This is a genomic window from Microbacterium lacusdiani, assembly GCF_054779895.1.
Map to the genome: position 1 here is coordinate 56,252 of NZ_BAAGXJ010000002.1, position 54,607 is coordinate 110,858.

59 protein-coding genes and 3 tRNA genes (1 of these 62 only partly in view) are annotated in these 54,607 nt (G+C 71.1%); 27 read left to right on the plus strand and 35 right to left on the minus strand.

Annotated features, from left to right (window positions below; all coding sequences use genetic code 11):
* Positions 1-62: 62 nt before the first annotated feature.
* The 11 genes from ACYVGN_RS01765 to rpmH all read right to left on the minus strand — a co-directional run bounded on the left by ACYVGN_RS01765 (position 63) and on the right by rpmH (position 8,396).
* Positions 63-320: a DUF7218 family protein gene (locus ACYVGN_RS01765; RefSeq protein ID WP_055988762.1), complete on the minus strand. Its 258-nt coding sequence runs from the start codon at positions 318-320 to the stop codon at positions 63-65.
* A 1-nt stretch (position 321) separates the two neighbouring features.
* Entirely contained in the window at positions 322-1,209 is an 888-nt protein-coding gene (locus tag ACYVGN_RS01770) for an SDR family oxidoreductase (protein ID WP_460788389.1), read from the minus strand.
* A 110-nt stretch (positions 1,210-1,319) separates the two neighbouring features.
* Positions 1,320-2,330: a ParB/RepB/Spo0J family partition protein gene (locus ACYVGN_RS01775; RefSeq protein ID WP_460788391.1), complete on the minus strand. Its 1,011-nt coding sequence runs from the start codon at positions 2,328-2,330 to the stop codon at positions 1,320-1,322.
* Complete coding sequence (locus ACYVGN_RS01780) at positions 2,330-3,256, minus strand: ParA family protein (protein ID WP_460788394.1); 927 nt, start codon at positions 3,254-3,256, stop codon at positions 2,330-2,332. The genes ACYVGN_RS01775 and ACYVGN_RS01780 overlap by 1 nt, the downstream gene beginning before the upstream one ends.
* A 179-nt stretch (positions 3,257-3,435) precedes the next feature.
* The gene (locus tag ACYVGN_RS01785) at positions 3,436-4,377 is read right to left on the minus strand and encodes a diacylglycerol/lipid kinase family protein (RefSeq protein ID WP_460788396.1); all 942 of its coding nucleotides are present in this window, start codon (positions 4,375-4,377) and stop codon (positions 3,436-3,438) included.
* 879 nt (positions 4,378-5,256) lie between these two features.
* On the minus strand, positions 5,257-5,895 hold the full coding sequence (gene rsmG / locus ACYVGN_RS01790; protein ID WP_460788397.1) for a 16S rRNA (guanine(527)-N(7))-methyltransferase RsmG: 639 nt from the start codon (positions 5,893-5,895) through the stop codon (positions 5,257-5,259).
* Positions 5,895-6,386, minus strand: a complete 492-nt coding sequence (locus ACYVGN_RS01795; RefSeq protein ID WP_460788399.1) for a Jag family protein — start codon at positions 6,384-6,386, stop codon at positions 5,895-5,897. The genes rsmG and ACYVGN_RS01795 overlap by 1 nt, the downstream gene beginning before the upstream one ends.
* Positions 6,387-6,434: 48 nt before the next feature.
* The gene (gene yidC / locus ACYVGN_RS01800) at positions 6,435-7,526 is read right to left on the minus strand and encodes a membrane protein insertase YidC (RefSeq protein WP_055988768.1); all 1,092 of its coding nucleotides are present in this window, start codon (positions 7,524-7,526) and stop codon (positions 6,435-6,437) included.
* A 6-nt stretch (positions 7,527-7,532) separates the two neighbouring features.
* On the minus strand, positions 7,533-7,898 hold the full coding sequence (gene yidD, locus ACYVGN_RS01805; protein WP_460788401.1) for a membrane protein insertion efficiency factor YidD: 366 nt from the start codon (positions 7,896-7,898) through the stop codon (positions 7,533-7,535).
* Positions 7,895-8,233, minus strand: coding sequence for a ribonuclease P protein component (gene rnpA / locus ACYVGN_RS01810; RefSeq protein WP_460788403.1), 339 nt, complete (start codon positions 8,231-8,233; stop codon positions 7,895-7,897). The genes yidD and rnpA overlap by 4 nt, the downstream gene beginning before the upstream one ends.
* A gap of 25 nt (positions 8,234-8,258) precedes the next feature.
* A complete protein-coding gene (gene rpmH / locus ACYVGN_RS01815; RefSeq protein WP_055988770.1) occupies positions 8,259-8,396 on the minus strand; it encodes a 50S ribosomal protein L34 in 138 nt (45 codons plus the stop codon).
* A gap of 343 nt (positions 8,397-8,739) precedes the next feature.
* Between rpmH and dnaA the strand changes: the two genes are divergently transcribed.
* The 9 genes from dnaA to ACYVGN_RS01860 all read left to right on the plus strand — a co-directional run bounded on the left by dnaA (position 8,740) and on the right by ACYVGN_RS01860 (position 20,077).
* Positions 8,740-10,161, plus strand: coding sequence for a chromosomal replication initiator protein DnaA (dnaA, locus tag ACYVGN_RS01820; RefSeq protein ID WP_460788452.1), 1,422 nt, complete (start codon positions 8,740-8,742; stop codon positions 10,159-10,161).
* Positions 10,162-10,174: 13 nt separating this feature from the next.
* The gene (locus tag ACYVGN_RS01825; RefSeq protein ID WP_460788405.1) at positions 10,175-11,134 is read left to right on the plus strand and encodes a D-2-hydroxyacid dehydrogenase family protein; all 960 of its coding nucleotides are present in this window, start codon (positions 10,175-10,177) and stop codon (positions 11,132-11,134) included.
* A 494-nt stretch (positions 11,135-11,628) separates the two neighbouring features.
* Complete coding sequence (gene dnaN / locus ACYVGN_RS01830) at positions 11,629-12,771, plus strand: DNA polymerase III subunit beta (protein ID WP_055988772.1); 1,143 nt, start codon at positions 11,629-11,631, stop codon at positions 12,769-12,771.
* A gap of 270 nt (positions 12,772-13,041) precedes the next feature.
* Positions 13,042-14,223: a DNA replication/repair protein RecF gene (gene recF, locus ACYVGN_RS01835; RefSeq protein WP_055988773.1), complete on the plus strand. Its 1,182-nt coding sequence runs from the start codon at positions 13,042-13,044 to the stop codon at positions 14,221-14,223.
* Positions 14,220-14,708 carry a DciA family protein gene (locus ACYVGN_RS01840; RefSeq protein ID WP_055988774.1) on the plus strand — a complete coding sequence of 163 codons (489 nt, stop codon included), beginning with the start codon at positions 14,220-14,222 and terminating at the stop codon, positions 14,706-14,708. The genes recF and ACYVGN_RS01840 overlap by 4 nt, the downstream gene beginning before the upstream one ends.
* A 120-nt stretch (positions 14,709-14,828) precedes the next feature.
* Positions 14,829-16,913 (plus strand): DNA topoisomerase (ATP-hydrolyzing) subunit B, encoded by a 2,085-nt coding sequence (gene gyrB, locus ACYVGN_RS01845; protein WP_082542948.1) that lies wholly within the window; start codon positions 14,829-14,831, stop codon positions 16,911-16,913.
* Between the two features lie 47 nt (positions 16,914-16,960).
* Entirely contained in the window at positions 16,961-19,513 is a 2,553-nt protein-coding gene (gyrA, locus tag ACYVGN_RS01850) for a DNA gyrase subunit A (RefSeq protein WP_460788407.1), read from the plus strand.
* Entirely contained in the window at positions 19,510-19,914 is a 405-nt protein-coding gene (locus ACYVGN_RS01855; RefSeq protein ID WP_055988776.1) for a DUF3566 domain-containing protein, read from the plus strand. The genes gyrA and ACYVGN_RS01855 overlap by 4 nt, the downstream gene beginning before the upstream one ends.
* Before the next feature lie 86 nt (positions 19,915-20,000).
* Positions 20,001-20,077, plus strand: a tRNA-Ile gene (locus tag ACYVGN_RS01860).
* 44 nt (positions 20,078-20,121) lie between these two features.
* Here the strand turns inward: ACYVGN_RS01860 and ACYVGN_RS01865 are convergent.
* Positions 20,122-20,643: an META domain-containing protein gene (locus ACYVGN_RS01865; RefSeq protein ID WP_460788409.1), complete on the minus strand. Its 522-nt coding sequence runs from the start codon at positions 20,641-20,643 to the stop codon at positions 20,122-20,124.
* Positions 20,644-20,663: 20 nt separating this feature from the next.
* On the minus strand, positions 20,664-20,816 hold the full coding sequence (locus tag ACYVGN_RS01870; RefSeq protein WP_460788411.1) for a hypothetical protein: 153 nt from the start codon (positions 20,814-20,816) through the stop codon (positions 20,664-20,666).
* Between the two features lie 120 nt (positions 20,817-20,936).
* Here ACYVGN_RS01870 and ACYVGN_RS01875 point away from each other — a divergent pair.
* The 6 genes from ACYVGN_RS01875 (at position 20,937) to aroQ (ending at position 24,564) form a co-directional block, all read left to right on the plus strand.
* A tRNA-Ala gene (locus ACYVGN_RS01875) sits at positions 20,937-21,009 on the plus strand.
* 152 nt (positions 21,010-21,161) lie between these two features.
* Positions 21,162-21,374 carry a hypothetical protein gene (locus ACYVGN_RS01880; RefSeq protein WP_460788413.1) on the plus strand — a complete coding sequence of 71 codons (213 nt, stop codon included), beginning with the start codon at positions 21,162-21,164 and terminating at the stop codon, positions 21,372-21,374.
* A 486-nt stretch (positions 21,375-21,860) separates the two neighbouring features.
* Positions 21,861-23,309, plus strand: a complete 1,449-nt coding sequence (locus tag ACYVGN_RS01885) for a threonine/serine exporter family protein (protein WP_460788415.1) — start codon at positions 21,861-21,863, stop codon at positions 23,307-23,309.
* Between the two features lie 99 nt (positions 23,310-23,408).
* Positions 23,409-23,579 (plus strand): CsbD family protein, encoded by a 171-nt coding sequence (locus tag ACYVGN_RS01890; protein WP_082542950.1) that lies wholly within the window; start codon positions 23,409-23,411, stop codon positions 23,577-23,579.
* A gap of 101 nt (positions 23,580-23,680) precedes the next feature.
* Complete coding sequence (locus ACYVGN_RS01895; protein ID WP_055988779.1) at positions 23,681-24,109, plus strand: NUDIX hydrolase; 429 nt, start codon at positions 23,681-23,683, stop codon at positions 24,107-24,109.
* 17 nt (positions 24,110-24,126) lie between these two features.
* Entirely contained in the window at positions 24,127-24,564 is a 438-nt protein-coding gene (gene aroQ, locus ACYVGN_RS01900; protein ID WP_235562957.1) for a type II 3-dehydroquinate dehydratase, read from the plus strand.
* A gap of 115 nt (positions 24,565-24,679) precedes the next feature.
* On the opposite strand, the gene ACYVGN_RS01905 is transcribed toward aroQ, so the two are convergent.
* Both ACYVGN_RS01905 and ACYVGN_RS01910 read right to left on the minus strand, forming a co-directional pair.
* The gene (locus tag ACYVGN_RS01905; RefSeq protein WP_460788418.1) at positions 24,680-25,156 is read right to left on the minus strand and encodes an aminoacyl-tRNA deacylase; all 477 of its coding nucleotides are present in this window, start codon (positions 25,154-25,156) and stop codon (positions 24,680-24,682) included.
* On the minus strand, positions 25,156-25,677 hold the full coding sequence (locus ACYVGN_RS01910; RefSeq protein WP_055988781.1) for a hypothetical protein: 522 nt from the start codon (positions 25,675-25,677) through the stop codon (positions 25,156-25,158). Before ACYVGN_RS01910 ends, ACYVGN_RS01905 begins: the two co-directional genes overlap by 1 nt.
* 98 nt (positions 25,678-25,775) lie before the next feature.
* On the opposite strand from ACYVGN_RS01910, the gene ACYVGN_RS01915 reads away from it, so the two are divergent.
* The gene (locus ACYVGN_RS01915) at positions 25,776-26,333 is read left to right on the plus strand and encodes a peptidylprolyl isomerase (RefSeq protein ID WP_055988782.1); all 558 of its coding nucleotides are present in this window, start codon (positions 25,776-25,778) and stop codon (positions 26,331-26,333) included.
* Between the two features lie 19 nt (positions 26,334-26,352).
* Positions 26,353-27,231: a rhomboid family intramembrane serine protease gene (locus ACYVGN_RS01920; protein WP_460788420.1), complete on the plus strand. Its 879-nt coding sequence runs from the start codon at positions 26,353-26,355 to the stop codon at positions 27,229-27,231.
* A 144-nt stretch (positions 27,232-27,375) separates the two neighbouring features.
* On the opposite strand, the gene ACYVGN_RS01925 is transcribed toward ACYVGN_RS01920, so the two are convergent.
* Positions 27,376-27,627 carry a cell division protein CrgA gene (locus tag ACYVGN_RS01925; protein ID WP_055988784.1) on the minus strand — a complete coding sequence of 84 codons (252 nt, stop codon included), beginning with the start codon at positions 27,625-27,627 and terminating at the stop codon, positions 27,376-27,378.
* Positions 27,628-27,662: 35 nt separating this feature from the next.
* Between ACYVGN_RS01925 and ACYVGN_RS01930 the strand changes: the two genes are divergently transcribed.
* Positions 27,663-28,436 (plus strand): class E sortase, encoded by a 774-nt coding sequence (locus ACYVGN_RS01930; protein ID WP_460788422.1) that lies wholly within the window; start codon positions 27,663-27,665, stop codon positions 28,434-28,436.
* Complete coding sequence (locus ACYVGN_RS01935; RefSeq protein ID WP_167626828.1) at positions 28,436-28,597, plus strand: hypothetical protein; 162 nt, start codon at positions 28,436-28,438, stop codon at positions 28,595-28,597. The genes ACYVGN_RS01930 and ACYVGN_RS01935 overlap by 1 nt, the downstream gene beginning before the upstream one ends.
* A 15-nt stretch (positions 28,598-28,612) precedes the next feature.
* Here the strand turns inward: ACYVGN_RS01935 and pknB are convergent, their stop codons facing one another.
* The 7 genes from pknB to ACYVGN_RS01970 all read right to left on the minus strand — a co-directional run bounded on the left by pknB (position 28,613) and on the right by ACYVGN_RS01970 (position 37,652).
* Complete coding sequence (gene pknB, locus ACYVGN_RS01940) at positions 28,613-30,313, minus strand: Stk1 family PASTA domain-containing Ser/Thr kinase (RefSeq protein ID WP_460788454.1); 1,701 nt, start codon at positions 30,311-30,313, stop codon at positions 28,613-28,615.
* A gap of 125 nt (positions 30,314-30,438) precedes the next feature.
* Positions 30,439-32,253, minus strand: coding sequence for a serine/threonine-protein kinase (locus tag ACYVGN_RS01945; RefSeq protein WP_460788423.1), 1,815 nt, complete (start codon positions 32,251-32,253; stop codon positions 30,439-30,441).
* Complete coding sequence (locus tag ACYVGN_RS01950) at positions 32,250-33,710, minus strand: peptidoglycan D,D-transpeptidase FtsI family protein (RefSeq protein WP_460788425.1); 1,461 nt, start codon at positions 33,708-33,710, stop codon at positions 32,250-32,252. Before ACYVGN_RS01950 ends, ACYVGN_RS01945 begins: the two co-directional genes overlap by 4 nt.
* Positions 33,707-35,083: an FtsW/RodA/SpoVE family cell cycle protein gene (locus ACYVGN_RS01955; RefSeq protein ID WP_460788426.1), complete on the minus strand. Its 1,377-nt coding sequence runs from the start codon at positions 35,081-35,083 to the stop codon at positions 33,707-33,709. The genes ACYVGN_RS01950 and ACYVGN_RS01955 overlap by 4 nt, the downstream gene beginning before the upstream one ends.
* Complete coding sequence (locus ACYVGN_RS01960; RefSeq protein ID WP_055988789.1) at positions 35,080-36,387, minus strand: PP2C family protein-serine/threonine phosphatase; 1,308 nt, start codon at positions 36,385-36,387, stop codon at positions 35,080-35,082. Before ACYVGN_RS01960 ends, ACYVGN_RS01955 begins: the two co-directional genes overlap by 4 nt.
* 12 nt (positions 36,388-36,399) lie before the next feature.
* Positions 36,400-36,924, minus strand: coding sequence for an FHA domain-containing protein FhaB/FipA (locus tag ACYVGN_RS01965; RefSeq protein ID WP_460788429.1), 525 nt, complete (start codon positions 36,922-36,924; stop codon positions 36,400-36,402).
* On the minus strand, positions 36,921-37,652 hold the full coding sequence (locus tag ACYVGN_RS01970) for an FhaA domain-containing protein (protein WP_134747090.1): 732 nt from the start codon (positions 37,650-37,652) through the stop codon (positions 36,921-36,923). The genes ACYVGN_RS01965 and ACYVGN_RS01970 overlap by 4 nt, the downstream gene beginning before the upstream one ends.
* A gap of 178 nt (positions 37,653-37,830) precedes the next feature.
* Here ACYVGN_RS01970 and ACYVGN_RS01975 point away from each other — a divergent pair.
* Positions 37,831-37,914 (plus strand) — tRNA-Leu (locus tag ACYVGN_RS01975).
* Between the two features lie 53 nt (positions 37,915-37,967).
* Here the strand turns inward: ACYVGN_RS01975 and ACYVGN_RS01980 are convergent.
* Positions 37,968-38,591 (minus strand): hypothetical protein, encoded by a 624-nt coding sequence (locus ACYVGN_RS01980; RefSeq protein WP_460788431.1) that lies wholly within the window; start codon positions 38,589-38,591, stop codon positions 37,968-37,970.
* A gap of 302 nt (positions 38,592-38,893) precedes the next feature.
* Here ACYVGN_RS01980 and ACYVGN_RS01985 point away from each other — a divergent pair, with 302 nt between their 5' ends.
* Positions 38,894-39,100, plus strand: coding sequence for a cold-shock protein (locus tag ACYVGN_RS01985; protein ID WP_055988597.1), 207 nt, complete (start codon positions 38,894-38,896; stop codon positions 39,098-39,100).
* 93 nt (positions 39,101-39,193) lie between these two features.
* Here ACYVGN_RS01985 and ACYVGN_RS01990 read toward each other — a convergent pair whose 3' ends face one another.
* From ACYVGN_RS01990 to nucS, 3 genes are all read right to left on the minus strand, one after another.
* Positions 39,194-40,465 (minus strand): hypothetical protein, encoded by a 1,272-nt coding sequence (locus tag ACYVGN_RS01990; protein ID WP_460788432.1) that lies wholly within the window; start codon positions 40,463-40,465, stop codon positions 39,194-39,196.
* Between the two features lie 2 nt (positions 40,466-40,467).
* Entirely contained in the window at positions 40,468-41,139 is a 672-nt protein-coding gene (locus ACYVGN_RS01995; RefSeq protein ID WP_460788434.1) for an HAD hydrolase-like protein, read from the minus strand.
* Positions 41,140-41,272: 133 nt separating this feature from the next.
* Complete coding sequence (nucS, locus tag ACYVGN_RS02000; protein WP_055988602.1) at positions 41,273-41,968, minus strand: endonuclease NucS; 696 nt, start codon at positions 41,966-41,968, stop codon at positions 41,273-41,275.
* A 93-nt stretch (positions 41,969-42,061) separates the two neighbouring features.
* On the opposite strand from nucS, the gene ACYVGN_RS02005 reads away from it, so the two are divergent.
* Together ACYVGN_RS02005 and ACYVGN_RS02010 are read left to right on the plus strand one after the other, a co-directional pair.
* Positions 42,062-42,403: an ArsR/SmtB family transcription factor gene (locus ACYVGN_RS02005; protein WP_460788436.1), complete on the plus strand. Its 342-nt coding sequence runs from the start codon at positions 42,062-42,064 to the stop codon at positions 42,401-42,403.
* Positions 42,400-42,831 carry an SRPBCC domain-containing protein gene (locus ACYVGN_RS02010; RefSeq protein ID WP_460788438.1) on the plus strand — a complete coding sequence of 144 codons (432 nt, stop codon included), beginning with the start codon at positions 42,400-42,402 and terminating at the stop codon, positions 42,829-42,831. The genes ACYVGN_RS02005 and ACYVGN_RS02010 overlap by 4 nt, the downstream gene beginning before the upstream one ends.
* Here ACYVGN_RS02010 and ACYVGN_RS02015 read toward each other — a convergent pair.
* Positions 42,818-44,083: an MFS transporter gene (locus ACYVGN_RS02015; RefSeq protein WP_460788440.1), complete on the minus strand. Its 1,266-nt coding sequence runs from the start codon at positions 44,081-44,083 to the stop codon at positions 42,818-42,820. The genes ACYVGN_RS02010 and ACYVGN_RS02015 overlap by 14 nt on opposite strands.
* Entirely contained in the window at positions 44,080-44,883 is an 804-nt protein-coding gene (locus ACYVGN_RS02020; protein WP_460788441.1) for an HAD-IIA family hydrolase, read from the minus strand. The genes ACYVGN_RS02015 and ACYVGN_RS02020 overlap by 4 nt, the downstream gene beginning before the upstream one ends.
* Before the next feature lie 207 nt (positions 44,884-45,090).
* Here ACYVGN_RS02020 and ACYVGN_RS02025 point away from each other — a divergent pair, with 207 nt between their 5' ends.
* Positions 45,091-46,068, plus strand: a complete 978-nt coding sequence (locus ACYVGN_RS02025; protein ID WP_460788443.1) for an SDR family NAD(P)-dependent oxidoreductase — start codon at positions 45,091-45,093, stop codon at positions 46,066-46,068.
* Positions 46,069-46,155: 87 nt separating this feature from the next.
* Here the strand turns inward: ACYVGN_RS02025 and ACYVGN_RS02030 are convergent, their stop codons facing one another.
* A complete protein-coding gene (locus ACYVGN_RS02030; RefSeq protein ID WP_055988612.1) occupies positions 46,156-46,788 on the minus strand; it encodes a metal-dependent transcriptional regulator in 633 nt (210 codons plus the stop codon).
* Between the two features lie 78 nt (positions 46,789-46,866).
* On the opposite strand from ACYVGN_RS02030, the gene ACYVGN_RS02035 reads away from it, so the two are divergent.
* The gene (locus ACYVGN_RS02035) at positions 46,867-47,475 is read left to right on the plus strand and encodes a TrmH family RNA methyltransferase (RefSeq protein ID WP_134747108.1); all 609 of its coding nucleotides are present in this window, start codon (positions 46,867-46,869) and stop codon (positions 47,473-47,475) included.
* A gap of 7 nt (positions 47,476-47,482) precedes the next feature.
* On the opposite strand, the gene ACYVGN_RS02040 is transcribed toward ACYVGN_RS02035, so the two are convergent.
* The gene (locus tag ACYVGN_RS02040) at positions 47,483-48,775 is read right to left on the minus strand and encodes a M23 family metallopeptidase (RefSeq protein WP_460788444.1); all 1,293 of its coding nucleotides are present in this window, start codon (positions 48,773-48,775) and stop codon (positions 47,483-47,485) included.
* 215 nt (positions 48,776-48,990) lie between these two features.
* On the opposite strand from ACYVGN_RS02040, the gene ACYVGN_RS02045 reads away from it, so the two are divergent.
* Complete coding sequence (locus tag ACYVGN_RS02045; protein WP_055988618.1) at positions 48,991-49,458, plus strand: VOC family protein; 468 nt, start codon at positions 48,991-48,993, stop codon at positions 49,456-49,458.
* 44 nt (positions 49,459-49,502) lie between these two features.
* On the opposite strand, the gene ACYVGN_RS02050 is transcribed toward ACYVGN_RS02045, so the two are convergent.
* From ACYVGN_RS02050 to ACYVGN_RS02065, 4 genes are all read right to left on the minus strand, one after another.
* Positions 49,503-50,756, minus strand: coding sequence for a glycoside hydrolase family 6 protein (locus tag ACYVGN_RS02050; protein ID WP_055988620.1), 1,254 nt, complete (start codon positions 50,754-50,756; stop codon positions 49,503-49,505).
* A 289-nt stretch (positions 50,757-51,045) separates the two neighbouring features.
* Positions 51,046-52,065 carry an aldo/keto reductase gene (locus tag ACYVGN_RS02055; protein WP_460788446.1) on the minus strand — a complete coding sequence of 340 codons (1,020 nt, stop codon included), beginning with the start codon at positions 52,063-52,065 and terminating at the stop codon, positions 51,046-51,048.
* Between the two features lie 55 nt (positions 52,066-52,120).
* Positions 52,121-53,446 (minus strand): MATE family efflux transporter, encoded by a 1,326-nt coding sequence (locus ACYVGN_RS02060; protein ID WP_460788448.1) that lies wholly within the window; start codon positions 53,444-53,446, stop codon positions 52,121-52,123.
* A 164-nt stretch (positions 53,447-53,610) separates the two neighbouring features.
* The gene (locus tag ACYVGN_RS02065) at positions 53,611-53,982 is read right to left on the minus strand and encodes a carbohydrate kinase family protein (RefSeq protein ID WP_460788456.1); all 372 of its coding nucleotides are present in this window, start codon (positions 53,980-53,982) and stop codon (positions 53,611-53,613) included.
* A gap of 67 nt (positions 53,983-54,049) precedes the next feature.
* Here ACYVGN_RS02065 and ACYVGN_RS02070 point away from each other — a divergent pair, with 67 nt between their 5' ends.
* Positions 54,050-54,607: the start of a M13 family metallopeptidase gene (locus ACYVGN_RS02070; protein ID WP_460788449.1), read on the plus strand. It continues 1,422 nt past the right edge of the window; only the first 558 of its 1,980 coding nucleotides appear in the window; the start codon lies at positions 54,050-54,052; its stop codon lies beyond the right edge, outside the window.

Below are 54,607 nucleotides of genomic sequence, written 5' to 3' on the forward strand. Positions count from 1 at the left end.
GCGTGGGAGGGCGCTGGAGCGGTCGATCCGCCCCAGCGCCCTCTTCTCTCACCCGTCCCCCGTCAGTGGTTGCGGAGCTTGTCGATCAGCTCGTCCTTCTTGAGCTTGGAGACGCCCTCGATGCCGAGCTCCTTCGCCCGATCGCGGAGCTCGTCGACCGTGCGATCCTCATAGTTCTCGGCGCTGCCGCCGCGCTCGCCCACGTCCTCGCGCCCGTCGCGGGCGGCGGCGTTCGCGATGCGCGCGGCCTTCTCCTTGGAGTTGCCCTCCTCGCGGAGCTTCTCGTAGAGCTCCTCGTCCTTGATGCTGCGGTTCGGCATGTCAGAACCCCTTCCCGCCCGTCACGGGCAGCACGGCGCCGGACGTGTACGACGCCTCGTCACTGGCCAGGTAGACGTATGCCCCGGCGAGCTCGACCGGCTGGCCCGCCCGGCCGAGCGGCGTATCGGCCCCGAACTCCTTGACCTTGTCGGCCGGGAATCCCGTGGCCGGGATGAGCGGCGTCCAGATCGGCCCGGGGGCGACGCCGTTCACGCGGATGCCCTTGGGCCCGAGCTCGGTGGCGAGCGCCTGGATGAACGCGACCTGCGCGGCCTTGGTCATCGCGTAGTCCAGCAGGCCCGAGGACGGCTGCGACGCCTGGATGGACGTCGTCACGATGATGGATGCCCCAGGCGACATGTGAGGCACGGCCTCGCGCGCGAGCACCATCGCCGAGATCAGGTTCGTGTGGAACGTCCGCTCGATCTCGGACACCTGGAGCGTGTCCACACCCTCACGCTGACGCTGATATGCCGCGTTCGGAATGAGGATGTCGAGGCCGCCGAGCTCGTCGCGCGCGACCGACACGACCTCGATGCAGGCCTGCTCCTCGGTCAGGTCGGCGGGCAGCAGCACGGCCTTGCGGCCGGCTTCGCGCACATGGCGCTCGGTGACCTGCGCGTCTTCCTCCTCCTCGGGCAGGTACACGATCGCGACGTCGGCGCCCTCCCGGGCGAAGGCGATCGCGACCGCACGGCCGATCCCGGAGTCGCCTCCCGTGATCAGGGCTTTCCGGCCGACGAGGCGCTCCCGGCCCTCCCAGCTGGTCTCGCCGTGGTCGGGCTGCGGGTCCATCTCGCTCGTGAGCCCCGGCTGGGTGGGCTGCTCCTGCTCGGGGAACTCGCCCGACGGCTCGCGCGGGTCGGACTGGTTCAGGGTGTCGGTCAAGGCAGCCTCCTTCGCGTGGTCGATGTCGCGTGCCACGCTACGGAGATGCGGCCGACCGCCCCAGGGACTTGACGTCCGCGGGGGAGTGGCCTACCGGGTGAACCGGCGCGTCAGTTGCCGTACCCCTCCTCGCCGAGCTCGGCGAGGATGCGGTTCAGGTCCTGGATCGTCGCGAAGTCGATCTTGATCTGACCCTTGCGCGAGGTCAGGTCGATCTTGACCTTGGTGTTGAGGCGGTCGCCCAGGCGCTCCGCCACGTCGTTGAGGAACGCCCGCCGCGCGCCCGGCTGCGGCTTGGGTGCGCGCGAACCCGGCTCCTCGGCGGCGATCGTCTTCGCGGCGGCCTCGGCGCCGCGCACCGAGAGGTCCTCGTTCACGATCTTCTCGGACAGCCGCTGCATCGCCTCGGCGTCCTCGAGCGACAGGATGGCCCGCGCGTGCCCCGCGCTCAGCACACCGGCGGCCACCCGCTGCTGAACGGGCACGGGCAGGCGGAGCAGGCGGATCGTGTTGCTGATCTGCGGGCGCGAGCGGCCGATCCGCTTCGCCAGCTCATCCTGCGTGATGCCGAAGTCCTCGAGCAGCTGCTGGTAGGCCGAGGCCTCCTCGAGCGGGTTCAGCTGCGAACGGTGCAGGTTCTCGAGCAGCGCGTCGCGCAGCAGCGCGTCGTCGGACGTGTCGCGGATGATCGCGGGGATCTCCGTGAGGCCCGCTTCGCGGGAGGCCCGCGTGCGCCGCTCGCCCATGATGAGCTCGTAGGTCCCGTCGCCCTTGTCGCGCACCACGACCGGCTGCAGCACTCCGAACTCGCGCACGCTGTGCACCAGCTCGGCGAGGTCCTCGGGGTCGAAGTGTGTGCGCGGCTGACGCGGGTTGGGAACGATGCTGTGAGGGTCGATGTGCACCAGGCGGGCACCGGGCACCGCCACGAGGTCCTCTTCCGGCTCGCGCTCGGCGACGGCCGTGGCGGTGGCCGCCTGCGCCGCTGCCTGCTCGGCGGCCTCGTCCGCCTTCTTGAGCGACCCGCCGGGGAAGAACACGTCGACGGGACGCGCCTCGCTCGACTCGGCTGTGGGGATCAGAGCGCCGATCCCGCGTCCCAGACCTGTCCGCTTCGCCATCAGGACTCCTTCTTCTCGGCGATTCCATCGCCGCGTCGCACGATCTCCACGGCGGCCTCGCGGTACGCGATCGCGCCCGCCGAGTTCCCGTCATAGGCGATCACTGTCTGACCGAAGCTCGGAGCCTCGGAAATCCGCACTGACCTGGGAATTAGTGTCCCCAGAACCTCGTCGGGGAAGTGGGAGCGCACCTCGTCGGCGACCTGCTGCGACAGCTTGGTGCGCGCGTCGTACATGGTCAGCAGGATCGTCGAGAGTCGCAGGCTGCGGTTGAGGTGCTTCTGGATCATGGTGATGTTGCCCAGCAGCTGGCTCAGGCCCTCCAGCGCGTAGTACTCGCACTGGATCGGCAGGAACACCTCCTCCGCCGCGGTGAAGGCGTTGATCGTGAGCAGCCCGAGCGACGGCGGGCAGTCGATCAGGATGAAGTCCAGCGGAGTGTCGAGATCCCGGAGGTACTCGTCGATCGCGGTCTTGAGCCGCTGCTCGCGCGCGACCTGCGTGACGAGCTCGATCTCGGCTCCGGCGAGGTGGATGTTGCTGGGGGCGCAGAACAGGGTGTCGGACTCCGGGCTCTTCTGCACCACGTCCGAGATGGGGAACCCGTCGATCAGTACGTCATAGATGCTCGGGATATCCGCGCTGTGGGGGATGCCGAGCGCCGTGGAGGCGTTGCCCTGCGGGTCCAGGTCGATGACGAGCACACGCCCACCGAGCGACGCCAGGGCCGCGGCGATGTTGACCGTGGTCGTCGTCTTGCCGACTCCGCCCTTCTGGTTGGAGATCGTCATGATCCGGGTGCGCCCCGGGAACTCGACCTGGACGTCCGCCAGCGCGCGCCGACGAGCCGAGAGATCGGCCAGTTCGCGAGCCAGGGGAGTGTCGTCGGGGAGTGCGAACGACGCCGCCTTCTCGGACTGTTTCACGTGAAACACTCTTCCCTTCGCGAGCCGGTCGGTCTCTCCACCCTAACCTCTCCCGCGGACACCGCCCGGCGTGTCGCCCGATGTTCCCAGACAGGACGGCCGTGCCGGCTTCACGTCTCCCTGCGCACGCACGCAAGCCGCTCGCGCACACGACGATGGCGGGAGTTTCACGTGAAACTTCACCCGAGAAGACGCAGGACCCCGGGGCACAGCTCCACACGTACGGGAAGCGTGCCGACCAGCTCGCCGTCGCCGAAGACCGCCGGCCACGAGTCCCGAGCGCCGGTCGCCGCGATCTCGACCGTACGGCCCGTGGTCGCCGTGAGGTGCGCCGACCGCAGGTGCCGGCCCACCAGCATGGCCGGGAAGATGCGCGCGGCAGTGAGCCGACCGACGTCGGCCGCGAGGATGACGTCGAGGATGCCGTCGTCGACGCGGGCGGACGGAGCCACCGCGATTCCCCCGCCGATTCGCGGAGCGTTCGCCACGGTGACGAGCGCCCCGTCGCTCCGCCACTCCAGCTGAACTGCGCCGCGCTCGTCGAACACCGTCACGTCGTAGCTCCAGGAGCGGTACCCCAGGATCTCCGCGACAGCGGCGAACACATAGCGGGACGAACCGCGGGGCCACCGCAGCCGGTTGGCACGGGCGTTCGCCGCGCCGTCCAGCCCTGCCGAGACCGCACCGCCGACCCACCGCTCGCCCCCGGGCACGCCTTGGCCGCTCACCCGCAGCAGATCGACGGCTCTCATCGACGTCCCCGCGACCAGGCCCGCGCGCACGGCCTCGATCGCACTGTCGGGCGACCGGGGGAGACCGGCCGACGCCGCGAAGTCGTTTCCCGTCGCCACCGGGACGACACCGAGGGGGAGAGCGGTCTCCGCCAGCGCTTGGATGCCCAGATGCACCATGCCGTCGCCGCCGACGACCACGAGCGCGTCGATCTGGCCCTCGGCGACCGCGCGGCGCACGTTCGCCAGCGCCTCGACTGCATCGAGGGCCGAGAGCGAGACGGCCTCCGCGCCCGCGTCCATGAGCGCCCTGGCTGCTGCGGATCCGACCCGGCGTCCCCGCCCGCTCCCCGCCGTGGGGTTCACCACGAGCCCGACCCGCCGGATCATGATCCTCACGCTACCGTCCCGCGATGTTTCACGTGAAACACCGCCAACCTCGCCGGGTCGTTGAGCGGAGCGACGAACGAGCGGAGACGAAACGCACCAGTCCCGGCCCACGGCCTCGCCACTGCGTCGTACTGCTCTGAAGCCGTCCTCGCGGTCGGCAACCCTCGCGTAAGCGCATGTTTCACGTGAAACACCGCCGACGCAAGCTTGGACCCGTTTCGACTCCGCTTCGCTCCGCTCAACGACCGGGGTGAGCCCAAGAGGTGGGGGCCGGATCGGCGCGCCGAGGCGGGCTGTGTTTCACGTGAAACGGCGTCAGAAGGGGATTGCTGGCGTTTCGACTCCGCTTCGCTCCGCTCAACGACCAAGCAAGCAGTATTCGCCCAACAGCGTTGCGGCTGAGGGTCCGGACACTCGTGGTCGTTGAGCGACGAGCGCCAGCGAGGAGACGAAACGCCCTGAAGCGCCCCTCACGGTCGGCACCCCACCGCCCAAGCCCGGATGTTTCACGTGAAACGCCTGGCCCCACGCTCGGGCGCCGGCGTTTCGACTTCCAAGCGGCACCCGCGCAGCATTGTGAGGTCGTTGAGCGGAGCGACGAAGGAGCGGAGACGAAAAGTGCTCCACCCACCCCACAGTCTTGGAACTCGGGGTCTGGCGTACTCATGGTCGTTGAGCGACGAGCGCCAGCGAGGAGTCGAAACGCCCTCAAACTCCCCTCACAGTCTGCATCTATCGCCCAGGCACGGGGATGTTTCACGTGAAACGTGCGCTTAGTTCGAAGGAGGCGTCGTCTCGACTCCGCTTCGCTCCGCTCAACAACCGGCGTGGACGCGCGCACGCCGCCGTTTCACGCGTTTCACGTGAAACGGCGAGGGATCAGGCGCGGACGAGAGCCCGTACGACGCGGGTCTCCTCGGCGAGCACTCCCTCGCCGAGGACCTCCACGCGGACGTCCGAGAGCTTGAACTTGCGGATCTGCTTCTGAGCCGCCTCGATCTCGGCCGGGGCGTTGTGGCCCTTGAGTAGGATGAGCTCGCCGCCATCGCGCGCCAGGGGAGCGGTCCAGGGGATCAGCGTCCGCAGCGCGCTCACGGCGCGCGCGGTCACGGCGTCCAGCACGCCCTCGTAGCGACCGGCCTCCTCGGCGCGGGCACGCTCGACATCCACGTTCTCCAGCCCCAGGGCCCCGACCTGCTCCTCGAGCCAGGCCACGCGGCGCTCCATGGGCTCGATCAGCACCCAGCGCACGTCGGGCCGCGCGATCGCCAGCACCAGGCCCGGGAGCCCGGCGCCCGACCCCACATCACCGGCGATGCCGCCCGCGGGGAACAGGGGAGCGGCGATCGCACTGTTCAGGATGTGCCGCGTCCACAACCGCGGCAGCTCGAGCGGGCCGATCAGGCCGCGCTCCTCACCGTGCTGCGCGAGCGCAGCGGTGTAGGCGCGCGCGAGCTCGATGCGGTCGCCGAAGAGCTCCGCGGCGACCGCGGGTTCGGGCTCGAGCACGCCGGTCATCAGCCGCGGCGGATGACCGTGTGACGGTCGGCGCCCTCGCCGTACGACTCCGACGTCAGGCCGCGCTCCGACACGATGTCGTGCACGAGCTTGCGCTCGTAGCTCGACATCGCCGGGAGCGACGCCTGCGAGGCGCCCTCGTCCAGGCGCGCGACCGCGGCGTCGACCAGCTTCTCGAGCTGTCGCCGACGGGCGTCCCGCGAGCCGCCGATGTCGAGGATGAGCCGCGAGAACCGACCGGTCTTCGCCTGCACGGCGAGGCGGGTCAGCTCCTGCAGCGCCTGCACCGTGTCGGGGTGAGACAGCACGGACAGCGAGTCGTCGTCCGACTCGACCGACACATAGGCGCGCCCCTGCTTCACGTCGAGCGTCAGATCGCCGTCGATGTCGGCGATGTCCAGCAGACCCTCGACGTAGTCGGCGGCGATGTCGCCCTCGGCCTCGAGCTCGGCGTTGCTGGGCGCGTCGCCGGTCACGGAAGTGCTGCTCATGTGGTCGTCCTCGATGGTCGGGAAGGAAATTGCCTGATCAGAAGGGGATTACGACTTGGCGGGAAGGCCAGCGGCGCCCTCATCCGGGTCCTCCGGCGATGCGGCATCACCCGGGTTGCTCGAACCGCCCGGCTTCGGCGCCTGCTTCTTCTTCGCGCGCTGCTTGCCCATGGGCTGCTGACGCTTGTGCTGCTGCGCCTTGCGCTGCTCCGCCTCCTCGAGCAGGCGGCGCTGCTCCTCCTCGTACTCGGCCATCGAGACGACCTTGCCCTTGGAGTTGAGCGCCTTGCCGCGGCGCGCCAGGCGCTCCTCGCGGGCCTTCGCGGCCTCCGAGCCGGGCGTCGGGAGCTCGCGGATGACGACGAACTGCTGGCCCATCGTCCACAGGTTGCTGAAGAACCAGTAGAGCACCAGGCCGAGGGGGAAGAAGACGCCCGAGAAGATCATCGCGAACGGGATGACCCAGAGCATGATCTTCTGCATCTGGTACGCCTGGCCGGTCTTGGCCTCGGGGGACAGGTTCTTCGAGATGATCTGCAGCTGCGTGATGAACTGCGTCGCGATCATCAGGACCACGAGGACGAGCAGGATGACGATCGTCGCGACCGCGCCCTGGTCCCACGCCTCGCCCAGCGTCTGGTGGAACGGGGCGAGCTCGAACAGCTTGGCGTCGTTGAACTGGCGCGTCAGCTCGGCGTTGAGCAGGCCCACGCCGCCCGTGCCCGCCTGGGCGTGCAGCTTGACGTCGGACAGCGTGTAGTACAGCGAGAAGAAGATCGGCATCTGCACGAGCAGCGGCCAGCAGCCGCTGAGCGGGCTGGAGCCGTGCTTCTTGTACAGATCCATCGTCTCGCGGCTCATCGCCTCGCGAGAGAGCTGGTCGCGCTTGCCGCGGTACCGGTCCTGAATCTTCCGGATCTCCGGAGCGAGCTCCATCATCGCCCGCTGGCTCTTGATCTGCCGCACGAACAGCGGGATCAGGGCCGCACGCACGACCAGCACCACGCCGAGGATCGACAGCATCCAGGTGATGCCGCCGGCGGCGGGCAGGCCGATCGCGGTGAACAGCCAGTGCCAGGCGACCAGGATGAGCTCGACCACCCACTTGAGCGGGAAGAGGATGATTCCGAAGAAATCCACGAGGGATCAGTCCTTTCGACGGGGCACGACGAAGCCGTGTGGAGTCAGGTCAAAGCGGAAGGCCGGGTGCGGGCGGACGTCATTCTGTCCGCCGGCCGCCCAGGGATGGCAGCGGACGATGCGCGCGGCCGCGAGCACCGATCCTTTCACGAGTCCGTGCTGCTGCACGGCGGTCACCGCGTACGCCGAGCACGAGGGGTAGTAGCGGCACACGTCGCCGTAGATCGGCGAGATGACCGCACGGTAGCCGTGGAGCAGCGCGATCCCGGCGTTCCGGGGGAGCAGCGTCACGGCCGCCAGCGCTCCGGGGACATCCAGCCCGGATACGCGAAGACGCGCCGTCCCGCGCGCCGATGCGGGCAGCACGCTCATGCGGCGGCCCTGCGGGCGAGACAGCGCGTCACTTCGCTGCGGAGATCCTGGTACGAGGCCGTGGCCGAGGAGGGCAGGGCGCGGATGACCACGTCGGCGCCCTCGCGGACGTCGGGCAGCGCCTCGGCGCACACGGCCTTGAGGCGCCGCCGCAGGGTGTTGCGCGTCACGGCGTTGCCCACAGCCTTGCTCACGATGAAGCCGAATCGCGCGGGGCGCGGCTCGGCCGTCAGCACGACGTGCGTCACCGTGTGGGCGCCCGCGCACCGAGCCCCCCGACGGACGACGAACCGGTAGTCGTCCCCGCGGGTCAGGCGTCTCGGCCTCGCGAGCACAGCCAGGATCGAGGTGGCGGTGGTGTTACGCCGACAGCTCGGCGCGGCCCTTGCCGCGGCGCGCAGCCAGGATGGCGCGGCCGGCGCGGGTGCGCATGCGGGCGCGGAAGCCGTGCTTCTTGGCGCGGCGGCGGTTGTTGGGCTGGAACGTGCGCTTGCTCATGGAATCACTCCGGAGAAGGTGTCACCGGATGAATGCTGCCGGAGACGTGGATGTGTACGGGAATGCCGCGAGGGCATAAGTCAACCGACCTAGAGTACGTCCGGTCCTGTGATTCGCGCAAACCAGGCGACAACCTGACAGTATCTCCACAGCGCCCCTCCGCGCCCGGCAGGGACACGCGCTCCCCGCTCCGCGCAGCCGGCCGACACATTTGCCGTCGGGCCGTCCGGTGACTAGCGTTGCAGAAGTTATCCACAGGCTGCGGACACACCGTCGCGCCACGACATCCGTCCCGGAAGGATGCCCTGTGGATCGTGCAGGACTCATGAGGGGGGCCATGTCCATGCAAGACGTTCCGCCCGGACAGCGGATCCCGGATGTCCCGGTCTGGCGTGCCGTGCTCGTCGAGCTCGAGGGCGACGATCGCGTCACGCCGCAGATGAAGGGCTTCCTGAGCCTGGTCGTGCCCGAGGGAGTGATGGGGGGCACGCTCTACCTCGCCGTTCCGAACGACCTGACGGCCGCCCAGATCACCAAGCGCCTGCGCGACCCGATCATGGAGGCGCTCGCCAGCCTCGGCGACGACGCGCAGAGCTTCCGCGTCACGGTGAACCCCGAGCTGTCCGAGGCGCAGTTCCCCACGTCCCTCGGCTCCGCGACGCTGGCCGCTCCCGAGCCCGCGCAGCCGCAGCGGCCGGTCGCCGAGAACCCCACCGAGGCTCAGACGCCCAGCCGCAACGACACGCGCCTGAACCCGAAGTACACGTTCGACAACTTCGTCATCGGCCAGTCCAACCGCTTCGCGCACGCGGCCGCGGTCGCGGTGGCCGAGGCGCCGGCCAAGGCGTACAACCCGCTGTTCATCTACGGCGACTCGGGGCTCGGTAAGACCCACCTGCTGCACGCGATCGGCGACTACGCGCAGAGCCTGTTCGCCGGCGTGCGCGTCCGGTACGTGTCGAGCGAGGAGTTCACGAACGACTTCATCAACTCGATCGCGAACAACCGCGGCGCGGCCTTCAACGCGCGGTACCGCGACGTCGACATCCTGCTGATCGACGACATCCAGTTCCTGCAGGGGAAGGCCGAGACGCAGGAGGCCTTCTTCCACACGTTCAACACGCTGCACGACCACGACAAGCAGGTCGTGATCACGAGCGACGTGGCCCCGAAGCACCTCACGGGCTTCGAGGACCGGATGCGCAGCCGCTTCGAGTGGGGTCTGATCACCGACGTGCAGGCGCCCGACCTCGAGACCCGCATCGCGATCCTGCGCAAGAAGGCGCAGTCCGAGCGGCTGTACATCCCCGACGACGTCGTGGAGTACATCGCGACCGTGGTGTCCACCAACATCCGGGAGCTCGAGGGCGCCCTCATCCGCGTCTCGGCGTTCGCGAGCCTGAACCGGTCGGACGTCGACATCCAGCTCGCCCAGAACGTGCTGCGCGACATCGTGGAGCAGACCGAGGACAACGTGGTGTCCGAGAGCGACATCATCACGGCGACCGCGGCCTACTTCAAGCTCACCGTCGACGACCTGTACGGCTCGAGCCGGTCGCAGGCCGTCGCGCAGGCCCGGCAGATCGCGATGTACCTGTGCCGCGAGCGCACCAGCCTGTCGCTGCCGAAGATCGGGCAGCTCTTCGGCGGCCGCGACCACACCACGGTCATGTACGCCTACAAGAAGATCAGCGAGCTCATGAAGGAGCGCCGCTCGATCTACAACCAGGTCACCGAGATCACCACGCAGCTCGGCCGCCGCTGACCCGCTCCCACGCATGCCCTCCCTGTCGCTGCTCGACGACTATCAGGGGGTCGCGCTCGGCTGCGCGCCCTGGCATGAGCTGGACGGGTGGGACGTGCGGGCGCTGCGCGATCCGCATCCGGATGAGGATGCGCTGGTCGCGGCGCTCGCGCACGACACGGCCGTGGTCGCGATGCGCGAGCGGACGGCCTTCCCGGCGCGCGTGCTGGAGCGCCTCCCCGGCCTGAGGCTGCTGATCACGACGGGCCCCGCCAACGCGTCGATCGACACCGCGGCGGCGGCGCGGCTCGGCATCACGGTCTGCGGCACGCGGGCGTCGGCGGCGGCCGCCCCTGAGCTCTCCTGGGCCCTGCTGATGAGCGCCGTCCGCGACATCCCCGGCCAACAACAGGCACTCCGGGACGGGCGCTGGCAGACCGGCGTGGGGTCCGAACTCGCGGGGCGCACGCTCGGCATCGTCGGGCTGGGGAAGATCGGCACGCGGATGGCGCGGTACGCCCGCGCGTTCGACATGCGGGTGCTGGCCTGGAGCGAGAACCTCACGCATGAGCGGGCGGCGGAGGCCGGCGCCGAGCTCGTCTCGAAGGCCGACCTGTTCGATCGGTCCGACATCGCCACGCTGCATCTGCGGATGTCCGAGCGCACGCGGCACATCGTCGGCGAGCCCGAGCTGACCGCGCTCGGACCGGACGGGCTGCTGGTCAACACCGCCCGTGCCGGGCTGGTCGACACCGATGCCCTGATCGCGGCCCTCGCGTCCGGAGCCCTCGGGGGAGCGGCACTCGACGTGTTCGACGACGAGCCGCTCCCGCCCGGGCACCCGCTCCTGACGGCCCCGCGCACGCGCCTGACGCCGCACATCGGCTATGTGACGCGAGAGCAGTACTCCCTCTATTACTCGGATGCGCTCGAGGACGTGCGCGCCTGGGAGCGGAGCGCTCCCATCCGGGTGATCGCCGCACCCGCCGGCTGACCCGGCGCCGCCAACCGGACAGCACCCGGACGGCCCGTGCCGGCCGCCCGGCATACCGCTTCGGGCACGCTCCCCGTATGTCGACGTATGCCCCGATCCGTCCTTGACAGCCGTTCCGGGCACCCTCTATAAGGGTTCTCCCCAGTGTGGAAAACTTGTGGATAACTGTTCAGACACGCCCTGAGCCATGTGAACGACACGCGGACCGGATGTGGAATCGCGGTGTGCGGTGATCGTCCGGCCGGCGACGTCGTCCCCCGTCCGTCCGCAGCCGATCCACATCTCACACGCGTGTAGTTCCCTACGCGCGAGCGGGATCCACAGACTTATCCACATTTTCCACAGCTGTTAACACGACTACAGAGATCTCTTCTCTCCGGGGTCATGCGATGACCTTCTCGGGCCGGAACGGGGAAAACACAAGGATCCGGCGTGGGCACTAGCATGGGAGGCCCCACGGTCCGTGGGGTGTGCAGTCATCGAGGGAGCGCTAAGTGAAGTTCCACGTCAACCGTGACGTCTTCAGTGAGGCAGTGTCGTTCGTCGTCAAGCTGCTTCCTCAGCGCAATCCCCAGCCGATCCTGGCCGGTGTGCTGATCGAGGCGACCGAGGACGGCGCCCTCGCGCTGTCGGCCTTCGACTACGAGGCCTCGGCGCGCACCACGATCGAGGCGACGGTCGACGAGCCCGGCACGATCCTCGTGCACGGCCGGCTGCTGTCCGACATCGCAAGCCGCCTGCCGAACGCGCCCATCCAGATGACCACCGAGGACGACGGCAACATCGCCCTCACCTGCGGCTCGGCGCGCTTCGCGCTCGCCTCGATGCCCGTCGAGGAATACCCCGCGATCCCCGAGGTCACGGGCGAGTCCGGGCTCGTGCCGGCCGACGACTTCGCCACCGCGATCTCGCAGGTCGCGTTCGCCGCCTCGCGCGACGACGTCACCCCGGTCCTCACCGGCGTGCAGCTCGAGGTCAGCGGCCAGCAGCTCAGCCTCGTCGCCACCGACCGCTACCGCGTGGCGCTGCGCGACATCGACTGGGACGGCGGGCAGCAGGAGGCCCACGCGCTCGTCCCGGCCCGCACGCTCCAGGAGGTCGGCAAGACCTTCTCGCATGGCGGCAACATCTCGATCGCGTTCTCGGGATCGGGCGACCGCGAGATCATCGCGTTCACGGCCGGCAACAAGACCGTGACGTCGCTGCTCATCAAGGGCAACTTCCCGCCGGTCCGCCGCCTGTTCCCCGAGCAGACCGAGCACTACGCGGTCGTCAGCACGAGCGAGCTGACCGAGGCCGTGCGCCGCGTCGCGCTCGTGCTCGACCGCTCGGCGCCGCTGCGCTTCACGTTCACCACGTCGTCCGTCACGATGGACGCGTCCGGCGGCGACCAGGCGCGAGCCTCGGAGTCGGTCGACGCGCACCTGCAGGGCGAGGACGTCACGCTCGGCCTCAACCCCCAGTACCTGCTCGAGTCGCTCGCCGCCGTGCGCAGCGAGTTCGTGCGCATCACGTTCACGTCGAGCGACAACGCCAACAAGCTCAGCCCCGTGCTGATCACGAGCCAGACCTCGGTCGACCAGGCCGGCAGCGACAGCTTCAAGTACCTCCTCCAGCCGAACCTTCTTCTGCGGTAGTTTTCCCGCTTCGCGGGGTAGTGCATGGAGCGTGAGCTCGCACGGTGTCATACCCAGCGAGTACTGCTTGAGTTGGAGTGACGAGGATGCTTCAGCGAAGGAGTGCAACGCCGTGCGAGCGAAGCGAGCGTGGAGCGAAGCGACTGTCGACCACCTCGGAATCGTGACGTCCGTCCCCGATGGAGCGAAGCGACAGCGATCGATCGTGAGTCCCGGCGCTCGCGCCGGGCGAGCGATCGAGGACGCGACCATGCGCTACTGGAAAAAAACATGCACGTGGAGCATCTGAGCCTGAAGGACTTCCGCAACTATGCGGAAGCCGAGCTCGAGCTCCGGCCCGGGGCGAATGTGCTCGTCGGGCGCAACGGGCAGGGGAAGACGAACCTGGCCGAGGCGATCGCGTACCTCGCGACGCTCGGCTCGCACCGGGTGTCCGCCGACGCGCCGCTCGTGCGGGAGGGTTTCGACGCCGCGTTCGTGCGGGCTCGGCTCGCGCACGGCGAGCGCCGTGTGACGCTCGAGCTCCAGCTCAACAAGCAGGGCTCGAACAAGGCGCGGATCGGCGGATCGCCCGTGCGGACGAACGAGCTGCCGCGCTACGCGCAGGTCGTGCTGTTCGCGCCCGAGGACCTCCAGATCGTGCGCGGCGACCCGTCGTCGCGCCGGCGCTTCGCGGACCAGCTGCTCGTGCAGCGCACCCCGCGGATGTCGGCCGTGCTCGCCGACTACGACCGGACCCTGCGGCAGCGCACCGCGCTGCTGAAGTCCGCCCGGGCCCGCGGGTTGCGCAGCGCGCAGCTGCCGACGCTCGACGTGTGGGACGACAAGCTCGTCGCCCTCGGCTCCGAGATCATCGACGCGCGCATCCGGCTCGCGCAGGACCTCGCGGCTCCCGTCGCGGAGGCGTACGCGGCGATCGCGGGAGAGGATCACCGCCCGCAGCTGGAATGGGCGCTGTCGGTGCGGGGCGGGGACCCCGAGGAGGGAGAGTCCGTCGACGAGCCGACCGCCGGCGCGACCGCCGAGCTGTTCCGCGCGGCGCTGCAGGCGAAGCGCGCCGCCGAGCTCGACCGCGGTCTCACGCTCGTGGGCCCGCACCGGGACGACCTCATCCTGCGGGTGCGCGGGCTGCCCGTGAAGGGGTACGCGTCGCACGGGGAGTCGTGGTCGGTCGCCCTCGCGCTCCGGCTGGCGTCCGCCGAGCTGCTGCGGGCCGAGTCGCCCGGCGGCGACCCCGTGCTGATCCTCGACGACGTGTTCGCCGAGCTCGACGCCGATCGCCGCGCGCGCCTCGCCGGCGTCGTCGCAGGGTACGAGCAGGTCGTCGTCACGGCGGCCGTCGCGGGCGATGTGCCCGAGGCGCTGCGCGCCAACGCGGTCCGCATCGAGGCCGGCCGCGTCCTGGGCCCGCTCAGCGAGCATCCGCTCGAGGCTCCCGTGGAGGGACGATGAGCGACGAGCTGCCCGAGACCCTCGCGACCTACCTGCGGCTGCGCGGGATGGAGCCGAGCAAGCGGGCGCAGTGGCGCAAGCGCCGGCGCCGCGGCTCCGAGGACGACGAGAACCAGCCGTTCACGCCCGGGCGGGATCCCGGATCCATCGGCGACGCGCTCGACGGGCTCACCAAGGCGAACGGATGGGCCCCGCAGCTGGCCCGTGAGGACCTGGTGCGCCAGTGGGAGGACGTCGCCGGCGCGGAGACCGCGCAGCACTCCAGCCCGGTCTCGCTGGAGGGGGGCATGCTCACCATCCAGTGCGACTCGACGGCCTGGGCCAAGAACCTGTCGTACATGCGGGCGCACATCCTGACCCAGATCGTCACGAGGTATCCGGAGGCCGGTGTCGACTCCGTGCGTTTCGTGGGGCCCGACGTCCCCACCTGGAAATGGGGTCGCAGATCGATTCCAGGGCGTGGTCCGCGCGATACCTACGGGTGAGACACCTCCCGGGGTGACCGGGTGGTTTTTCTCGCGTCTGAGGGCCCGTCAAGGCCGGTCGGAGGGGTCCCGCTTGGTAGGATGGCAGGGCACCCGGAACAGATGTGGAGCGCCACCTAGATGACGACCGACAACCCTCAGGACGAGACGCCTCAGAACGAGACGGGCGCACCGACGGATCCCGCAGGATCGACCGGCTCCGCCCAGATCGACGGCAAGAAGGTCGGAGGGGAGTACGGCGCAGACGCCATCCAGGTCCTCGAGGGTCTCGAGGCCGTGCGCAAGCGCCCCGGCATGTACATCGGCTCGACCGGGCCGCGCGGTCTGCACCACCTGGTGTACGAGATCGTCGACAACTCGGTCGACGAGCACCTCGCCGGACACTGCGACACGATCATCGTCACGCTGCTGGAGGACGGCGGCCTGCGCGTCGTCGACAACGGCCGCGGCATCCCCGTCGACATGCACAAGACCGAGGGCAAGTCCACGCTCGAGGTCGTGCTCACGGTGCTGCACGCCGGCGGCAAGTTCGGCGGCGGCGGCTACGCCGTCTCGGGCGGTCTGCACGGCGTCGGCTCGTCCGTCGTGAACGCGCTGTCCACGCGCCTCGACGCGGTCGTGAAGCGCCAGGGTCACGTGTGGCGCCAGTCGTTCCAGAACGGCGGCGTGCCGCTCGCCCCGATCGACAAGGGCGAGGCGACCGACGAGACCGGCACCACGATCACCTTCTGGCCGGACCCCGCGATCTTCACCGAGACCGTCGACTTCGACTACGAGACGCTGCGCACGCGCTTCCAGCAGACCGCGTTCCTCAACAAGGGCCTGCGCATCGAGCTGTACGACGAGCGCGCAGACTCCGAGGAGGAGGTCGCGCGCGAGGACGGCTCGACCGAGATGGTCAAGCGCCACAACGTCTTCCACTACGAGCGCGGCCTGGTCGACTACGTCGAGTACCTCAACAAGGTGCGCAAGGCCGAGCGCGTGAACGAGGACATCATCGTCCTCGAGCAGGAGCAGGCCGACGGCCGGATGTCGGTCGAGGTCGCGATGCAGTGGACCACCTCGTACAGCGAGAACGTGTTCACGTACGCGAACATGATCAACACCCACGAGGGCGGCACGCACGAGGAGGGCTTCCGCGCGGCGCTGACGACGCTCGTCAACAAGTACGCGCGCGCCAACAACCTCCTCAAGGAGAAGGAGGACAACCTCACGGGCGACGACGTGCGCGAGGGTCTGACCGCCGTCATCTCCGTGAAGCTGTCGGAGCCGCAGTTCGAGGGTCAGACGAAGACCAAGCTCGGCAACACGGAGGCCAAGGCGTTCGTGCAGAAGGTCGTGGGCGATCAGTTGGGCGACTGGTTCGAGCGCAACCCCGCGCAGGCGAAGAACATCGTGCGCAAGGCGATCGACGCCGCGACCGCGCGCCTCGCCGCGCGCAAGGCGCGCGAGACCGCGCGCCGCAAGAGCGTGTTCGAGTCGGCCGCGATGCCCGACAAGCTCAAGGACTGCACGTCCAAGGACCCGTCGATCAGCGAGATCTTCCTCGTCGAGGGCGACTCGGCCGGCGGCTCCGCCGTCGGCGGCCGCGACCCGCACACGCAGGCGATCCTCGCGCTGCGCGGCAAGATCCTGAACGTCGAGCGTGCGCGCATCGACAAGGCGCTGGGCAACAAGGAAGTCCAGGCGATGATCCAGGCCTTCGGCACGGGCATCGGGCCGGAGTTCGACATCGAGAAGGCGCGCTACCACAAGATCGTGCTGATGACCGATGCCGACGTCGACGGCCAGCACATCACGACGCTGCTGCTGACGCTGCTGTTCCGCTACATGCGCGGCCTGGTCGAGGCCGGTTTCGTGTACCTCGCGATGCCGCCGCTGTACCGCCTGAAGTGGTCGAACGCGCCGCACGAGTACGTCTACAGCGACCGCGAGCGCGACGCGCTCCTGAAGGAGGGCGCGGCCGCCGGCAAGCGCATCCCCAAGGAGGCCGGCATCCAGCGCTACAAGGGTCTCGGCGAGATGAACGACCACGAGCTGTGGGACACCACGATGAACCCCGAGACGCGCACGCTGCGCCAGGTGACGATCGACGACGCCGCCGCGGCCGACGAGATCTTCTCCGTGCTCATGGGCGAGGACGTCGAGTCCCGCCGCTCGTTCATCCAGCGCAACGCGAAGGACGTCCGCTTCCTCGACATCTGATCCGCGCCCCGCGCATCCGGATCATCGAGAGCTGAATCGAAAGACACATGGCAGACAACGAAGAGCGCCCCGACATCACCGCCGCGCACAACCACGGCCGCATCGACCAGGTCGACCTCCAGTCGGAGATGCAGCGCAGCTACCTCGACTACGCGATGAGCGTCATCGTCGGGCGCGCGCTGCCCGACGTGCGCGACGGCCTGAAGCCCGTGCACCGCCGCGTCGTGTACGCGATGTACGACGGCGGCTACCGCCCCGACAAGAAGTTCTCCAAGTGCGCCCGCGTCGTCGGCGAGGTCATGGGTCAGTACCACCCGCACGGCGACTCGGCGATCTACGACGCCCTCGTCCGCCTCGTGCAGCCGTGGTCGCTGCGCTACCCGCTCGCGCAGGGCCAGGGCAACTTCGGCTCGCCCGGCAACCAGGGCGCCGCCGCCCCGCGGTACACCGAGACCAAGATGGCCGCGCTCGCGCTCGAGATGGTGCGCGACATCGAGCAGGACACGGTCGACTTCCACGACAACTACGACGGCGAGACGCAGGAGCCGGCGGTCCTGCCGGCGCGCTTCCCCAACCTGCTGGTCAACGGCTCGGTCGGCATCGCGGTCGGCATGGCCACGAACATCCCGCCGCACAACCTCCGCGAGGTCGCCGACGGCGCGCTGTTCGCGCTCGCCAACCCGGAGCTGCCGCGCGAGGAGCTGCTCGAGGGCCTGATGCAGCGCATCCCGGGCCCCGACTTCCCGACCGGCGCGCAGATCCTGGGCACCAAGGGCATCCACGAGGCGTACCGGACCGGCCGCGGCTCGATCACGATGCGCGCCGTCGTGGAGATCGAGGAGATCCAGGGCCGCACGTGCCTCGTGATCACCGAGCTGCCGTACCAGGTCAACCCCGACAACCTCGCGGTCAAGATCGGCGAGCTCGCGCGCGAGGGCAAGGTCACCGGCATCGCGGACATCCGCGACGAGACGTCGGGCCGCACCGGCCAGCGCCTCGTGGTCGTGCTCAAGCGCGACGCGGTCGCGAAGGTCGTGCTCAACAACCTCTACAAGCACACCGAGCTGCAGACCAACTTCGGCGCGAACATGCTGGCGATCGTCGACGGCGTGCCGCGCACGCTGTCGCTCGACGGCTTCATCCAGTACTGGATCGCGCACCAGCTCGACGTCATCGTCCGGCGCACGCAGTACCGCCTGCGCGAGGCCGAGAAGCGCATGCACATCCTGCGCGGCTACCTCGCGGCGCTCGACGCGCTCGACGAGGTCATCGCGCTCATCCGCCGTTCGCCCACGGTCGACGAGGCGCGCGCGGGCCTGATGGACCTGCTGAGCATCGACGAGATCCAGGCCGACGCGATCCTGTCGATGCAGCTGCGCCGCCTCGCGGCCCTCGAGCGGCAGAAGATCATCGACGAGGCCGCGGAGCTCGAGGCGAAGATCGCCGACTTCAAGGCGATCATCGCCGACGAGATGCGCCAGCGCGAGCTGATCCGCGCCGAGCTGACCGAGATCGTCGACCGCTTCGGCGACGAGCGTCGCACGCACATCCTGCACGGCTTCGACGGCGACGTGTCCATGGAGGACCTCATCGCCGAAGAGGACATGGTCGTCACGGTCACGCGCGAGGGCTATGTCAAGCGCACGCGCAGCGACAACTACCGCTCCCAGCGCCGCGGCGGCAAGGGCGTGCGGGGTGCGCAGCTGCGCGCCGACGACGTGGTCGAGCACTTCTTCGTCACCACGACCCACCACTGGCTGCTGTTCTTCACGACCAAGGGCCGCGTCTACCGGACCAAGACGTACGAGCTGCCCGAGGCCGGCCGCGATGCGAAGGGCATGCACGTCGCGAACCTGCTGGCGCTGCAGCCGGACGAGCAGATCGCGCAGATCATCGAGCTCAAGGACTACGCGGCCGCCGAGTACCTCGTGCTCGCCACGCGCAGCGGACTCGTCAAGAAGACGCGCCTCGTCGAGTACGACACCAACCGCCAGGGCGGCATCATCGCGATCAAGCTGCGCGAGGACGACGAGCTGGTCAGTGCGCTGCTGGTGGACTCGACCGACGACATCCTGATGATCAGCCGTCGCGGAATGTCGCTGCGGTTCTCGGCGACGGACGAGGCGCTGCGCCCCATGGGCCGCTCGACCAGCGGCGTGAAGGGCATGTCGTTCCGCGGGGACGACTCGCTGCTGTCGGCGTCGGTCGTCCGCGACGAGGGCTTCGTGTTCGTCGTGACCGAGGGCGGTTACGCCAAGCGCACGCACGTCGGCGAGTACCGCGTCCAGGGCCGCGGCGGCCTGGGCATCAAGGTCGCGAAGCTGTCGGACGAGCGGGGCGGTCTCGCCGGCGGCCTGATCGTCTCGGAGGACGACGAGGTGCTCGTGGTCCTCGCCAAGGGCAAGGTGGTACGCTCGGCCGTTGCCGAGGTCCCCGCCAAGGGCCGCGACACCATGGGCGTGCTGTTCGCGCGTCCGGACAAGGACGACCGCATCCTCGCCATCGCCCGCAACAGCGAGCGCGGCGTGGCGGCCGAGGACGAGACCGAGATCGAGGACTCGTCCGCAGCCCAGACGACCGGAGACGACACAGACGCATGAGCACGGTAGCCGACAAGCTCGCCAAGAAGTCCACGCACAAGACGAATGCCAAGCAGGTGCGCCTGCGGCTGGTCTACGTCGACTTCTGGTCGGCCGTGAAGCTGTCGTTCCTGGCGGCCGTGGCCCTCGCGATCGTGACGATCGTGTCGTTCTTCCTGATCTACATGGTCGTGCAGACGACGGGCCTCATCGCCCAGATGGACGAGTTCTTCCAGAGCTTCACGGACGGCAGCCTGTCGATCACCCAGTTCATCGGCCTGCCGCAGGTGATGGCGTTCGCGACGATCGTCGCGATCCTGAACCTGGTCGTCGTCACGGTGCTCGGCGCCGTGATCGCCGGCATCTACAACCTGGCCGTGAAGGTCACGGGCGGGCTGCTCGTCGGGTTCACCTCGAACTGACACACGCGGGACCGGCCCCGATTGGCGCTCGCCGCGCGGATCGGGTAAAGTCTCTGAGGTTGAGGACGCGAGTCCGACGCCCAACTGGGGGTATAGCTCAGGCGGTTAGAGCGCTTCACTGATAATGAAGAGGTCCCAGGTTCAAGTCCTGGTACCCCCACCATCGAGAGCCTTCGCAGACGCGGAGGCTTTTCTCGTTCCCGGGTGTCAGCGGCCGCGCGGCAGGGTCGTCAGGTGGACGCCGACCGCGTCGAACACCTCGAGCACGCCGTCCCAGACGCGCGCCTCGTAGGGGACGCGGGTCCACTCCCTGGCCTCGGGGGGACAGGCCGCCTCGGTGTACGACAGCTCGGCGGGGAAGCGGTACACGTCGCCTTTGGCGGATCCGTCCGTCCCGGCGAACCAGCTGCAGCCGTCGTACCCCTCCACCGAGCCGTCGGCGTGCAACCTGATCCACGGTCCGTCCCCGTCCGCGCGCCACTCGCCGAGCACGCTGACGCGGAGCGGCGGGACGGAGCGGCTCAGGCGGGCGATCACGACGTCGTCCTCGTCATAGAGGACGAGCTCCCCGTCCTCCACGGCGAGCGACGAGGGGATCGAACGCAGGACGTCCGGGTCGTTCACGCAGGCTCTCAGGGTCTGCTCCCAGGCGCGATCCGTCATCAGCCGATCGCCCTCGAGCCGGGTCACGTCGGTCCAGATGCCGTTGCAGCCGTCTGAGCCGCTCACGCTCCCGCCGCCCGAGATGGTCAGATGCGGGGTGCCCCAGCCGCCACCCACCGCGCGAGGAACGGCATGAGGTCGCCCCCGTCGTCGGCCTCCGCGCTCGCGCCGACGGTTCGCGTCGCGAAGCCCATCGCGACGACGGCGAGCACGACCGCCCCGATGCGGCGTCTGTACATGAGCGGATCATCCCACCCCGCACCGTCCCGGACAACGGGAGCGCCGGGCGCCGGTTCCTGACAGCCGGCCGCGAGGGGCGCGATCCTCGGCCCTGTAGACTCGTCGAGGACATTCCCTCGGGGGCCTTAGCTCAGTTGGTAGAGCGCCTGCTTTGCAAGCAGGATGTCAGGAGTTCGAATCTCCTAGGCTCCACAGAAACCCCTGGTCAACCAGGGGTTTTGTTGTTGGTGCAATGACCTGATCAGAGTCATCCGCCGATTCGCGGGCGAAGGCGCGTACGCAAGTCCTCACCCGACGGTCCAAGTGCGTGAGCAAACTGGTGTACGTGTGAGAGCATGCAGGCGATGGACGTCGACACCGATGACGAGCTGCGCATGTTGCGCGCCCGCGCCTACGGCCGGGGCGCGGACATCCAGCAGGATCAGCATGCGCTGAGACGGTTGCACGAACTCGAGCAGCGGGCCGGCGTACACCAGGTCGCGCGTCCCGCGAAGCCCGAGATCGTCGCCCCGGAGGCGTTGCCCAAGGCGGTCGGACCCACGCCACCCGGCGAGTGACGTCGCCGTCATCACGGAACCGGAGCCCGTGGTGCTCGAGCGGGTGGCGGATCCGAACTCTGCGCTTGTTCCCGTCCCGCCCCGCGGCTCGCTTTCGCGCCGACTCCGGGTGCTGTGGGCGCTGTCCGTCGTCGTGGCCGCGGCGCTGGCGGGCAGCGCAGCATACGGAATTGCAAGGATCTCGCCCGTCCCGGTGTCGAAAGGCGCGCCGCAGATCGCGACCCTCGAACCGTCGTGCGAAGTATCCCGACAGCGCCCTGCAGTTCGTGCGGGATGGTGACCGTATCGGGGTGTTCCTCGATTCGGGGGCGACTCGACGCGTGGAGTGAACGAGCAGCTGTGGCCCGGATCGCGCGCGATCGCAATGAGACCGCAGGATCCCGACGAGACCGGCGTCGGCGGAGACGGTGTCGACCGCGGATTGCGGTCTCGCCGGTCGGATGCGGTCTCACGAAGCTCCCCGGCGCGATCGGGGAGGATGGAGGCATGGTTCGCGAGCACGGCCGTCGGGTGATCGAGAGCGTTCGAAGGGCGATCCACAGCGATGCGGCGCAGAGCGCACGCACTGAGGCGCTGCCGATCATCGATGACGCGACCGTGCTGCGCGTGATCGACCTGGCGATGCGGGTCGCCGAGGTCATGCTGTCTGTGGGCGCCTCCGCCAAGGAGGTCGTGCTCGCGGCGCTGCGCATCACGCAGGCGTACGGGCTCCGCAACGTCCACGTCGACGTCACGTTCAACTCGATCACCGTGTCCGACCACCGTCACGGCGGAGAATGGCCCGTGACGATCATGCGGGTGGTCCGCTCGGCGGTGCCCGATCACGCCAAGCTGCAGCGGCTGCAGGCGCTGGTCCGGGCCATCGAGAGCGGCCTGGACCTCGAGGACGCCCGCACCCGGTTCCACGAGATCCGGCGCTCGCCGTTCCGCTACCGTCCCTCGGTCGTCATCCTGTCGCAGGCGCTGCTCGCCGTCGGCGTGGGCGCCATGTTCGGCGCGTCGTGGTCGATCCTGCTGGCGACGCTGCTCGCCGCGCTCGGGGTCGCCCTGACGCAGGCGGGCCTCGCACGCCTGCAGGTGCCGCTGTTCTTCAGCCAGATCGCCGGGGCGTTCGTGCTGACCGCGCTCACGGTGCTGACGGCGCTGCTCGCGCGGCTCGGCATCGAGCCGTTCGTCGACGTCCGGCCGACCATCGTCGTGTCCTCCGGCATCGTGCTGATGCTTGCGGGCCTCGCCGTGGTGGGGGCCGCGCAGGACGCGATCGACGGATTCTCGCTCACGGCGGGCGGGCGCATCCTGGAGCTGACCGTGCAGACGCTCGGCGTGGTGCTCGGCATCCTCGTCGGCCTCGAGCTCGCTCGCGCGCTCGGCGTGGGCATGGAGCCCCCGAGCGCCCCGATGCCGCTCGGCCCGCTCGCCGCGCAGTTCGCCGGCGCCGTGCTGGTCGCGATCGCGGTGGCGGTGTTCAACGGCGCGGGCGCGCGGATCATCGTGGTCAGCGCGCTGCTCGGGGTCATCGCCTGGGCGGCCTTCGCGCTCGTGAGCGCCACGGGTCTCGACCAGGCGCCCGCGAGCTTCGTCGGCGCCCTCGTGGCGAGCGTGATCGGCGCGCTGTTGGCGCACCGCCTGCACGTGCCCTCCGTCGCGGTCACGACGGCGGCCATCCTGCCGCTCGTGCCGGGTGCCGCGGTCTTCCGCGGCCTTCTCGGTCTCGTGGAGGCGGGCGGCGTCACCGAGCATCTGCTGTTCGCGACGTCGTCGCTCATCACGGCCGGCATGGTCGGCATCGCGCTCGCGGCCGGTGCCACACTCGGCCTCTTCATCGGCTCGCCGCTCGCCCGAACGCTGGGCGGCTTCACCGCCGCGCGGCGAGCCGTGGCCCGGCCGACCGCGGGCGGGGCGAACGTCGTGCTGCGGGTTCCGACCGAGCACTAGCGCAAGATCGCGCGATCCGCGACCCCCATGATGGATCCCGCGCGCCCTCCTATCGTGGCTACCCCGGGCACCACCCGGACCCCGACGAAAGGAGCCACCATGGGACTCGACGACAAGATCGAGCACGGCGCTGAGGACCTGAAGGGCAAGGCGAAGGAGGCCGCCGGCAAGGCGACCGACAACGAGCGCCTTCAGGCCGAGGGCGAGGCCGACCAGACGAAGGCCAACCTCAAGAAGGCCGGCGAGAACGTCAAGGACGCCTTCAAGTAGGCCGCCCGGCTCGACCGCGATGCCCCTGCGCCCCCGGGCGTGGGGGCATCCTCGCGCCGCGGCACGGATCTCGCGCGAGGGCGCATCGCTAGGCTGAGCCCATGGACATGCGCGTCGCCGCCTACTGCGTGATCGTCGACGACGAGGACCGGGTGCTGCTGTCGCGCTGGATCGAGGGTCGCGTGCCCGCCTGGTCCATGCCGGGCGGCGGTCTTGAGCCGGGCGAGGACCCGGCCGACGCCGCGCGCCGCGAGGTGTGGGAGGAGACCGGCTACGAGGTGCGTCTCGACGCGCTGCTCGGCATCGATTCGCATGTCATCCCCGCGAAGAAGCGCCTCAACCGGGAGGCGAGCGGGCCGCTGCACGCGCTGCGCATCGTCTACCGCGCGACCGTCGTGGGCGGCACGCTCACCCACGAGGTCGACGGCTCGAGCGACATGGCCGAATGGGTGCCGCTGTCGAAGGTGCGAGGGATCGAGCGCGTCAGCCTCGTCGACAAGGCCCTCGACATGGCCGGCATCCACCACTGAACGATCGGAGCACGACCGTGACCACCCGCCTGCTGCTCGTCAACGGCCCGAACCTCAACCTGCTCGGCACGCGCGAGCCCGAGGTGTACGGCGCCGAGACGCTCGACGACGTCGTCGACCGCGCCATGGCGGTCGCGGAGGAGCTCGGCCTCGAGCTCCGCGCGGTCCAGAGCAACCACGAGGGCGTGCTGATCGACGCGATCCACGAGGCGAAGGCCGACTGCGCCGGCGTCGTGATCAACCCCGGTGCGTTCACCCACACGTCGGTCGCCCTGCGCGACGCGCTCACGGGTGTGGCGCTGCCGTTCGCCGAGGTGCACATCTCGAACGTGCACGCGCGCGAGCCCTTCCGCCACCACTCGTACCTGTCGGACGTCGCGAGCTGCGTGATCGTCGGCGCGGGCGTGCAGGGCTACGAGTTCGCCATCCGCCGCCTCGCCACGCTGCTCGGCTGAGCGGGTGGACGGCGGTTTCGACTCGCTTCGCTCGCTCGACCCGTTTCGTCTCCGCTTCGCTCCGCTCAACGACCGGGAGTGAGCGACGATCGCGCCGCTGAACGACCGGATGTGACTAGCGGATCGTCTCGATGGGCTCGCTGATGTCGGCGACCGTCGCGTCGTAGGACGCGATGAGGGCGTCCGCGTCGACGAACAGCGTCCAGCCGTGCGCGCCCGCGCCCATGGAGACGCGGCGTCCGGTCATCCGCTCGTCCGCGTAGACAGGCCAGTCGCGGGCGCTGCCGAGTGGCGTGATGGTGCCGCGCTCGTAGCCCGTGGCCTCCAGAGCCAGCTCGGGCTCCGGCAGCCGCAGCCTGTTCACGCCGAGCAGCGCACGCAGCTTCGGCCACGAGATGGAGCGGTCGCCGGGGATCAGCGCGAACAGGTACTGGTCGCCCCGGCCCTTCACGACGAGCGTCTTGACGATGTCGGCGGGTGTGATGCCGCGCAGCGCGGCCGCCTCCTCGAGGGAAGACGCCCGCGGCGACTCGCGGATCTCGATCTCGAGACCACGAGCGGCCGCGGCAGTTCGAACGCGATCGACCGACACTACGCGTCGGGCGAGGCCAGCGGGTCGTCCGCGACCCAGAGCTCGTCGTCGGCGCGCAGCGTCTGCCACGCGGCGTACAGCACCGCGGCGGCCGCCGCGACGCCCAGAGCGATCGCGACGATCGGTCCCGCGCTGCGCTTCTTCGGCTCCACGAGCGGGATGCCCGCGCGCTTCTTCGCGTACTTCACGCGCGCGTCGTTCGCCGCGTCGAGGGCCGACAGCGCCTTGCCGACGGCGCCGCCCACGACCGGGGCGACCTTGCTGTCCAGGAAGCGCTTCGAGGCCTTCCGGCTCGAGTCCACGTACGGGGACACGCGGTCCACGACCGGCTCGACATAGTGGTGGTACTTCTCGTCGATCACCGGGGCGACGTGCTCGCGGTTGTAGTTGCCGAGCTGACGGCCGGCCTCGCGCGCGACCTGCGCCGCGTCAGAGACCAGCACCTGCTGCGCCTCCCACAGCTGGACGGCGGAATCCTGGAGCTTGCGGAGCTCCTTCTTGCGCTTCTTGCTGAGGCTCACGGGTGGCCCTCCCTGTCCCTGGGGATGTGGTGTCTCCCCATCCTGCCAGATGACCTTGTCAGGGGCAGAGGGTTGCCCAGCTCTGAGAGAATGTGTAGATGCCTCAGCACACTGCCGTTGCCACCCTGCACACCAACCACGGCGACATCGTCGTCAACCTCTTCGGCGACCACGCGCCCAAGACGGTCCAGAACTTCGTCGGCCTCGCCGACGGCTCCGGATCGTGGACCGACCCCGCCACGGGCAAGCCCGGCGACGGCCCGCTGTACAAGGACGTCATCTTCCACCGCATCATCCCCGGCTTCATGATCCAGGGCGGCGATCCGCTCGGTCAGGGCATCGGCGGCCCCGGCTACACGTTCGACGACGAGATCAACCCCGAGCTCGACTTCAACACGCCCTACAAGCTCGCCATGGCGAACGCGGGCAAGCGCCCCAACGCCATCACGGGCAAGCTGAGCGGCACGAACGGCTCGCAGTTCTTCATCACGACCGACCCCACGCCGTGGCTGATGGGCAAGCACACCATCTTCGGCGAGGTCGCGGATGACGCCTCGAAGGCCGTCGTCGACGCGATCGCACAGGTGCCGACCGGCGCGCAGGACCGCCCGCTCGAGCCGGTCGTGCTGCACTCCGTCGAGATCACCGCGGCCTGACGACCTCTCGGCCGTTGCCGTGACCACCACCGACCCGCGCCCCCGCAACCCCGCCGACTTCTGCTACCGGCACCCCGACCGGATGAGCTTCGCGCTCTGCCAGCGCTGCCAGCGCACGGTCTGCCCGGAGTGCCAGACGCCGGCGGCCGTCGGGGTGATCTGCCCCGAGTGCCTGCGCGCGCAGCAGCGCAGCCGCACTCCGGCGCAGAAGCGCGCGGAGCGCCGGTGGGGTCGCGGCGGCGGCCTCGTCGCGACCGCGGGCGCCGCCCCCGTGACCAACTGGATCCTCGGCGTCACGGGCGCGTTCTTCCTGCTCGACCTGCTGCTCTCTCCGTTCGGCGTCAGCCTGCAGGGCATGCTGGCCTTCTGGGCGCCGCGGATCTATCCACAGTTCGGCTGGTTCGAGCCGTGGCGCCTGCTGACCGTCCTGCTGGTCCACAGCGGCTTCCTGCACGTGGCGCTGAACCTGCTCTCGATCTGGATGATCGGGCGCCTGCTCGAGCCCATGCTCGGGCGGTGGCGCTACCTCGCGCTCTACCTGATCTCCGGCCTCGGCGGATCCGTCGCGGTCGCGCTGCTCGCGTTCGACACGCCCGTCGTCGGGGCGTCGGGTGCGCTCTTCGGAATGCTCGGCGCCCTCGTCGTCATCGGGCGTCACCTGGGCGGCAACGTCACGGGCATCCTCATCATCCTGGGCGTCAACCTCGTGGTCGGCTTCTCGTTCGGCGGCATCTCGTGGCAGGCCCACGTGGGCGGTCTGATCGCCGGGCTCGCTGTGGGCCTCGTGATCGCGACCACCCAGCGCCCGGCCCAGCATCGGCTGCAGATCGCGCTCCTCGCCGGCATCGTCGCCGTGCTGCTGGCGCTGCTCGCGCTGCCCCCGGCGCTCATTCTCTGACCCGAGTTATCCACAGGTTTATCCCCCGCTGGGGATGAATCACACCGGTGTAATTCCTGTCACGGAATCCGGATTGCGGAACCGCCCGCGAGACGACGAGACGCCCGACGGATATCCGTCGGGCGTCTCGGGAAGCGGATGCGGCTACCGCCAGCGCGTGGTCATCAGGAAGCCGATGAAGGCGATCCCGAACCCGATGACGAGGTTCCAGGCCTGGATGCCCGGGATCGGGAACTGCATGCCCGAGAGGTAGAACACCAGGATCCACACGAGCCCGATCAGCATGAAGCCCACCATCACGGGCTTGAACCACACGGGGTTGGGCGCCGGCTCTCCGGGGGCGCGGTCGATCGCGTCGTCGTCGCGTCCGGCGGGGCGCTTGTCTGCTCGTGCCATGGGACACATCCTATCGGTCCGGATAGGCTCGGACCGTGACGGCAGTGCCGGAGACGGGGGCGATGCGGCGTCGCGACGAGCGGCCCAGGAGCCGCGCGACGTTCGCGAGCGTGCTCGGCGAGCTCCTGATCACGGCGGGCGCGATCATCCTGCTCTACGTGGTCTGGCAGCTGTGGATCGGCGACGTCATCTACGGCTCCTCGCACGCCGCGAAGGCCGAGGAGCTCTCGCGCGAGTGGGCGGAGATCCCGGCGGCCGAGCTGCCTCCGCTGCCCGAGCCGGCCGAGGACGGCGGATACGAGCCCGTCGTGCTGCCGCAGCCGGCGGACCGCGAGGTCTTCGGCGCGCTGTACGTGCCGCGATGGGGAGACGACTACCGGGTGTCCATCGCCGGGGGCGTCACGCGCGCCGGGACGCTCGACACGATCGGCGTCGGCCACTATCTCGACACGGAGATGCCCGGCGACGTCGGCAACTTCGGGCTCGCCGCGCACCGGACCACCTTCGGCAAGCCGTTCGCCGACCTGCAGAACCTGAGGATCGGCGATCCGATCGTGATCGAGACGGAGGCGGGCTGGTACACCTACCGGTTCCGCACGCTCGAGTACGTGCAGCCCCACGAATACGACGTGCTCGCCGACGTGCCGCAGGCACCTGAGGTTCCGGCGGGGGAGCGGTACATCACCATGACGAGCTGCTCGCCCCGGTTCTCGCTCGCGGAGCGGATCGTGGCGTACGGCGTGTTCGACTCGTTCCTGCCGCGCGGCGCCGGCGGGACGCCCCCGGCCCTGACCGAGGAGCTGATCTGATGTACGCCGCCCTCTGGCGCCTGCTTCCCGGCCCGTGGTGGGTGCGCGTGATCATCCTGCTGGCGCTCGCGGCCGCGGTCCTCTACGGGCTCTTCGTGTACGTGTACCCGTGGATCGCGATGACGTTCGTGCCCGACGAGGTCACGGTCGGCGCCGGCTGATCCCGGGGCCGAGGTTCACTCGCCGGCGGGCTCGCCCGTGCAGTGCCGGAGCGTGATGGTCGAGTGCACGGGCACGTCGCCGACGCGCGACTGGTAGCTCACGATCTGCGAGTCGGATGCCGGGCAGCCCGCGTCCTCCTCGATCTCGACCGTGAGGCCGAGCTGCTCGAGCTGCGCCTTGGCGAACTCCACGGTCACGGTCTCGGTGTAGTCGTTGATCGTCACGCGACCCGAGGCGACCGTCAGATCGATCGTCGCGCCCGCGGGCAGCTCATCGCCCTCGGCGACCGGCTCGCCGTCCGCGTGGGCGGAGATCACGGTGCCCTGCTCGAGCTCGGGGTCGTTCTGCGGCGTGATCGAGCCCATGGCGAGGCCGGCGCGCTGGATGGCGGTGCGCGCGTCCTCCTCCTTGAGCCCCTCGAGCTTCGGCACGGCCGCCCGCTCCACGCCCTCGGACACGATGATCTCGATGCTCGTCTCGGGGGAAACGGACGTGCCGGCCTCCGGATCCGTGCCGATCACGATGCCCTCGTCGACCGTGGCGCTCGGCTCGGTCGTGACGGACGACGCGAGCTCCTCGGCCTCCAGCTCGGCGGTGGCGCGCTCGAGAGTCATGCCCGAGACGTCCGGGATGATGCGGGTGTTGGCCGGGACGCCCGTGACCGGGCGCATGGTGACGACCCAGAACAGCACGGACACGACGAGCACGGCGATCAGCGCGACGCCGGCCCAGATCCACGCGACGGGAGGGCCGGACTGCGTCCGCGCCATGGTCGTGTCGGTCGACAGCTGGCGCAGGGAGCGCGCGGTCTCGGCGGCCTCGCGGGGGTTCGGGCCGTACAGCTCGCTGGTCAGGGCGCCGAGCTCGCGCTTCGACGGCGCCTTGCCGTCGGAGGCGGCGTCGAGCGCGCGGCGGAACGAGGCGACGTCCGGGAAGCGCTGGTACGGGTCCTTCGCGAGCGCTCGCAGCACGACCGGGTCGAATGCCTTGGGCGCGGTCTCGTTGACCTGCGAGGGGGTGACGGGCGTCTCGCTCACGTGCTGGTACGCGACCGCCACGGGGGAGTCACCGCGGAACGGCGGGCGGCCGGTGAGCAGCTCGTAGAGCACCACGCCGGTCGAGTACACGTCGGCGCGCGCGTCGACGGGCTCGCCCTTGGCCTGCTCGGGAGAGAAGTACGCGGCCGTGCCCAGGATCGTCGTCGTCTCGGCGACCGTGGACGACGTGTCGGACACCGCGCGGGCGATGCCGAAGTCCATCACCTTCACCTGGCCGGCGTCGGTGATCATGACGTTGCCCGGCTTGATGTCGCGGTGCACGACCCCGGCGCGGTGCGAGTACTCGAGCGCCTCGAGGATGCCGTCGACGTAGCGCACGGCGTCCGCAGCGGGCACCGGCCCGCGCGCGATGATGTCCTTCAGCAGCGTGCCGTGCACGAGCTCCATGACGATGTACGGGATGGGCTGCTCGCCGTTCGCGTCGGCCGCGACGTCCTCGCCGGCGTCGAAGACGCGGACGATCGCCTGGTTCGCCATGCGCGACGCGGCCTGGGCCTCGAGGCGGAAGCGGGTGCGGAAGCCGTGGTCGCCCGCGAGGTCGCGCTTCAGGATCTTGATGGCGACCTCGCGCCCGAGGGTCTGGTCGTACCCCCGGTACACGCTGGCCATGCCGCCGCGGCCGATGAGCTCGCCGACGCGGTAGCGGCCGCCGAGCACGCGGTGGTCCACCGCGCGGTCGTCCTGGCGGCGCTCCTCTTCGGTGCGCTGGTCGTCGGTCACGGGTGATCCCCCCACAGATCCGTCTCTGCCTCTCGCTGTGCGGGAACCCCGTCCCGCTCGGCTCAGCCCTCGGTCTCCGAGCCCGCCGCCGGCGGCGGCGTGGCCGTGTCCTGCGGCGCCGGAGTCTGCTGCGGCGGAGCGTCGATCGTCGCCTGGGCCTGAGGCGACTCGTCCGAAGAGCGGGCCTCGCCGCTCGCGTTCGTGCAGGTCGCGGTGTAGACCGCGGTGACGATCTGGCCGGGCGTCTCGAAGACGTGGAAGTCCGCCTGCGTCGTGCCGGCCGGGAACTCGGCGGTCGGCTGCCCGTTCGACTGGAACGCCCCGTTCGTGAGCGTCACGGTGTAGCCCGTCAGGTCGCCCGTGCCGCTCGGGCACGAGAAGCTCGCCCAGTTCACCGTCGCGATCGACCCCGCGACGAGCCGGTCGGCGACCACGCCGCCCGACGTGAAGTTGGGCGCGGACGACGGCGCGCCGACGGCGGCCTGATCCGCGTAGTGCGTGCCGCGGATGGTCGTGCCCTCGGACACGAAGCCGCTCGGGCTCACCTGGTAGATCGTCCCGACCGTGTCGGCGGTCTCGGCGGGGGTCCCCGCCACGCACTCCCAGCCGAACTCGCCCTTGAGGTCCCTGATGACGGCTTCAGCCTCGTCGCACGTCATGCCCTCGAGGCCGAGCGAGTCGATGTCGACGCGCGTGGCGGTCTGGCTCGGGGTGGGCGTGTTCGACGGCGCGGCGCTCGTGCGCGGCGGCGTCGAGGTCGGCGTCTCCTCCGGGGCGGCCGTGTTCTGGAACAACAGCGCCCAGATCGTGCCGCCGAGCACCAGCAGCAGGATGAGGATGAGCGCGACGAGCGGCCACGTCCACGGGCTGCGCTTGCGCTCCCGCTTCTCCTCCTCGAGCGGCGCCCCGTCGATCGGCACGGGCGTGGTGCGCGGCAGCAGCTGGGTCGCGGCGCCCGTGCCGGGCGAGAGCAGCTGGGTGAAGGCGTCCGAGCCGGCACCGGCGGCCAGGGCCGCGCCGGTCGCGATCGCCGGGACCGCGGCGGCCGCGGCCGCGACGTCGCCGCGGCGCAGCGCGTTGGCCGCGCGCGCCACCACGGCCGCAGAGGCGGGCCGGTCGTCCGGCTTCTTCGCGATCATCGCGAGCACGAGGTTGCGCACCGGCTCGGGGATCTCGTCGGAGAGCGGCGGCGGCTGCTCGTTGATCTGCGCCATCGCGATCGCGACCTGCGACTCGCCCGTGAACGGACGGCGGCCGGCCAGCGCCTCGTAGGCGACGATGCCGAGCGAGTAGATGTCGGTCGCGGGCGACGCGGGGTGACCCGACGCCTGCTCGGGCGACAGGTACTGGACCGTGCCCATGACCTGGCCCGTGGCGGTCAGCGGCACCTGGTCGGCGATGCGCGCGATGCCGAAGTCGGTGATCTTGACGCGGCCGTCGGGCGTGATGAGCAGGTTGCCGGGCTTGATGTCGCGGTGCACGAGACCCGCCGCGTGCGCGGCCTGCAGGGCCGACGCGGTCTGGGCCACGATGTCGAGCGTGCGCTCGGCGGGAAGCTTGTTCTCGCGCTCCAGGATGGTCGACAGCGCCTCGCCGGGGACGAGCTCCATGACGAGGAACGCGGAGCCGTTCTCCTCGCCGTAGTCGAACACGCTGGCGATGCCCTCGTGGTTCACGAGCGCGGCGTGACGGGCCTCGGCGCGGAAGCGCTCGAGGAAGCCCGGGTCGCCCATGTACTCGTCTTTGAGGATCTTGATCGCGACCGTGCGGCCGATGACGTGGTCGGTGGCCTCCCACACCTCGCCCATGCCGCCGATCGCGATCCGCGAGATCAGCTCGTAGCGACCGCCGAAGGACACGCCCTGTGTTGGCCTCATCTGCTCAGCACCGCCTCCATGACCTGTTTCGCGATCGGAGCCGCGATCGTGTTCCCGCTGCCCGACTGTCCCTGTCCGCCGCCGTCCTCGACCACCACGGCAACGGCGATCTCAGGATCGTCGGCCGGCGCGAAACCGGTGAACCAGAGCGTGTACGGCTCGTCGCCATCGTTCTCGGCGGTGCCCGTCTTCCCGGCCACATCGACGCCGTCTATTCTTGCACCCGACGCGACGCCATCCTGGACATTCGCCACCATCATCGACGTCAGCAGATCGGCCACCTCGCCGTCGACGGCCTCGCCGAACTCGCTCGGCTGGAAGCTCTGCTGGACCGACAGGTCGTTGCCCACGATCTCGTCCACCATGTACGGGTTCATCACGGTGCCGCCGTTCGCGATCCCCGCCGAGACCATCGCGATCTGCAGGGGCGTCGCGACGACCTGACCCTGGCCGTAGCCGGTCAGGCCGGTCTGCGGGGCGTCGAGGCCGTTCGTCGGGTAGGTGGAGACCGTGGCCGCGAGGGGCGTCGCGAACTCGTGGTTGAAGCCGAACTGCTCCGCCATGTCCTGGATGGCCTGGTCGCCGAGCTCGATCGCGAGCTCGGCGAACGGCACGTTGCAGCTGAGGCGCAGGGCGGTGGCGATCGTCACGGTCTCGCCGCCGCCGCACGTGCCGCCGTTGGCGTTGTGGACGACGTGCGACGACTGGGGCAGGCGGTACGTCGCGGGGTTCGGCAGCTCCGACTCCTCGTCGTAGTCGCCCGACGCGAGCGCCGCGGCGGCGACCACGAGTTTGAACGTGGAACCGGGAGGGTTGAGGTCGCCGGCGATCGCGCGGTTCTGGAGCGGCCGGAGCTCGTCGCCCATGAGCGCGTCGTAGGCGGCGTTGGTTGCCTCCGGGTCGTGCGACGCCAGCTGGTTCGCGTCGTAGCCGGGCGTCGACACCATCGCGAGGATGCGGCCGGTGTCCGGCTCGAGCGCCAGCACCGCGCCGGTCAGGCCGCCCAGCGCCTCGTACGCCGCGCGCTGCGCGACGGGGTCGAGGCTCAGCATGACGTTCGAGCCGCGGGGCGGCTGGCCCGTGACGATCTGGTCGATGCGCGAGAAGAAGGCCGAGCCGGCGGTGCCGGAGAGCTCCTGGCCCATCACCTGCTCGATGCCGGTCGCCGACACCAGCACCGGGTTGAGGTAACCGGTCACGTGCGACCACATGGGGGAGTCGACGTACTGGCGCTGCCACGCGTACACGTCGTCGCTGGGCACCGACGTGGCGATCTCCTGGCCGCCCGCGATGATCGCGCCGCGCTGGGTCTCGTAGCTGTCGAACAGCGTGCGGCGGTTCTGCGGCATGTCGGCCAGCTCGTCGGCCTGGAAGACCTGGATGAGGCTGGTCGAGCCGAACAGCGCCAGGAACATGAACAGCACGATGATGCTGAGGCGGCGGAGCTCTTTCGTCATCCGATCACCGCCCTGGGCTGCTGGCGCACGGCATCGCTGATGCGCAGGATGATCGCCACGATGAGCCAGTTCGCGAGCAGCGACGATCCGCCCGCCGCGAGGAACGGGGTCGTGAGGCCCGTGAGCGGGATGAGCCGCGTCACGCCGCCGACCATGATGAACACCTGCAGCGCGAGCGTGAAGGACAGCGCCACGGCGAGCAGCTTGCCGAAGTCGTCCTGCCCGGCCACGCCGATCCGGAGCCCGCGCGCGACGAACACCATGTACAGGCAGAGGATCGCGAAGACGCCGATCAGGCCGAGCTCCTCGCCGAGGCTCGGGATGATGTAGTCGCTCTGCGACACGGGCGTCAGGTACGGGCGGCCGAGGCCCAGGCCCGTGCCGAGCATCCCGCCGTGCGCGAGGCCGAAGATGCCGTTGACCAGCTGAAAGCTGCCGCCCTCCGCCTCGTACAGCTCCGGGTCGAACGCGCCGAGCCACGCGTCGAAGCGGCCGCGCACGTACGGCAGCACGAACGAGGCCGCGACGGCCCCGCCGACCGCCAGGACGACGCCGATCAGGACCCAGCCGGTCTTGCCGGTGGCGACGTACAGCGTCGCGACGAACATCCCGAAGATCAGCAGACCGGTGCCGAGGTCGCGCTGCGCCACGATGATCACCATCGAGATGAACCAGATCACGAGCAGCGGGCCGAACTCGCGCGCGCGCGGGAACGTGAAGCCCAGGAACTTCGTGCCGGTCGACGTCAGGCTCTCGCGGGTGCGCACCAGGTAGCCCGCGAAGAAGATCGCGAGGCAGATCTTGGCGATCTCGCCGGGCTGGAAGTAGAAGCCGGCGATCTGGATCCACACGGTCGCGTTGCCGCCGCCGTTGATGAACGGGATGAACGGCAGGATCAGCAGCACGACGCCCGTGAGGCCGAAGATGTAGGTGTACCGGAACAGCAGGCGGTAGTTGCCGAGCGCCCACACGAGCGCGCCCGCAGCCACGACGGAGAGAGCCGTGTAGATCATCTGACTCGTGCCGGCGTTGGGGTTCGCGCCATCCGCCCCCGAGAGCCCGATGCGGTAGATCATCGCGATCCCGAGCCCCGTGAGCAGGGTCGCGATCGGCACGACGAACGGGTCGGCATGCGGCGCGCGCAGGCGCAGCACCACGTGCAGGGCCAGCACGAGCACGCCCAGCAGGCCCTCGGCGATCAGCACGCCGGTGTCCAGGCGGCCGAGCTCGCCGAGCTGCGACAGGGCGGTGGCGCCGAGCATGAGGGCGATCGCGAACAGCAGAAGCCCCAGTTCGCGGTTGCGCTGCGGCTGCGGCTGGCGCACGCGGCGCAGCGCCTTGATCACGGCGGTGTCGGGGGCGACGGCGGTCATCCTGCGGCTCCCGTCGGAGTCGGGGTGGGCGTCGGGGTCGGCGTCGGCTCGGGCTCGTTCGGATCGGGCAGCACGATGCCGCTCAGCCGCGACACGATCGCCTCGGCGTCGGCGAGCGAGCGGGCCGGGATCGTCCGCTCGACCTGGCCGCGGTAGTACGGCGGCAGGTCCGCGAGCAGGATGCCCGTGTCCTCGTGCACCGAGGAGAACTGGATCGGGCCGACCGACTGCTGGATTCCCTGGTAGATCACGACGCTGTCGTCGTCCGCGCCCAGGAAGTAGCGGGTCTGCGTCCAGTTGTAGAAGGCGGCGAAGCCGGTCGCGACGACGACCCCGATGAGGACCAGGAATGCGATCCAGCCCACGCGGCGGCGCCGCGCCCGTCGGCGGTCCTCCTCGATGAGCTCCTCAAGGTACTCGGGCTCGGGCTCGAAGTGCGTGGGCTCGTTGGCCGCCTGGCGCGCGGGGTGCAGCCACCCGGTCGGCAGCAGCGGGCCGCGGCCGGTCATGGCGGGCACCTTGATGCCCTGCGGGTTCGAGGCCGAGCCGACGATCGTGGCCGTGCCGCTCACGAGCGGGTGCTGGCCGCCCACGTCCACCATCACGATCGTGACGTTGTCGGGCGCGCCGGCGTCGAGGGCGTACTTGAGCAGGATGTCCGCGGTGCGACCCGGGGGCAGGCCCAGCTTCAGCGCCTTCTGGATGTGCGCCTCGTCGACCACGCCGCTCAGGCCGTCGGAGCACAGCAGCCAGCGGTCGCCGGGGCGCGTCGGCATGATGAAGGTGTCGATCTCGGGATCGGGATCCATGTCGCCGAGCACGCGCATGAGCACCGACCGGCGCGGGTGGTAGCGCGCCTCCTCGGGCGTGATGCGGCCCGAGTCGACCAGCCGCTGCACGAACGTGTGATCCGTCGTGATCTGGGTGAGCGCGCCGTCGCGATAGAGATAGATGCGCGAGTCGCCGATGTGGGCGATCACGGCGTAGTCATCGACCATCGCGACGGCGCTCACGGTCGTGCCGAGGCCGGCGAGCTCGGGGCGGCGCGCCACGAGCTGGATCAGGTCGCCGGCGGTGGACGCGATGGTCTCGCGGAGCGTCGCCTCGGCGTCCTCCGGGGACGGGTAGACGTGGTCGAGCTCCTGCAGCGTGTTGACCGCGACGCTCGAGGCCACGTCGCCGCCCGCGTGGCCGCCCATGCCGTCGGCCACGACGAACAGGTTCGAGCCGGCGTAGCCCGAATCCTGGTTGTTCGACCGCACCTTCCCGGTATGGGAGATGGCGGCACTCGATCCCACGAACATGTCGGCGGGGGCTTACTTCCGCAGCTCGAAGGTCGTGGCGCCGACCTTGATCGGGGTCGACGTCTGCACCGGCACGGGCGAGTTCGGCGAGACGCGCTCGCCGCCGTGGAAGGTGCCGTTGGTCGACTCGAGGTCCTGCAGCATCCACTGGTCGCCCCACAGGACGAGGCGCGCGTGCTGGCTCGAGGTGTAGTCGTCGCGGATGACCAGGCCCGCCTCGCTCGAGCGGCCGATCGTGAGCGGATCGGTGCCGAGCGGCAGCTCCAGGCCGGCCTTCGGGCCGGTCGTGATCACGATGCGGGACGCGGTCGCGGTCGTCGCCGGGACCGAGGGGCCCGCGTTCGGCGCGGGGGCCGGGCGGGCCGCGGCGGCCGGCGCGGGGCGGGCCGGTGCGCGGGGGGGCGCCGCCGCCTCGGGCATGCGCCGCACGCGGACGCCGAACACGTCGGAGCGCAGCGCGAACACGACCGCGAACACGAACAGCCACAGCAGCAGGAGGAAGCCCACCTGCAGGATGAGCAGGGTCAGTTCGCTCATGGCCGGTCCCCGTTCTTCGGAAGGATCCGGGTCGCGGTGGTCCGCGGCTCCCGGGCGGGCGGCGCGGCCAGCGGCACGACGTGGAACACGATGTCGGTGCGTCCGATCGTGATGGTCTGTCCGTCGGCGAGCCCGGACTGCTTCGTCGGGCGGCCGTCGAGCTTCGTCCCGTTCGTCGATCCGAGGTCGCGCATCATGGCGCGCTCTCCGTCCCACAGCACCTCGACGTGCGCGCGGCTCGTGCCGGCGTCGTCCACCGTGATGTCGGCGTCGCTGCCGCGCCCGATGACGGTGCGCGCCTTGGCGAGCGGGTAGCGGCGGCCCGCCACGTCGACGACCGCGCGCCACTCCACGCTGCCCTCGGCCGCGCCGGACTCGACGGCGACCGTTCCGGTCGTGATCGACTCGTCGCCGCGCAGCGCGATGCGCAGCGGTCCGGCGAAGCTGTAGCCCTGTGCGGAGGCGTGCTTGCGCAGCATGGCGTCGAGCTCGCTCACCAGGGCGCCGCCCAGCGAGCGCATCCGCTCGTCGTCGGCCGGGCTCAGGAGGACCGTCAGCTCATTCGGCACGAGGATGCGGTCGCGGGCGACGACGGCCGCCTTCGTGTCGAGCTCGCGGCGCAGCGCTGAGGCGATCTCGACCGGCTGAATGCCGCTGCGGAAGGTCTTCGCGAACGCGCGATTGACGGCGCGCTCGAGACCTTGCTCGAAGCTGTCCAGTAGTCCCACGGGTCTCCTCAGTCCGGCCGACCGGTAGGCACATCGTAGCCAGGCCACCTGGACGGCACCCCTTTCACCCCGCCCTGGGCCCGTTCGGGGCTTGCGGATCCTTCGGATGGCGCGGGTTTCGCGAGGCCCCCGATAGCGTGATATCCTCGGAAAGTTGAGTCCGGAGCGATCCGGATTCGCGCGAGTGGCGGAATAGGCAGACGCGCTGGCTTCAGGTGCCAGTGCCCGAAAGGGCGTGGGGGTTCAACTCCCCCCTCGCGCACAGCGACTGGAACGGGCTCCCGGATGGGGGCCCGTTCTTCGTTCCCGGGCCGATCAGCCGGCCTGCTCCTGGGCCGCGAGGAGGGCGTCCGACGTCTCGGCGAGGAGGTCGGCCAGCGCGCCGCCCAGCTCGAGCTGCTCCCCGGCGAAGCGCGCCCGGGCGGCGTGGTCGTCCTCCAGGTCCAGGCCCTCGCGCCAGGCGTCGTACAGCGGTCCGCCCGCGTCTAGATGCACGCGCAGGGCGAGCGCGTGGCGCACGCCCACCGGCTCCGCGCCCGCGACGCCGAGCGCCGCGAGCAGCTCGCCCGCATCGGCGATCGCCTCCGCGTCCGGAGGAGTGCGGGCCTCGAGGAATCCGCCGACCGCCTCGGCCACGGGGGCCTGCTCGTCCGCGGACGCGTCGGCGGGGACGTCCGGGAAGGCCCAGTCGAGCACCTCTCGGCGCTCGCCCGCCGGAAGGTCGGACAGCACGCACGCGAGCGCGGCCGGGTCGCTCAGCTCCTCGCGCTCCCGCTCCCGGGTCCACGACGCCATGCGGGAGATGTCGACGCCGGCCTGCTGCAGGCACGCGGTGAACGGCGTGCCCGCGTGGGACGACAGACCGCCGCCGCAGCCGGCGAGCACCAGCGCGAGCGCGACGGCCGTGCCGGAGGCGGCGGCGCGGCGGGGGAGTCTCATGGGTCCATGGTCGGCGGGCCCGCCGCGCCGGGCAACTCGGCGCAGCTCTGTCCTCCGAACGGGGGACAAAAGGTCAGATCGTCCTATACACTGGTCGGGACAACCTCGGTCGTCCGGCCCTCACCGATTCCCCCCATTGGTGAGGGCCGCCGTGGTCTTCGCCCGACGCCCCGCAGTCCCGGCAGGCGGCGCAACCGGGCGTCATTATCGCTCAAGCCCTATCGCTTCACGGGTTACTCCGTTAGCGTGACTGTGTCGGCACGATGTTCGCGCCGGCTTCATCACAGATAGAACGGCAGTAAATGGCTACGCAGGGCACCGTCAAGTGGTTCAACTCGGAGAAGGGCTTCGGCTTCATCTCTCCCGACGAGGGCGGCTCTGACGTCTTCGCGCACTACACCGCGATCGAGGCTTCGGGTTACCGCTCGCTGGAGGAGAACCAGCGAGTCGAGTTCGAGATCGCTCAGGGCCCCAAGGGCCTCCAGGCGGAGAACATCCGCCCCCTCTGAGTCGGATCTCCAACGGTCGGCCGCGTCACGCGGCGTGACTACCCAGGGCTCGGCGGCTTCGGTCGCCGGGCCCTTTCTCATGCCCCGAGGGTGTCACTCGCCGGCGCTGGCGAGGCGGTGGTGATCGGCGAGCGCCTTCGCGTCCTCCGCGTGGCGGATCGCGCGCCGCGCCGCGTCGAGCGCCTCGACCGGATCCTGGGTCTGGCGCGCTGCCGCAAGCTCGCGGCGCGCCGCGTCGAGCCGCACGCGGGCGTCCAGCCCGGCGGTGTGCTCGGGGATCGCCGCCTCGGCATGGCCGATCGCGCTGCGTGCCGCGGCGAGCGTTCCCGGCAGCGCCGTGCGCGCGCCGTGCAGCCTCTGCTGCGCGGTGTGCGCATCCGCGAGCGCCATGTCCAGGCGGTCGCGCACGCGCGCGATGTCCTCGTTGGCCGACACGGGGCGCCGGGCGGCCGTGGGCTCGATGCGGTCGAGCTGCTGCTGCGCCCGGCGGATCTCCTCGCCCAGGCGCTCGGCCTCGTCGGCCGGCAGCGCGGCCCGGATCGATGTGGCGGACCGGATCGCCGACCGGGCGGCGGCGATCTCGTCGCCCACCGCGAGCCCCGCCTGGGTCACGAGCCGATGCGTCTCCTCGAGCGTGCGGGAGGCCGCGTCCGCTCGACGCAGCGCGCGCTCGGCGCCTGCGAGGTCGTCCAGGGCCGAGCGGGTCGGATCGGCGGCGATCGCACGCGCCGCCGCGATGCGCCGCTCGGCCTCCGCCACGGCCGAGCGCGCGTCGTCGACCGCGCGTGCCGCATCCGTCCATTCCTCGGGGTCTGCGCGCTGCTCGAGCTCGCGCAGCAGGGCCGCGGGGTCGCCCATCCTGGCGCGCAGCTCGGCGAGATGGCGCTCGGCGCCGGCGACCTGCTCGGAGGCGCCGATGTTCGCCTGGATCCAGTCGCGGTGCTCCCGCCGCGCGGTCTCGATCGTGGCGAGGGCGCGCTCGATCCGGCGGTGGAGGTCTCGGGCGGCGCGCGCCGCGTCGGCGGGCACGACGCCCGGGTCGGTGGCGTCGCGATATGCGATGAACGCCTCGTCCCTGGCGTGCTGCGCCGTCATCCGCGCGCGGCGGAGGGAGGGCGGCGCCCCGCCCCCGTAGAGCGCCCCCGACAGGCCGACCTCGAGATCGAGCTCGTCGACCGCGTCGTCCAGCTGCACGAGCGCGACTCCGGCCGCGCCGAGCTCGGCCGCGGCCCGGCGTCGGGCGGCGGGGCCCCGCCGCGCGAACCGCACCGCGAGCACGACCACCAGCACGAGCATGGCGGCCGACCCGAGGACGACCGCGGCGGGGACCAGCCACGCCAGCAGGTCGATCTCGGTGACGTCCATCGTCAGTCCCGGCTGAGCAGCAGCTCGCGCAGCTGCACGTGGTCATCGACCACGGCCTGCGCGCCCTCTTCCTCGCCCGGGTTCCCGAAGCCCCAGCGCACGAACACGACGGGGACCCCGAACTGCGAGGCGCCGTCGACGTCGTGGTGCCGGTCGCCGATCAGCACGGGGAGCGACACGTCCACTCCGGCCGCGGCCAGCCCCTCGAGCGCACGGCCCAGGACATCCGCCTTGGTGTCGAGCACGTCAGCCTCCGGGCGCGCGCCGACGATCGCGGTGAACGCGTCGTCGAGCGCGTAGTGCTCCAGGATGGCCCGCACCTGGTTCTGCGGCTTGGTGCTGGCGGTCGCCTGCGGCACACCCGCGGCGTGCACGTCGCGGATCAGCTCCGGGACGCCCGGGTAGAGGGCGACGGACTTCGCGTACCCGTCGCGCGAGGCGAGCTCGCGATACGCGGCGACCGCCTCGGTGGCCTCCTCGGGCGACAGCAGCGCCCTCTGCTGGAACGACTCGAGCATGGGCGGACCGATCCAGTGCCGCAGCTCGTCGGCGGGCGGCGCCACGCGGCCCATCGCCGTGAGCACCTCGGTGATGCGGGGCAGGATGCCGGCCGACGCGTCGGCTACCGTCCCGTCCACGTCCCAGAGGATGCACGACCAGGGCGAAGACGTCATGGCATCAGCCTAGACGCGGCGGCGACTGGTCCCGGGCGACGTTGACTGGTCCCGGGCGACGTTGACTGGTCTCGCCGAGACCAGTCTCGTCGCCGAAGACCAGTCGAAGGGCGGGGCGGGGGCGCCTCGCGGGTCAGAACAGGCGCGGCGCCCCGGACTCGATGCCCTTCATGTCGTCGTAGTCGAGCACCAGGCACCGGATGCCGCGGTCCTCGGCGAGCACGCGCGCCTGCGGCTTGATCTCCTGGGCGGCGAACACGCCCTGGATGCCGGTGAGCAGCGGATCGCGCCCGAGCAGGTCGAGGTAGCGGGTGAGCTGCTCGACGCCGTCGATGTCGCCGCGGCGCTTGACCTCGACCGCGATCGGCACGCCGCCGGCGTCGCGCACGAGGAGGTCGACCGGTCCGATGGCCGTGGGGTACTCGCGGCGCACGAGCGTCGCGCCCTCGGCGATCAGGTCGACCTGCTCGGCGAGCAGGCGCTGCAGGTCGGACTCCACGCCGTCCTTGATGAGACCGGGGTCGACGCCCAGATCGTGCTTCGACTCGTGGATCACCTCGTAGATGTGCACGGTCAGCGCATCGCCCGTCTTCTGGTGCGTCACGCGCCACAGCTCGGTCACGCCGGCCTCCGCGAGCTCCTCGCTCGGCTGCTCGACGTCGAGCCGGCACGGCGGGCTCATCCAGTTGAGCGGCTTGTAAGAGCCGCCGTCGGAGTGCACGAGCAGGCTGCCGTCGCCCTTGTGCATCAGCACCCGGGTCGCGAGCGGCAGATGCGCGTTGAGACGGCCGGTGTAGTCCACGGAGCAGCGGGCGATGACGAGACGCACCGGATGAGCCTAGCCGTCTCCCGCGGATGCTCTTGCCGCCCGCCTTTGGTTGCTCTATGGTGACGGTTGCCGAAGAGGAACCGAAGGGATGCCATGGATGCCGAAGCCGCGCTCGACGCGCTGGGGGACGCCACGCGGCGCCGGATCGTGGAGGCCCTGCGGGCGGGGCCCACGCCGGTGGGCGCCCTCGCCGAGGCGCTGCCGGTCGGCCGCCCTGCGGTGAGCAAGCACCTGCGCGTGCTCGAGGGCGCCGGCCTCGTCGAGCACCGCTCCGTCGGCACCCGCAACCTCTACGCCCTCGCGCCCGACGGGCTCGCGGCGGTGCAGACCTGGCTTGCGGGCCACTGGGACACCGCGCTCGCCGCCTTCCCCGAGCGCGCCGCGGCCGCGTCGGCGGACCGCGAGGCGGCAGCGTCCGAGCGGAGCGCGTCGTGAGCGTCCCGCCGCTGCGGCGGCAGGTGCTCGTGGCGGCCGATCCCGCGACGGCGTACCGGGTCTTCGTCCACGACATCGGCGCGCGGTGGCCGATCGCGTCGCACGGGTGCTTCGGCGCCGAGGCGACCATCGCGTTCGACGGCGAGCGGTTCGTCGAGACGGCCCCGGATGGCCGCACCGCCGTCTGGGGGACCGTCACCGAATCGCGTGAGCCGTCCCGTGTGGCGTTCACGTGGCATCCCGGACGCGACGCCGGCGCGGCCACCCACGTGGAGGTGACCTTCGCTCCCGCGGGCGAGGGGACGCTCGTGACGCTCGTCCACACGGGCTGGGAGGCCTACGCCGATCCCGAGGCGGCGCGGAGCGACTACGGCCGGGGCTGGCCGAAGGTGCTGGGGCGGTTCGCGGCGGTGGTCAGCGGCGTGTGACGTCGCCGGCGGGACCGTCCGCGACGCCGGGAGCGGACGGGTCCGACGACAGCGGGCGAGCCGCGCCCGACGCGAGACCCGATGCGACCGTCAGGGCGACGATGATCCACAGCGTGTTGAGCAGGCCGATCGCCTCGCTGATCGCCCCCAGCACGGGCGGGCCCGCCAGGAACGCGACGTAGCCGATGGTCGCCGCCGCGCTCACGCGGGCCGCGGCCCGCGCGGGGTCGTCCGCGGCCGCCGACATCCCGAGCGGGAAGCCGAGCGACGCGCCGACGCCCCACAGCGCCGCGCCGACGAGGACGAGCGGCAGGTTCGGCGCGAGGATGAACAGCAGCAGGCCGACCGCCGCGGTCGCCGACAGCACGCGGAGCACCGTCACGCGGCCGACACGGTCCACGAGCGGCCCGCCGAACACGCGAACCACGGTCATGGCGACCGAGAACACCGTGAGGCCCGCCGCGCCCAGCGCCTCGTCGCCGCCGTGTCCCTCCACGATGCCGAGCGCCAGCCAGTCGTTCGCGGCGCCCTCGGCGAACGCCATCCCGAGCATGATCACGCCGAGCGCGTAGGTGCGCGGCTCGCGCCAGACCTCCAGCGAGGCCATCAGGCGCTCCCGCCAGCCGCGGCCGTGCTCGGCCGGGTCCGGATCCACGGTGGCGCGGTGCGGGACGTTCGCGATCGCCGCGATCGCGATGGCGGCGATGAGCACCGCGATGAACGCTGTGTGCCACAGCACGTCGACGCCCCAGCTCACGGCCACGGTGCCGATGGCCGCGCCGATCACGGTGCCGAAGCTGAAGAACGCGTGGAACAGCGGCAGGATCGTCTTGCTCTGGAGCTGCTCGATGGCCGTGCCCTCGACGTTCATCATCACGTCGAGCGAGCCGTTGCCCAGGCCGAACAGGATGAGGCCCACGAGCACGAGCGGGAAGGACGCGAGCACGTCGGTCCCGATCCCGATCAGGAGCACGCCGAGCGCGAAGACGAACATCGACGCGAGCATGCCGCGGCGGGCGCCGAACCTCGCCAGCACGGGCGTGGAGAGCGACAGGCCCAGGATGGACGCCACGCCGGCGCCCATGAGCAGCGCGCCGACGCCGATGTTGTCGACCCCGAGCGCGTCCTTGATCGCGGGCACGCGGGAGGCCCACGTCGCGATGCTCAGGCCGCTGGTGAGGAAGATCGCGAAGATCGCGATCTTCCAGCGGAGGACCCTGGCGGCCGGGAGGGCGGTCTCCGGCGAGGTCACTCCTCCACCTCGGTCGCCGGCGCGTCGGCCGGGGGCAGGAGCTCGGCGACCGACGAGAGCACCTCGTTCGGCCGGAACGGGTAGCGCTCGATCTCGCGCTGGTCGCTGATGCCGGTCATCACGAGCACGGTGTGGAGGCCGGCCTCGATGCCCGCGACGATGTCGGTGTCCATCCGGTCGCCGATCATGCCGGTGTTCTCGGAGTGCGCGCCGATCCGGTTCAGCGCCGAGCGGAACATCATCGGGTTCGGCTTGCCGACCACGTACGGCTCGCGGCCGGTCGCCTTGGTGATGAGGGCGGCGATGGCGCCGGTGGCGGGCAGCGGGCCCTCGGCGCTCGGGCCCGTGGCGTCGGGGTTCGTGACGATGAACCGGGCGCCGCGGCCGATCAGGCGGATCGCCTTGGTGATCGCCTCGAAGGAGTAGTTGCGCGTCTCGCCGACGACCACGTAGTCCGGGTCGGTCTCGGTCATGATGAACCCGGCCTCGTGCATCGCGGTCAGGATGCCGGCCTCGCCGATCACGAACGCGGATCCGCCGGGCGCCTGGGACTTCAGGAAGTCGGCGGTCGCGAGCGCGCTGGTCCAGATCCGGTCCTCGGGAACCTCGATGCCCGACGCGCGCAGCCGCGCGGACAGGTCCCGCGGCGTGAAGATCGAGTTGTTCGTGAGCACGAGGAACGGCGTGCCGTCGTCCCGCCACTTCGCCAGCAGCTCCGGCGCTCCGGGGATCGGCAGGTTCTCGTGGACGAGCACCCCGTCCATGTCGGTCAGCCAGCACTCGATCTCGTCGCGTCGCATGGTCCCTATTCTCACGCCTCATCGATCGGCTCGGGCACAGTTCTTTTCAGAAGCGTCTCGCACACTCGCGCCGACGCTCCGCGCCGGACACTCGCGAGCGAGGAAATCGGAACGGGCTGAGAGGGCGGAGCGAGTCGAAGCCGGTCGAAACGTCGCCGAGCCGGGGCGGGACCTGCGCGTATGGCCGGACGGGGATATGTTCGGGGTGTGATCGCCCGAGCACCCTGGGATCCGGCCGCCCTGCCGGACCTGTCAGGACGGCAGTACTTGGTGACCGGGGCCAACGCCGGCCTCGGGTACTTCGCGAGCGAGCAGCTCGCGGGCGCGGGCGCGCACGTCATCCTGAGCGGTCGCAGCCCGAACCGGCTCGCCGCCGCCCACGACGCGCTCGAGGCGCGCGTGCCGGGCGCCTCGGTGGAGACGCTGCTGATGGATGTCAGCAACCCCGGATCCATCCGCGCGGCGGCGGCGTCGCTCCGCGGCGGCCTCTTCTCCCGCTCCCGCCTCGACGGCGTGCTGCTGAACGCGGGCATCGTGCACACGCCCCGCACGCGGGAGATCACGCGCGACGGCCGCGAGCTCGTGTTCGCGACCAACGCCCTCGGACACTTCGTGCTCGCGGCCGAGCTGCTCACGACCCTTGCGAAGACCGCGTCGCGCCGCGAGCACACCCGCATGGTGTGGCTCGGCAGCATCTCGACCCACCTCGGCGTCGCCGAGCCGATCGACATCCAGAGCGAGCGCCGTTACGACGCGTGGCACGCGTACGTGCAGTCGAAGCTCGTCGTGCACGCGCTCGGCATCGAGGCCGACGCCCGCCTGCGCGCGGCGGACGTGCCGGTCGACAGCGTCGTGGCGCACCCCGGCTACTCGATCGGCGGACGGACGCCGACGGTGCACGGCGTCAACGAGCCCGGCGCCTGGAAGCGCCTGCGCGACCGGCTGCAGCCCTTCGCGCAGAGCAAGGAGGCGGGTGCCGCGTCGCTCGTGCGTGCGCTGGTGGATCCGGATGTGCGGGGCGGCGAGTACTGGGGGCCGAAGCTGCGCACGCGCGGCGCGCCCGTGCGCCAGCGCCCCTCTCGCTGGGCCGCCGACCCGGACGTGCGCCGCCGGGTCTGGGCGGAGTGCGAGCGCCTCACGGGCATGGAGTGGCCCTTCCAGCGCGCCGCGCGCGCGGCCCGCTGACACGGCATCCGGCCGTCGAGACCGCACGGGATCGGCGAGACCGCCGCCGTCGGCGCCGGTCTCGCCGGCCGACCGCGGTCTCGCGGATCAGGCCGTCAGCCAGATGACCTCGGCGGCGCCGGCCGGGAGGGCGATGACCGCGCCGCCCGCCTCCACGCCGCCGCGCGCGACCCGCACGTCGAGGCCCACCGAGATGCCGGCCCGCTCGATGTCGCGCAGCAGCGCCGGATCCTGGTCGCTGACCCGCAGCACGCGGCCGGCGTGACCGACGGGCGCCTCCGTGAGGCGCACGAAGCCCTCGCGCTCGACCCGGCCGGAGGCATCCGGGATCGGATCGCCGTGCGGATCGAAGCGCGGGCGCCCGAGCCGCTCGTCGATCTTCTCGAGCAGGCGGTCGCTGATCGTGTGCTCGAGGACCTCGGCCTCCTCGTGCACCTCGTCCCACGCGTACCCGAACTCCTCGACCAGCCACGTCTCGATCAGCCGATGCCGGCGCACCATCTCGAGCGCGCGGCGCTCGCCGAGGGGCGTCAGCCGCACGGCCCGGTACGGCTCGTGCGCCACCAGGCCCTGCGCGCCGAGCTTCTTGACCATCTCGGTGACGCTCGACGGGGCGATCCCGAGCTTCGCCGCCAGCACGCTCGGCGTGATCGGGGCGTCCTGCCACTCGGTGTGGGCGTAGACCACCTTCAGGTAGTCGTCGATCGCGGGCGAGGGCACGTCTCGATCGTAGGCGGGCGACGCCGCGAGATCCCGGGCTAGCCTTTCGGAGTGAGCGAACCGACCCCCGGCACCCCGATGGACGAGGTGCGCGGGCACGGCGTCGGGCCGTGGCCGGGGGAGTGGCCGACCGATCCCCGGTACGACCCCGAGCTGCTCGCCCACGGCGACACCCGCAACGTGATCGACCGTTACCGCTACTGGCGCATGGAGGCGATCGTCGCGGATCTCGACACGCGGCGGCACCCGTTCCACGTCGCGATCGAGAACTGGCAGCACGACATGAACATCGGATCCATCGTGCGCAGCGCCAACGCGTTCCTCGCCGACACCGTGCACATCATCGGGAGGCGTCGGTGGAACCGGCGCGGCGCCATGGTGACCGACCGGTACCAGCACGTCGTGCACCATCCGGACATCGCGTCGTTCACGGCGTGGGCCGCGGGGGAGGGCATCCCGGTCCTGGCGATCGACAACGTCGGCGACGCGGTGCCCGTCGACCGCGCCGAGCTGCCCGCGCGGTGCGTGCTGCTGTTCGGTCAGGAGGGTCCCGGGCTGTCCGACGAGGCGCTCGCCGCGGCGTCCGGCCACATCGAGATCACCCAGTACGGCTCGACGCGCTCGATCAACGCCTCGGCGGCCGCCGCCATCGTGATGTACGAGTGGTGCCGGAGGCACGCGGGCTGACGCGCGCTCAGCCCGTCGGCGTCGGCGTCGGGGTCGGTGAGGGCGCGGGCTCCGGGGCGACGGTCTGCTCGGAGAGCGGATCGGTCGTCGGCACCAGTTCCGGCGCGGTCGTCACGAGCGGGGCCGGGGCCGTGGTCTGGACGGGCTCGGGGGCCGTGGTCTGTGTGGGTTCGGGGGCCGTGGTCTCCGTCGGCTCCGGCGCGGGTTGCTGCGTCGGGGTCGGTGTGGGCGTCGGGGTCGGTGTGGGTGTGGGTGTGGGTGTGGGTGTGGGTGTGGGTGTGGGTGTGGGTGTCGGCGTTGGCGTCGGCGTCGGGGACGGAGTGGGCTTCGGCGCGGGGCTCGGCTCGGGCTCGGCCGCGGGCTGGGGCTTGGGAGCGGGCTCGACCGAGGCGGTCGCGGGCTCGGCGGGCTCGGACGGCGGCGCGACCGGTGTGAAGGGAACCGGCTTGATCGACACGCGCCCGGTGAGGAACGGCATCGGGTCGACCGCGCGCCCGTTCACCCGCACCTCGAAGTGCAGGTGGTTGCCGAAGCTGCGGCCCGTGTTGCCCACGTGGCCGATCACGTCGCCCGCCTCGACCCAGTCGCCGACCTCCACACGGCGGCTCCCATGGGACATGTGCCCGTAGAGGGTCTGGCGGCCGTCGGCGTGCTGGATGATCACGGCGACGCCGTAGCCGTAGTAGCCCTCGCTCGACAGGATGACGATCCCCGGGGCCGCGGCGCCGATCGGCGTGCCGGCCGGTGCGGCGAGGTCGATCCCCATGTGGCGCCCGCCGCGGGCGGCGAACAGGTCCGTCAGGGCGACGTTCGTGAGCGGCCAGGCGAGGCGGCCGGCCATGAGCCCGCGGTCTCCGAGCGCGGCGAGCTCGGAAACGTCCACCGGGATGCCGGCGGCCAGGGCCGCGCGCACCAGCTTCGCGCGCTCCGCGCGGCGTCGCTCCTGCAGCTCGGCAGGCGTGCTCGCGGCGTACGCGCGAGGCTCCAGGGCGCCGTCGGCCGAGTAGGCCTCCATCGCCGCGAGGATCCCCGCCTCGCCGTCCGGGCGCACGCGGGAGTCCGCGCGGTGGAACGTCGTGAAGACCGGCCGCTCCGCCACCGGCGCCTGCCGGGGCTGGTAGCCGTGACCCGGGTCGATCGGCATGTCGTACTGCGTCTGCGCCACGTACGCCGCGGCCTGCACCGCCGGCTGCGCCACGCTCAGGCTGCCGGTCTCGGGCGCCGGGGCCCCGGTCGCGGCCACCGCGTCCGTGCCGGCGGTCGTCGCCGCCAGCATCGCGAGCGCGACGCTCGCACGCACCGCGCCCCGTGCGACCGCGCGGGATCCTCGCGCCACGGCGGCGCGGGGTCCGCGATCGGGTGTCTTGGGCTGCATGGGTCCCTCGCGCCCATACTGGGACATCCGCCATGCCGGGCGGAAGGGGTCGGGCCGTCTTTCCCGGCCCGAGGGAGCCATCTCACCCCTCGTGTCACCCGGACCGCCGGCGTAGCGTGGCCAGCGAAAAGGAGGCCGCAATGATCACCGCACCCCTGATCCGCCCGTTCCTCTGGTTCGACGGCAACGCCCGGGAGGCCATGCAGTACTACTGCGAGGTGTTCCCCGAGAGCCGCATCGACCGGATCGACGAGTACCCGGACGAGAGCATCGACCCGCACTTCGAGGGCATGGCCGGCAAGGTCATCAACGGCGAGTTCACCCTGGCGGGGACCGCGTTCGGCTGCCTGGACGGCGGCCCGTACTTCACGTTCAACGAGTCGATCTCGTTCGTCGTCGCGTGCCGCGACCAGGCCGAGATCGACTACTACTGGGAGCGCCTGTCGTCGGTTCCCGAGGCCGAGCAGTGCGGATGGTGCAAGGACCGCTTCGGCGTGAGCTGGCAGATCGTGCCCGTGGACTTCGACCGGTTCATGCGCACGCCCGAGCAGATCCAGGCGTTCATGAAGATGAAGAAGATCGTGATCGCCGAGCTCGAGGCCGCGTAGACGCGGGGCGGAGCGCGTCGTGCGCCCCGCCCCGCGTCCGCCGATCAGAGCGCGGGCACCGCGTTCTCGATGAGCTCCCGCGCCATCTCCGGGAACCAGCCGCCCGCGGCCGGCGCGACCATGCCGCGCGCCGGATCCTCGGGGCCGGCGGTGCCGCGCAGGCACTGTCCGTCGGACTCGCCGGGCACCTTGATCCACAGATAGGCGTCGAGCAGGTCGTAGCCCGTGTCGGTCGAGGGGCGCAGGCCCAGACCCCGGTCGAGCGGGTTGCACCAGTCCTCGTAGCCGGCTGCGACCTGCCAGGGGCCCTGGCCGTTGCGGCTCGTGTCGATCACGAAGTGGGTGGACGGCTCGATGTCGCCGAGCTGCGACGCGTAGCGGGAGTCGACGCCCGACGTGTTCAGCGCCGGGTCCGCGGCGTCCGCCGACCACTCGCCGTACGGATCCATGGACACGCCGCTCCAGCCGTTGGCGGGCCCGCCGTTCCAGTACTGGCTGCCGCAGTCGCCGAACGCGCCGCCCGCCTCGGTCACGAGCGCGATGCACGACGAGATCCAGGTGCCGTACGCGGTGAGGTTGGCCGTGTACTGGTAGTTCGAGGCGTTGAGGAAGAAGCCGTCCGCCTGCTGCACCCCGGCCTTCAGGAGACGGTCGCTGATGTCGCCGACGCTGAGCCACGCGCTGTGCGTGCCGTCGAGGTAGACCGCCGTGTTCGGCAGCGCCGACAGGGTCTCGACCGCGTGGCGCAGCATCGTGAAGCGGTCCTCCGCGGCCGTGGCGGGGTCGAGCTCGGCCGGGCGGCACCACTCCTGTGTGCCCTCGATGGTCGTGTAGTGGGGGATGATCCCGAGTCCGTCGGGCTCGAGGACGACGACCGCGTCCTTGCCGCCGATCCCCTTGGCGAACCCGTCGATCCACGCGGTGTACTCGGCGACGCTGGTGGCTCCGCCCGCCGAGTACTGCGCGCAGTCGCGGAACGGCACGTTGTAGGCGACGAGCACGGGGACCTCGCCCTCCGCGTGCGCGTGGACGACGACGTCCTTGACCTCCTGCTTCACCTCGACGGGCGATCCGCCCGTGAACCAGGAGGCCGTGGGGAAGGGCGCGAGCGCGAGCGCGTCCTCCCGCGCCTGGCCCGTGAGGCCCTCGGCGGCCCGGTACGTCGTGCTGTCGGGGTCGGAGTAGAGGGTGGTCGTCGGATCGATCACGTCGTTCGCGGCGAACGCCGGTGCGGCGCCGCCGAGGCAGACGAGGACGAGGGCGGAGGCGGCCGCCGTGGCCGCTCCGGCACGCCTCATCGTCGAGGCAGGGGACATCTGGGCTCCTTACGGTGCCGTCGGACCCGCCGACGGCGCTGTCGTGATGGGTCTGTGCAGAGCTGATCCCGATGTGTGGGAGCGCTCCCACGCTCGGGGTCAGATACCAACCTGGCGGGCGCGACGCGGCATGTCAAGGGCGATCGGCGCGGCCGTGCGCCGCTCACAGGACGAGCGGCCCGCGCGCAGGCTCATCCGCCCCGGAACGCGACGGGGGCCACATCCGGCCTGTCAGCGGGCGCGCGGCGCGCTGAGGGGCCGGAGCCGCGGCTCACTCGCGCCCGGCGGAGACCCAGGTCGGGTTGAACGACCGGTGTCCGTGCACGCGCGACGCGAGAGCGTCGAGGCGCGAGACCTGCGCGGGATCGAGCCGGATGTCGGCGGCCGCGAGGTTCTCGTCGACCCGCTCCGGGAAGCGCGTCCCGGGGATCGGCACGACCGGCAGGCCGAGCTCGCGGCCCTTCTCGTACAGCCAGGCGAGCGCGAGCTGGGCGGGCGTCACGCCAGCCTCGGCGGCGGCGGCGAGGACCTCGTCGAGCACCGGCTGGTTCGCGGCGAGCGTGTCCGGGGCGAAGCGCGGGAACTTCGGCCGCCCGTCCTCCTCGCCCACCGCCGCCGGGTCGAACGCCCCCGTGAGCCACTGGCGGCTGAGGGGGGAGTACGGGACGAAGCCGATGCCCAGCTCGCGCGCGGCCGGCACGACGTGCGCCTCGACGTCGCGGCTCACGATGCTCCACTCGCTCTGCACGGCCGCGATCGGGTGCACCGATGCGGCGCGGCGCAGCTCGTCGCCCGTGGCCTCGGAGATGCCGATGTGCCGGATCTTCCCCTCGGCCACGAGCTCGGCGAGGGCGCCGACGGTCTCCTCGATCGGCACGTCCGGGTCCACGCGGTGCTGGTAGTAGAGGTCTAGATGGTCCGTGCCGAGGCGCTTCAGGCTCAGCTCGAGCTGCTCGCGCACGTACGGGCCGTCGCCGCGGATCCCGCGGTTCCCGATCCCGCCGCCTCCGACGATCCCGAACTTCGACGCGAGCTGCACCTCGTCGCGGCGCGTGCGCAGCAGGCGCGAGATGATCCGCTCGCTGCGGCCGTCGCCGTAGATGTTCGCGGTGTCGATGAACGTCACGCCCGCATCGACCGCGTGCGTCAGCGTCCGCAGCGCGTCGTCGTCGCTCACGGGGCCGTAGATGTCGCTCAGTGACATGCCGCCGTAGCCCTGGCGCGGCACCTTCAGGCCGTCACCGAGGGTGGTCAGGTCGGTCGAGCTGGGGGAGGTCCGCGTCGCGCTCACGCGTTCGAGCCTAGGTCGCCGGCGCGGGGGGCGGGGCCGTCGGCGACATCCGGGGTCACGCGTGCGCGTGCATCCACGCCCGCCCGCGGACCCGGGTGCCGAGCGTGACCAGCCGCGCGCCCATGAACACCAGGAAGAACGCGGCCGACAGCCACGCGAGGCCGCCCCATCCGGCGGGCGCGAGCCACGCGATCGCGCCGAGCGCGGGCAGGAACGGCACGAGGTTGAGCACGCCGGCGATCGCGAGGTAGCGGGCGTCGCCCGCGCCCATCAGCACGCCGTCGAGCACGTAGACCACGCCCGCCAGGGGCTGCGTCAGCGCCATCAGCAGGAGCGCGGGCTGGATGACCGCGGCCAGCTCGGGGTCGCCCGTGAACGCCAGGCCAAGGACGCCGGACAGCGCAGCGAAGAGCAGTCCGATCGCGAGGCCGAACCACGCGCCCCACGCGGTCGTGCGTCGCAGCACGAAGCGCACGGCCTCGGCGTCCCCGGCCCCGAGGCTCTTGCCGATCAGTGCCTGCGCGGCGATCGCGAGTGCATCCAGGGCGAACGCCGCGGTCGACGAGATCGTGAACACGATCTGCCAGCCGGCGAGCTCCTGCGTGCCCAGGGCCGTGGCGACCGCGACCGTGAGCAGCAGCGCCAGGCGCAGGCTCACGGTGCGCAGGAACAGCCAGCCGCCCGCCCGCGCCGATCCGCCGATGCCCGCGCGCTGCGGCCGCACCTGCGCGTCGTGGCGCCGCGCGAGCCGCCCCGCGACGACGGCGTAGGCCGCGACCATGCCCCACTGCGCGACCACGGTGCCGGCGGCCGAGCCGGCGATGCCCCAGCCGAAGCCGTAGATGAACAGCGCGTTCAGCGCGGCGTTCGCGACGAAGCCGAGCCCCGCGATCCACAGCGGGGTCACGGTGTCCTGCAGGCCGCGCAGCAACCCGGTCGCGGCGAACACGATCAGCATCGCGGGAAGGCCCCACATCGAGATGCCGAGGTAGACGCCGGCCTCCGCGGCGACGTCCGGGCTCGCGCCGAACGCCGCGACGAGCGCGGGCGTCGCGAACCATCCGGCCACGGCGAGCACCGCGCCCATCCCGAGCGCCAGCCACATCCCGTCGATGCCGACCGAGACGGCGCCGCCGGCGTCGCCCGCGCCGAACCGCCGCGCGACGGCGGGCGTCGTGGCGTACGCGAGGAACACCATGAGCCCGACGATCGTGCTCAGCACGGCGCTCGCGATGCCGAGGCCCGCGAGCGGCACGACGCCGAGATGGCCCACGAGCGCGGCGTCCACCATGAGGAACAGCGGCTCGGCGACCAGCGACCCGAGCGCCGGGATCGCCAGCCGCAGGATGTCGCGGTTCAGCGTCGCCGTGCGGGTCGTCACCCCTCGAGCGTAGGACGGGCCGCGGACGCGCCGCGCGTGCGTGCTGTCCTCAGGACCGGCGGGGCCGGTGCGCGTGCATCGCCGTGGGCCGTTCCATCGCTCGGGTCTCCGGGGCTGGTGTGCGGATGTCGGCCTCACGAGGCGACATCCGCACCGCCGACCCTTCAGACGGAACGCGGCGTCAGCGGGAGACGGGGGTCCGATGCGCGGCCGGCGCGGCGGCGCTCGACCTCGGCGGCCGTGGGGGCCGCCTCCCAGTCGCCCGACGCAGTGCAGGCGAGGGCCCCGCACACGATCGCGGTGTCGAGGCGCTCGGCCGCGGAGGCGCCGCGCGTAAGCTCGCGCAGCCATCCGGAGACGAACGCGTCGCCCGCGCCGACCGTGTCGACCACGTCGACCCGGAGCGCGTCGCGCTGCTCGCGGCCGCCGTCGGCGTCGCCCGCGATCGCGCCGCGCTCGCCGAGCTTGACGACCGCGTGCCGCGCGCGCCACGGCTCGCGCGCGCGACCCGCGGCGCGCCCGGCCGAACCCGGGATCGGAGAATCGGGTCCGGATCATCCGGTCATCGCGCGCGCCGCGGCACGCCGTGCTTAGGGTGGACCCATGACCGACGCCGCTCCCACGACCGCCCTCCGCTCCGGCATCGCCATCGAGGAGCTGAGCGACGAGATCCGCCCGCAGGACGACCTCTACCGCCACGTGAACGGCGCGTGGATCGAGCGCACCGAGATCCCCGGCGACAAGGCCCGGTGGGGCTCGTTCCACCTGCTCGCCGAGCAGGCAGAGAAGGACGTGCGCGCGATCATCGAGGAGTCGCAGCAGGCAGAGCCCGGCACCGAGGCCCGCAAGGTCGGCGACCTCTACGCCAGCTTCATGGACGAGCAGCGCATCGCCGAGCTGGGCGCCGCGCCCCTCGCGGAGCCCCTCGCCCAGGCCGACGCCGTGACCGACGTGGCCTCCTTCCTCGGCACGGTCGGATCGCTCGACCGCCAGGGCGTCGCGAACGTCATCGGCGTCTTCGTCGAGCCCGACCCCGGCAACCCCACCCGCTACGTCCCCTTCCTGGTGCAGTCCGGGCTGTCGCTCCCCGAGGAGAGCTACTACCGCCTCGAGTCCTTCGCCGAGGTGCGCACGCAGTTCCGCGCGCACGTCGAGCGGATG

Excerpts from the sequence above, each read along its gene's own strand:
- ACYVGN_RS01925 (WP_055988784.1), bottom strand. The coding sequence starts at position 27,627 with ATGGCACGAGCAGACAAGCGCCCCGCCGGACGCGACGACGACGCGATC.
- ACYVGN_RS01765 (WP_055988762.1), bottom strand. The coding sequence starts at position 320 with ATGCCGAACCGCAGCATCAAGGACGAGGAGCTCTACGAGAAGCTCCGC.
- ACYVGN_RS01960 (WP_055988789.1), bottom strand. The coding sequence starts at position 36,387 with ATGTTCGTGGGATCGAGTGCCGCCATCTCCCATACCGGGAAGGTGCGG.
- ACYVGN_RS01935 (WP_167626828.1), top strand. The coding sequence starts at position 28,436 with ATGTACGCCGCCCTCTGGCGCCTGCTTCCCGGCCCGTGGTGGGTGCGC.
- ACYVGN_RS01985 (WP_055988597.1), top strand. The coding sequence starts at position 38,894 with ATGGCTACGCAGGGCACCGTCAAGTGGTTCAACTCGGAGAAGGGCTTC.
- ACYVGN_RS01990 (WP_460788432.1), bottom strand. The coding sequence starts at position 40,465 with ATGGACGTCACCGAGATCGACCTGCTGGCGTGGCTGGTCCCCGCCGCG.
- rpmH (WP_055988770.1), bottom strand. The coding sequence starts at position 8,396 with ATGAGCAAGCGCACGTTCCAGCCCAACAACCGCCGCCGCGCCAAGAAG.
- ACYVGN_RS01895 (WP_055988779.1), top strand. The coding sequence starts at position 23,681 with ATGGACATGCGCGTCGCCGCCTACTGCGTGATCGTCGACGACGAGGAC.
- ACYVGN_RS01775 (WP_460788391.1), bottom strand. The coding sequence starts at position 2,330 with ATGGCGAAGCGGACAGGTCTGGGACGCGGGATCGGCGCTCTGATCCCC.
- ACYVGN_RS02045 (WP_055988618.1), top strand. The coding sequence starts at position 48,991 with ATGATCACCGCACCCCTGATCCGCCCGTTCCTCTGGTTCGACGGCAAC.
- ACYVGN_RS01785 (WP_460788396.1), bottom strand. The coding sequence starts at position 4,377 with ATGATCCGGCGGGTCGGGCTCGTGGTGAACCCCACGGCGGGGAGCGGG.
- ACYVGN_RS02035 (WP_134747108.1), top strand. The coding sequence starts at position 46,867 with ATGGACGAGGTGCGCGGGCACGGCGTCGGGCCGTGGCCGGGGGAGTGG.
- recF (WP_055988773.1), top strand. The coding sequence starts at position 13,042 with ATGCACGTGGAGCATCTGAGCCTGAAGGACTTCCGCAACTATGCGGAA.
- ACYVGN_RS01890 (WP_082542950.1), top strand. The coding sequence starts at position 23,409 with ATGGGACTCGACGACAAGATCGAGCACGGCGCTGAGGACCTGAAGGGC.
- ACYVGN_RS01945 (WP_460788423.1), bottom strand. The coding sequence starts at position 32,253 with ATGAGGCCAACACAGGGCGTGTCCTTCGGCGGTCGCTACGAGCTGATC.
- ACYVGN_RS01915 (WP_055988782.1), top strand. The coding sequence starts at position 25,776 with ATGCCTCAGCACACTGCCGTTGCCACCCTGCACACCAACCACGGCGAC.
- rsmG (WP_460788397.1), bottom strand. The coding sequence starts at position 5,895 with ATGACCGGCGTGCTCGAGCCCGAACCCGCGGTCGCCGCGGAGCTCTTC.
- ACYVGN_RS01840 (WP_055988774.1), top strand. The coding sequence starts at position 14,220 with ATGAGCGACGAGCTGCCCGAGACCCTCGCGACCTACCTGCGGCTGCGC.
- ACYVGN_RS01955 (WP_460788426.1), bottom strand. The coding sequence starts at position 35,083 with ATGACCGCCGTCGCCCCCGACACCGCCGTGATCAAGGCGCTGCGCCGC.
- ACYVGN_RS01965 (WP_460788429.1), bottom strand. The coding sequence starts at position 36,924 with ATGAGCGAACTGACCCTGCTCATCCTGCAGGTGGGCTTCCTCCTGCTG.
- ACYVGN_RS01870 (WP_460788411.1), bottom strand. The coding sequence starts at position 20,816 with ATGTACAGACGCCGCATCGGGGCGGTCGTGCTCGCCGTCGTCGCGATG.
- ACYVGN_RS01980 (WP_460788431.1), bottom strand. The coding sequence starts at position 38,591 with ATGAGACTCCCCCGCCGCGCCGCCGCCTCCGGCACGGCCGTCGCGCTC.
- ACYVGN_RS02020 (WP_460788441.1), bottom strand. The coding sequence starts at position 44,883 with ATGCGACGCGACGAGATCGAGTGCTGGCTGACCGACATGGACGGGGTG.
- ACYVGN_RS01950 (WP_460788425.1), bottom strand. The coding sequence starts at position 33,710 with ATGACGAAAGAGCTCCGCCGCCTCAGCATCATCGTGCTGTTCATGTTC.
- yidD (WP_460788401.1), bottom strand. The coding sequence starts at position 7,898 with ATGAGCGTGCTGCCCGCATCGGCGCGCGGGACGGCGCGTCTTCGCGTA.
- ACYVGN_RS01825 (WP_460788405.1), top strand. The coding sequence starts at position 10,175 with ATGCCCTCCCTGTCGCTGCTCGACGACTATCAGGGGGTCGCGCTCGGC.
- gyrB (WP_082542948.1), top strand. The coding sequence starts at position 14,829 with ATGACGACCGACAACCCTCAGGACGAGACGCCTCAGAACGAGACGGGC.
- ACYVGN_RS01995 (WP_460788434.1), bottom strand. The coding sequence starts at position 41,139 with ATGACGTCTTCGCCCTGGTCGTGCATCCTCTGGGACGTGGACGGGACG.
- ACYVGN_RS01855 (WP_055988776.1), top strand. The coding sequence starts at position 19,510 with ATGAGCACGGTAGCCGACAAGCTCGCCAAGAAGTCCACGCACAAGACG.
- ACYVGN_RS01885 (WP_460788415.1), top strand. The coding sequence starts at position 21,861 with ATGGTTCGCGAGCACGGCCGTCGGGTGATCGAGAGCGTTCGAAGGGCG.
- ACYVGN_RS01795 (WP_460788399.1), bottom strand. The coding sequence starts at position 6,386 with ATGAGCAGCACTTCCGTGACCGGCGACGCGCCCAGCAACGCCGAGCTC.
- dnaA (WP_460788452.1), top strand. The coding sequence starts at position 8,740 with ATGCAAGACGTTCCGCCCGGACAGCGGATCCCGGATGTCCCGGTCTGG.
- ACYVGN_RS02005 (WP_460788436.1), top strand. The coding sequence starts at position 42,062 with ATGGATGCCGAAGCCGCGCTCGACGCGCTGGGGGACGCCACGCGGCGC.
- ACYVGN_RS02050 (WP_055988620.1), bottom strand. The coding sequence starts at position 50,756 with ATGAGGCGTGCCGGAGCGGCCACGGCGGCCGCCTCCGCCCTCGTCCTC.
- ACYVGN_RS01880 (WP_460788413.1), top strand. The coding sequence starts at position 21,162 with ATGGACGTCGACACCGATGACGAGCTGCGCATGTTGCGCGCCCGCGCC.
- gyrA (WP_460788407.1), top strand. The coding sequence starts at position 16,961 with ATGGCAGACAACGAAGAGCGCCCCGACATCACCGCCGCGCACAACCAC.